Here is a 56,666-nt window from a genome sequence, read left to right as displayed (position 1 = left end):
AAAACCGGTGATCCGCCCCTTTGACCAATGTCAGACGCGCATCTGCCGCATCGGCATGGTCCAGCAGCCGCATCGCAACCGACACCGGAACATCCGCATCCGCCGTTCCCTGCAACAGGCGCACCGGAAACGGCAGGGCCAGTGGATCGCGCAAAACCAGCCGGTTCCGGCCATCCTCGATCAGGCGGCGGGTGATCGGCACCGGCTCACCATAGCCCGAGGGAAGCGGGCACATGCCTGCCATGACCTGCGCGCGCTGCGTCTCGTCAAAACTTTCCCACATCAGATCTTCGGTAAAATCCGGGGCGGCGGCGATGCCGACCAGCCCCGCAATCCGCTGCGGCATTTCCTGGGCCAGCAACAGCGCGATCCACCCCCCCATCGAGGATCCGACCAGCACCACCGGCCCCGTTACCAGTGACAGGGCCGCCCGCGCATCCGCCAGCCAATCACCGATGGCACCATTCTCGAACAGCCCTTCGGACATGCCATGCCCCGAATAATCGAAGCGCAGGAACGCCCGCCCCTGCGATACGGCCCAGTCATGCAGATCCGCCGCCTTGGTTCCCTGCATGTCGGACCTGAAGCCCCCCAGAAAGACAACCGCCGGTCCGGTACCGGGGATAAGGTCATAGGCAATACGGCGGCCTTCGGGCGTGGTCAGGTGATCGGTCATGGGCGTCTCCTTTTGGAATACAGACATAGCGCGGCGACAGGTTGACTTTCCAGCCCCACCCCATGACAACCACCCGCATATAACCCGCAATCGGGCGCTCCGTGGGCGCCAAACCGACGAGGAGGCCCTGAATGGCCCAGATCACCCTCACCTTCCCCGATGGCAACAGCCGCGAATTTCCCGCAGGCACCACGCCGGGCGAGGTGGCATCCGCCATTTCCACAAGCCTCGGGAAAAAGGCAATCTCGGCCACGGTCAATGGCGCCCATCACGATCTGCAATGGCCGATTGACGGGGATGCGACGCTGGCGATCCACACCATGCAGGATAACGATCAGGCATTGGAACTGATCCGCCATGATTTCGCGCATGTCATGGCGCGGGCGGTGCAGGAGCTGTGGCCGGATGTGAAGGTCACCATCGGTCCGGTTCGCGATCAGGGCTGGTTCTATGATTTCGACCGCGCCGAGCCGTTTACCCCCGAAGACCTCGGCCAGATCGAGGCAAAGATGAAGCATATCATCAATGCCCGTGATCCGGTCAGAACCGAGGTGTGGGAGCGTGAGCGTGTCCGCGCCCATTACGAAGCCGCGGGTGAGCCGTTCAAGGTGGAGCTGCTGGACCGTATTCCGGGCGACGAGCCGATCCGCATGTACTGGCATGGTGACTGGATGGACCTCTGCCGGGGCCCGCACTTGCAGAACACCGGACAGCTTCCGGCCGATGCGTTCAAGCTGACCACCGTTGCCGGGGCCTACTGGCTGGGCGACAGCACCCGCCCCATGCTCCAACGCATCTACGGCGTCGCCTTCAAGAACCGCGAGGATCTGAAGGCCCATCTGACCATGCTGGAAGAGGCTGCCAAACGCGACCACCGCAAGCTGGGCCGCGAGATGGAACTGTTCCACATGCAGGAGGAAGCACCGGGCATGGTGTTCTGGCATCCGAACGGCTGGCAGATCTACCGCACGCTGGAAGATTACATGCGGGGCCGGCTGACCGATGGGGGCTACAAGGAAATCCGCACTCCGCAGGTCGTTGACCGTGTTCTATGGGAACGGTCGGGCCACTGGGAAGCCTACCGCGAGAATATGTTCATCGTCGAGGTGGACGAGGAAGGTGCCAAGGAAAAGCGCATCAATGCGCTGAAGCCCATGAACTGCCCCTGCCACGTGCAGGTGTATAACCAGGGGCTGAAATCCTATCGTGATCTGCCGCTGCGTCTGGCCGAATTCGGCTCATGCCACCGTTACGAATCCTCGGGGTCCATGCACGGGCTGATGCGGGTGCGCGGCTTCGTGCAGGATGATGCCCATATCTTCTGTACCGAAGACCAGATCGAATCCGAAACGGCACGATTCCTCGAGCTTCTGTCAACGGTTTACCGTGACCTCGGCTTTGCCAAATTCGATATCAAATTGTCCACACGTCCCGATGTGCGCGTCGGCTCGGACGAGATCTGGGACAAGGCCGAAACCGCCCTTGCCAGTGCAATCGAAAAGGCGGGCTACCCCTATGAGGTGAACCCCGGCGACGGCGCCTTCTACGGCCCGAAACTGGATTTCAAGCTGACGGATGCGATCGGCCGTGAATGGCAGTGCGGTACCCTTCAGGCCGACTTCAACCTGCCCGACCGACTGGACGCGCTGTTCATCGGCGAAGACGGGGCCAAGCACATGCCCGTCATGCTGCACCGCGCCGTTCTGGGATCGTTTGAGCGGTTCATCGGTATCCTGCTGGAAAACTATGCCGGCAAGCTGCCTTTCTGGCTGGCCCCGCGGCAGGTGGTCGTCGCCTCCATCGTATCGGATGCCGATGATTACGCGCGCGAGGTTGCCGAAGCCCTGCGTGCAGCCGGGGTACGCGCCGAAACCGACCTGCGGAATGAAAAGATCAACTACAAGGTCCGCGAGCATTCGGTCGGCAAGGTGCCGGTCATCCTCGCCGTCGGCATGCAGGAGGTCGGTAATCGCAGCGTATCCGTACGCAGACTGGGCGAAACCCGCACCGAAAGTGTGGATCTGCCCGAGATCGTGAAAACGCTGACCGCGGAAGCAAAAATCCCGCGCTAGGCCCGCAGGCGCGCCCTTTCGCGTTGCAGCCAAAGCGCTGTGATCAGAAGGGGCGCGTTCTGGATTTCCCCCGTTGCGACCAGATCCATCATGCGGTCGAACGGAATCAGGTGGCCGCGGATGTCCTCGGCCTCCTCCGCCACACCGAAAACACCCGCCGCATCATCCGGCAGGTCCGTCAGGGCCACATAGGACGTGATGAATTCGGCCTTGGCCGCCGGGGACGGATAATAACCGCCCACATATTCCAGCGCACCCAAGGTCAGCCCCGCTTCTTCCACAGCCTCGCGTCTTGCCGCCTCTTCAGGCGTCTCGTCCGCGTCGATACGGCCGGCAATCGCTTCCAGTTGCCACGGCTGGGCATCATCGCGCCCATAGGGGCCGGCCCGGAACTGTTCGATCAGCAGTACCCGGTCCCGGACCGGATCATAGGGCAGAACGGTCACCGCATCACCGGACAGGAATACCGCCCGATTGATAACGGCACTCTCGCTTCCGTCAAAACGGCGGAATGTCAGGTCGTATTCCTCTACCGCGAAATAATTGGCATAGGGCTGGATGCGTCTGTGTTCGGTCACATCGCCCGGCATGGCGGCATGGCGCAATGAGACAGGGGCCGCCATGGCATTGACCCGACTGGAAGCGGCCACCCGCATCTGCCCCAGGCGTGCACGGATCTGTTCGGGAGAGCGCTGCCCCATCAGGGCCATTACGTCCCGCGCCAGTATCCGCCCCACAGCATCATCCCCGACCTCACCGCCGGTTGCTGCATCGAAAAAGGCGCGGCGCGCCGGATCATCCAGAAACAGGTCGGTCATGAACCCTCGTGGTGTTGAACAACTCATCTACCGGGCGGGCACATGGCCCAGCCCCTTTGTCATATGCGTGCCCCATCAACCGCGCAGATCGGCATAGGCTTGCAACGCCCGTTCCCGCCCTTCCTTGAGGTCGATCAGGGGCGTCGGCGGTTTATCCTTCGGGTCCAGCCCCCATGCACGGGGGGCCGCGTCATAAAAGGACAACGCCTCTTCTGCGGGGGAACGCTCCCCTTCGGCCAGCCAGCGGGACCGGTATTCCTTTTTCTTGTCGAATTTATCCGCCTGTGTCGCCGGATTGAAAACCCGGAAATACGGCGAGGCGTCCGGCCCCGATCCGGCCACCCACTGCCAGTTCAGCGCGTTGGAGGCAGGGTCCCAGTCGATCAGCGTCTCCTCGAACCACTTCAGGCCCACGCGCCAATCCACCAGCAGATGCTTGGTCAGATAACTGGCAACGATCATCCGCGCCCGGTTGTGCATGGTGCCCGTGATAAACAGCTCGCGCATGGCAGCATCCACGATAGGCTCTCCAGTGCGGCCTTGGCGCCATGCTTCGGCATCGGCATTGTCACGGCGCCACGCAAAATCATTCCACTCCTCCCGCCACGGCCGGTCGGGCAGATGCGGGGTGTGCCAGATCAAATGATGGGCAAAATCACGCCAGGCCAGCTCTTTCAGGAACAGTTCGGCCCCCTTCGTCCCGTTATGCAGCGCCTCCATCCCGGCGTGCCACAGGGTGCGGGGGCCGATTTCGCCATAGGTCAGGTTTTCCGACAGGCCGGAGGTGCCACGATGGCCCATGTCATCCCGCGCCGAGGTATAGCCCGGCAGGTGCTTCATGAAGTCGCGGAAACGATGGGCGGCAGCCGCCTCGCCAACCACCGTATAGGGGGCAACGACCGCCGCGCCACGCCGCATGGCAGCCCCCATATTCCAATCCGCCAGCTTGTCCGAGGCGGGCCATGAAGAGGGCGCGTGCAGGACCCTGTGCGAGGGGGCGGGTGCCGCCACCCCCTTACCCCGCAGCGCATTCCAGAACGGGGTATAGACCTTGTAGTATCCGCCCGTCTTTGTGGCGATTGCATCGGGATGGTGCAGGGTATGCCCGTGGTGCGCAACGGCGCGTACATCAGCATTTTTCAATGCCTTCTCCACCTTTGCGTCCCGATCGCGCGACGGTTTGTCGTGCAGGGTCGTCCAGTGCACCTCTCGTGCGCCTGTTTCTGCCGCCAGATCACAAAGCACCCTGTCCGCAGCCCCCCGACGCAAAATCAGACGGCTGTCATGCGTGGCCAGCGTCTTGGCAAAGGAGTCGATGGCCAGACCCAACCGCCATTTCGGCGCAGCAGCCAGCGCCTCCGTTTCAGGGTCCAGCACGAACACGGGGATCAGCGGCGCCCCCGTTTCCAGTGCCGCCGTCAGCGCGGGATTGTCGGAGAGCCGCAGATCCCGCCGCAACCATAGAATGACCGGAGATGCGCTCATGCATCCCCCAAACGGACGATGGTCCGGCCGCGCACCTCTCCGGACAGGATGCGGGGGGCCAGATCGGTCAGGGCATCCAGACCCACCTCGGTCACCGCATCCTTCATTTGGGCCATCGGCATATCGGTGGCGATGCGCCGCCAGATATGCGCGCGCTGCTCTGCCGGACAGGTGACCGAGTTGATCCCCAGCAGTTTCACCCCCCGCAACAGGAAGGGCATCATCGATACGGTCGCCTCGGTTCCGCCGGCCAGCCCGACCGATGCAACCGCCCCTTCATCGGCAATCGACGAAAGCACACGGGCCAGCATCTCGCCGCCCACGGTATCGATCGCCCCTGCCCACCGCTTGGGGGCCAGGGGCCGTGCACGTTCGGCCATCCAGTCCTTGCGCGCGATCACCTCGGCCGCGCCCAGATCCTGCAGGTATTTCGCATCGCGCCCGCTGATGGCCGTCACACAGTGGCCAAGGGCCGACAGCAACGCAACAGCCACGGAACCGACGCCGCCCGAGGCGCCCGTCACCACCACATCGGATTCCGGGGGCAGATCCATCGCCACAACCGCCTGCATCGCGGTAAACCCGGCCGTGCCCATCAGCATCGCATCCCGGAGCGAGAGACCGTCGGGCAAATGGACCAGCCAGTCCCCCCTGACCCGCGCGCGGCCCGCGTAGCCGCCCCAATGCCGCTCTCCCACATGCCAGCCTGTCAGGATAACGGGATCCCCGACCGCAAAGCGCGGATCGTCGGAGGCGGCCACCCGGCCCGCCAGATCCACCCCGGGCACATGCGGATAGGTCTTGGCCAGCCCGCCCTGCCCCATCAGGACCATGCCGTCCTTGTAATTCAACGAGGAATATTCCACCGCGACCGTCACATCACCTTCGGGCAGATCGGCCTCGGTCAGGGTGCACAGCTGCGCGCCTTCTGGTCCATTCATGAGCAATGCGCGGAATTCGGTCATCGGTAGCCCTTTCTTCGTTCCGTCTCCACATGTAGCCGCCCTGCCACGAAGGTCGAGGGGGCATTTCCCTGCAGCAATCGTATCTTGCGGCGACGGGGCATCCCCGCATAGCATCGGTTATCCCCGCTATTCCTGATGGAGCCGCCGCATGACCCCGATCAAGACCCTCCTGGGCGCCACGACCGCGCTGATCCTTGCCACCCCCGTCCTTGCCGCCGACCGTGACCTGATCGTGCTGGACTGGGCAGGTTTCGACATTCCCGAACTGGTGGCGGGATATGTGGAGGCCCATGGCGATGCGCCCGTCTATTCCCTGTTCGGTGATGATGACGAGGCATTCCAGAAGGTCGCCTCGGGGTTCCATGCGGATATCGGGCACCCCTGTTCGCAGATGGTTTCAAAATACCGCGATGCGGGCCTGATCGAGCCATGGGACGTCAGCCGCATTCCGGCCTATGACAAGATTGCCGACCGCTTCAAGAATTCGCCGATCTTCGCCGATGATACGGGCGTCTGGTTCATCCCGACCGATTACGCCTACACCGCGCTTGCCTATAACCCCGAAACGGTTCCGGCCGAGGATGTCCAGAGCCTCGATGTGTTCAAGAACCCGAAATATGCAGGCCGCATCTCCCTGCCCGACAATGCCGATGACATCTGGTCACTTGCCTATCTGGCGACGGGTGTTTCCGACTGGTCCGATGTCACCGAGGAACAATTCGAGGCAGCAGCCCAGTGGCTGCGCGACGTGCATCCGAATGTGGTCGCCTATTGGGCCGACCCGGCAGAGCTGACGCAGCTGATGGCAGGTGGTCAGGTGCAGGTGGCCTGGTCATGGAATGATGGTGTGGCCCTGATGCAGGCCGACAATTATCCCATCGCCTTCAATCGCCAGACGACCGAGGGCGCCGCGTCGTTCTTCTGCGGTTATGTCAATTTCAAGGACGGCCCCGGCAGCGAGGACAAGGCCTACGACTTCATGAACGCCTGGCTGGAACCGCAATCCGCGCAGGTACTGGTGGACAACATCGGCTATGCCCATACGAATGACGAAGGGATGGCGATGGTATCGGATGAGGATCTGAAGGCGGCCTACCTGGATCCGGTGGATACCACCCTTCTGGCCCAGACCCCGATCGACAACCGGATGCGGGACCGCATGGTCCAGACCTTCGAGGAGATCAAAGCCGGATTCTGATACAGGGCGGGTCTTGTCCGCCCGGCCGATCCGCCCTATATCGGGGGTGTTCGGGCTTGCCCGGACTATGGCGATAAACGCACCCGTAATAAGCGGATCGGACCCGGGGGCGGTACCCGGCGACTCCACCAATACTCCCTCGTTTGGGGCGGATGGGGTCGAAACAGGATCGACGAACGTCTAAAGGGGCCAGCTTTCGCTCGGTGAGGTACCACCGTTATCGGTCCGATTTGTACAGTTGCAAACGACAACCGTGCTCCGATGGCTGTTGCTGCGTAAGCAGTTCCAGTTGTCGAAACTTAAGTCCTTGCGCTTAGCCGCGTAAGGCGGGGTTCGCAGGCACCTGGCAACAGAAGCCTGCACTTATTCCCCTCTTTCCTTCCGTGACGTAGCCTTTATGCTACCCTGAGACCGAAGGAGAGGCGTATGGCCACCAGCATCGATTATGGAAACCTGATGCACCGCGCGATGCGGTCGCTGATCCAGAATGTCCTGACGGATGTCGGGCAGAACGGTTTGCCCGGGGCGCACCATTTCTTCATCACCTTCGATACGACGCATCCCGATGTGCAGATCGCCGATTGGCTGCGCGCACGCTACCCCGAGGAAATGACGATCGTCATCCAGCACTGGTTCGAGAACCTGACGGTAACGGACGAAGGCTTCACGATCACGCTCAACTTCGGCAACCAGCCCGAACCGATGATCATTCCGTTCGATGCCCTGCGCACCTTCGTCGATCCGTCCGTGGAATTCGGGCTGCGGTTCGAAACGCAGGAAGGCGAGGATGACGACGAGGAAGAGGAAGAAGACGACCTCCCCCCCGACGACCCCCAGCCCCCCCATAACGCGCAGGTCGTCAGCCTGGACCAGTTCCGCAAAAACTGATCGCAGACGGCGGTTGGTCCGGCCTGCCGATTGACCCCTCCCTTTCTCCGTCCTATCAACATGCGCAGATAGAAGGAGGATGGTCATGACCGCGACCCGTACCGAGACCGACAGCTTCGGCCCGCTTGAAGTTCCCGCCGACAAATACTGGGGCGCGCAGACACAGCGATCCATCCAGAACTTTCCGATCGGCTGGGAAAAACAGCCCGTCGCGATCATTCGCGCCCTTGGTGTGATCAAGAAGGCCTGCGCCCTTGTGAACAAGGCGCAGGGCGATATGGACGCCGAAATCGCGGATACCATCGCCGCTGCCGCGACCGAGGTCATCGATGGCAAGTTCGACGACAACTTTCCGCTGGTCGTCTGGCAGACGGGATCGGGTACGCAATCCAACATGAACGCGAACGAGGTCATCTCGAACCGCGCGATCGAAATGCTGGGCGGCACAATGGGTTCGAAAAAGCCCGTGCACCCGAACGATCACTGCAACATGGGCCAATCCTCGAACGATACGTTCCCCACGGCCATGCATGTCGCCATCGGCATGATGGCCCGCGACGTACTGATCCCCGGCCTTGAAAAGCTGCATGCGGCACTGGCGGCAAAATCGGATGAATTCAAGGATATCATCAAGATCGGCCGGACGCATACGCAGGATGCCACCCCGCTGACGCTTGGGCAGGAATTCTCCGGCTATGCCAAGCAGGTTGAAAAAGGCATCCAGCGGGTCAAGGCCTGCCTGCCCGACATCTACGAACTGGCACAGGGCGGTACCGCCGTCGGAACCGGCCTGAACACGCGGGTGGGCTGGGATACACGTGTTGCGGCTGAAATCGCCGCGATCACCGATCTGCCTTTCGTGACCGCGCCCAACAAGTTCGAGGCACTGGCCGCCCATGATGCGATGGTCATGTTCTCGGGTGCGCTGAAAACGGTTGCGGCATCGCTGTTCAAGATTGCCAACGATCTGCGCCTGCTCGGTTCCGGCCCCCGCTCGGGCCTTGGTGAACTGATCCTGCCGGAAAACGAGCCCGGCTCCTCGATCATGCCCGGCAAGGTGAACCCGACCCAGGCCGAAGCCCTGACCATGGTCTGCGCGCATGTCATGGGCAATGATGCGGCAATCGGCTTTGCCGGTTCGCAAGGGCACTTCGAATTGAACGTGTACAACCCGATGATGTCGTACAACGTGCTGCAATCCATGCAGCTTTTGGGCGATGCCGCAGGGTCGTTCACCGACAACATGGTTGTGGGCACAAAGGCCAACACCACGCGGATCGACCAGCTGATGCGCGAATCGTTGATGCTGGTCACGGCACTGGCTCCGACGATCGGCTATGACAACGCGACGAAAGTTGCCAAGACTGCACATAAGAACGGCACGACACTGCGCGAAGAAGCCATCGCGCTTGGTCTTGTGGATGGTGACACATTCGACCGTGTCGTCCGTCCCGAAGACATGATCGGCCCCAAAGGCTGATGACGAACATCGTCAACCTGCGCACCGCCCGCAAGGCGCGTGACACCGCCAAGGCGCGTGCGCAGGCTGACGCCAATGCGACGAAGTTCGGCCGGACCAAGGCCGAACGCCTTCGCCAGCAGGCAGAAGCCGACAAGGCCGATCGCACCCTCGATTCCCACAAGAAAGAATGAGCGGGCCGGAAAAGCATTCGCTGACGTTGCACGGCCACCGCACATCGGTGACGCTGGAACCCCAGTTCTGGCGTGCATTCCGCAGCATCGCTGGCGAACGGGGCCAGCCCGTCAACCAGCTTGCCGCGGAAATAGATGCAATCCGCGGCGATGCGGGTCTGGCATCGGCTATTCGCGTGTATGTCCTGGAATGGTATCAGGCACGCTAGGGCATCAGCCCAGACGCCCCAATACCGGCACATTTTCCAGAAGGAAGAACGACAGTGCCGAGAACAGGCCTGTCAGCAGCGCAACGCCCACGGCAATCAGCAGCACGCCCATCACCCGCTCTATCACGCCCATCCAGGGCTTCAGCCGATTCATCAGCCCCATGGCGCGGGTAATGAACAGCGCCGCCAGAAGAAACGGCAACCCCAGCCCCAAGGCATAGATCCCCAGCAGCATTGTACCACGCGCCACATTCCCCTCGGAAGCGGCGAGCGACAGGATGGTTCCCAGTTGCGGGCCGATGCACGGTGTCCAGCCGAAGGCAAAGGCCAGCCCGAGGATATAGGCCCCCATCGCCGAACCACCCCGATCCCCCGCATCAAGCCGCGTATCCCGGTCCAGCATCGAAATACGGAATACACCCAGAAAATGCAGACCGAATACGATGACGACCAGGCCCGATACCTTTGTCATGATCCCCTGGTACTGTAGCAGCGCTGCGCCGATCGCGGAGGCTGCCAGACCAAGAAACAGAAAGACCGTCGAGAGACCCAGCACGAAAAACAGGGCAGGCAAAAGAATGGCACGGCGACGCTGGGTCTGGATGTCCGCCATGCTGATCCCGCCCATATAGGCCAGATAGGGCGGCACGATCGGCAGGACGCAGGGGCTCAGAAAGCTGAGGATGCCCGCGGCAAAGGCAATCATCAGCGCAGGCAGCAGCCCGGCATCTAAAAGTTCAAATCCGGCCATGATCTCTCCTTCGGATCTCCGAATACCAGATTTATGCCTCAGGTCACCCCTCCTGCACCGTCACATTGACGTGGCCCATGAAAAAGGGCGCCCGAAGGCGCCCTTTTATCAGATCAGCTGGCCCACCAACCGCGGCGGCGCTTCGGCGCCTCCTCGGTGGCCGGTTCCGGTGTTGCAGCAGGTTCAGGGGCCGGTACGGCGGCCTCCACTGCCTTTTCCTCGACCGCGGCAGGCTCCGCTTTCGTGCGGCGCGTCCGTTTCGGCTTGGGCGCCTCTTCGGCCGCGGCCTCGGGCTCTGCCTTCTTGCGGGTCCGCGGGGCGCGCTTCGGTGCCGGAGCTTCTTCTGCCGCGGCAACCTCTTCGGTCTTCTTGGCCGATGTGCGACGGCGCTTCGGCTTCGGTGCTTCTTCGGCCATTGCGGGTTCTGCCGCAGCGGCCTCGGCCGGTGCCTCGGTTGCCGGTTTCCGGCGCGTGCGTGTCACACGTTTCGGTTTCGGCGCTTCGGCTTCGGGCTCCGGCGCAGGCTCTTCTACTGCCGGGGCGGTTTCAGCCACGGGTGCGGGCTCGGGCGTCTGCGGCTCCACCGGGGCTTCGGCGACCTCGACGGCCACACTCTCGCCACCGGCAGTATCCTCTGCCGTCACGGTTTCCGGAGTGGATTCCCCCGTGTTCGCATCATTGCCGTTTCCGCCACGACGACGACGGCGACGGCGACGCTTCTTCTTGGCCGGCGCATCGGATTCTGCCTCGGCCTCTACGGCTTCCGCTTCGGCGTCATTCTCGACCTCCGCTTCGACGTGATCCGGCTCATCCTCTTCCAGCGGAAGATCGTCTTCGTCCTCGATCAGATCCCCCATCAAGGAGGCATCACCGGACACGACCAACGGTGCTTCCGGAACGATACGGGTCGCGGTCTTGAACTTCTCGATCGAGTAATCCGGCGAAACCAGATGCGGATCGGCCTCGATCCGAACGGCCATACCGTAACGCGCCTCGATCAGGGCGATGTGCTCCCGCTTGTTGTTCAACAGGAAGTTCACAACCGCGACAGGTGCGCGCAACAGCACCTCCTTGGAACGTTTGCGCGTCCCCTCCTCTTCCAGCTGACGCAGGATTTGCAGGGCAAGGCTGTCATCCGAACGGATCAGGCCCGTACCGTGGCAGTGCGCACAGGGTTGCGTGGTTGATTCCAGCATTCCGGGGTGCAGACGCTGACGGCTCATCTCCATCAGGCCGAAACCGGAAATGCGACCAACCTGGATCCGCGCCCGATCGGTTTTCAACCGCTCTTTCATGCGCTTCTCGACGGCGATGTTGTTCCGACGCTCGTCCATGTCGATGAAGTCGATCACGATCAGCCCGGCCAGATCGCGCAGGCGCAACTGGCGAGCAACCTCTTCGGCGGCCTCAAGGTTGGTCTTCAGCGCCGTATCCTCAATGGAGCCTTCCTTGGTGGCCCGTCCGGAGTTCACGTCAATCGCCACAAGCGCCTCGGTCACGCCGATCACGATGTAACCACCCGATTTGAGCTGCACGACCGGGTTGAACATCCCGCCCAGGTAGCTTTCGACCTGATAGCGGGCGAACAGCGGCATCGTATCATTGTAGCGGATCACCTGACGCGCATGATGCGGCATGATCATCCGCATGAAGTCCTTGGCGGTCCGGAATCCTGCTTCGCCCTCGACCAGAACCTCGTCGATCTCACGGTTGAACAGGTCACGGATGGACCGTTTGATCAGGTCGCCTTCTTCATAGATCGGGGCCGGAGCGACGGATTTCATCGTCAGCTCGCGGATCTGCTCCCACAGGCGCATCAGATATTCGTAATCGCGGCGGATTTCGGCCTTCGTGCGTTTTGCACCCGCCGTACGGATGATCAGACCGGCACCTTCGGGTACCAGCATCTCGCTTGCGATCTCTTTCAGTTTCTTGCGGTCGGCCACCTGCGTGATCTTGCGGCTGATGCCGCCGCCCCGCGCCGTGTTCGGCATCAGGACGCAATAACGCCCGGCAAGGCTCAGGTAGGTGGTCAGCGCCGCACCCTTGGTGCCACGCTCTTCCTTGACGACCTGCACCAGAAGGATCTGGCGGACCTTCACGACTTCCTGAATCTTGTAGCGACGGGCACGCGGCTTGCGCGGGGCGCGAATTTCTTCGGCCATGTCCTCTTCGGCGACGGATTCGATCTCGTCGTCACTGTCGTCCTCATCCTCGTCATCCGCATTGGAGGATACGGGCGCCCGCTCCTCCTCCTCGTCACGGGCCATCGCCCGCTCTTCGTCCAGCAGCGCCTGACGGTCTGCTACGGGGATCTGGTAGTAATCGGGGTGGATTTCGGCGAATGCCAGAAAACCGTGGCGGTTGCCGCCGTAATCGACAAAGGCCGCCTGCAACGAAGGCTCGACCCGCGTCACCTTCGCCAGATAGATGTTCCCCGAGATCTGGCGTCTGTTGACCGTCTCGAAGTCGAACTCTTCAACCTTGTTTCCGTCCACCACAACGACCCGGGTTTCCTCCGGGTGCGTTGCGTCGATAAGCATTTTTTTGGCCATGGTCTTCCGATGCGCCCGGACAGACGCGGCCGATCCCATGGGGACGGGCTGCTGTCTGGCGGTGGCGTCTTGCAAAGGCAACGGGGGGAGAGCGGTGCGGATACGGGGCACTGTTCAAGCACCTCTCGCGTCCTGTCCGTTCTGCTTCGCCCATCGCGGTTCTATCCCGGGCGCGAACCGCGCCCTTGTGAAAGGCCCGGTATCGGTCAGGACAGCGGGCAAACATCTGTGGCCTTGCGGCCGAAAAATGCGCCCGTCGCGGCCTCGGGGCTTCCCCCATGGTCCGCAAGAGCGGCAAAACTTAACAATGCGGTAGGCCCTTTTCGGCGCATACATGCATTTCCCCACCTTAATGGCAGGTTTGCAGCAAATACAATGGCTGTTTTCCACAGGCTTGTCCGGAGCGTGGGGGCCACGCTCCGGAAATCCTCAGACGTAATCGGCCCGTTGCAGGCTGTATTTGGCCATTTTCTCGTTCAGAGTCCGGCGTGGCAGACACAGCTCTTCCATCACTCCGACGATGGAGCCCTTGTGGCGCCGCATCGTATTGTCAATCAGCATCCGCTCGAATGCCTCGACATAATCCTTGAGCGGCTTGCCCTCGGTTGTCAGGGCAGGACCGGAGGCCTCATTGTCCGCCATGAGCAGCGAAGCGATGGAGCCGGAGCCGCGGCGGTTCTGCAATACGGCGCGCTCGGCGATGTTCACCAGTTGGCGCACGTTTCCGGGCCAGGGGGCCTGCAAAAGCTGCGCCGCTTCCTGTGCCGTGACCTGCGGAGCCTCGCAGCCATATTCCTCGGCAAACTGTTCGGACATCCGCGTGAACAGGGTCAGAATGTCCTCTCCGCGCGTCCGCAAGGGCGGCAACAGGATCGTCATTGCTCCAAGGCGATAGAACAGATCGGGGCGCAGCACATCCTCCAGTGTGGAATCGGGGGCATGCTGGTTACAGATGGCGATGATCCGCGTTTCCGGGGGAACAGCCTGATCATTGATAAGGGTCAGAAGGCGGGATTGCAGCGGATGGCTCAGGGCCTCCACATCCTCAAGGCACAGGGTTCCGCCACGGGCCTCGTCAACGAGGGGCAGACCGCCCTCCTCGACCGGGCCGAACAATTTCGCCTGAAGCTGGTCCTCGGTCCATGCCGCGCAAGAGATCGTGACGAACTTCTTGCCCGCACGCGGCCCCACGGCATGCAGCGCATGGGCTACAAGCGTCTTGCCCGTACCTGTTTCGCCATCGATCAGAACATGGCTGTCCGCCTGCCCCAGATCCAGAATATCCTCACGCAGCCGTTCCATCGCAGGCGAGGCGCCGATCAGCTTCTTCATGATCATGCTGCCATCGGCAAGCTCGCGGCGCAGGGCACGGTTGTCCAGCGTCATGCGGCGGGCCTGCGTCGCCTTTTTGGCCAGCTCGGTCATCCGGTCGGGGTTGAACGGCTTTTCCAGAAAATCATAGGCTCCGAGGCGCATTGCCTCTACCGCCATGGGAACATCGCCATGTCCGGTGATCATGATGACAGGCAGGCCGCTATCAAGGCTCATGAAGCGTTTCAGCAGGGCCATCCCGTCCATGCCCGGCATGCGGATATCGCTGACCACGATGCCTGGATAATCCGGACCGATCGCCTTCAGCGCCTCTTCGGCAGAGGCGTAGGTTTCCGTGTCGAAGCCGGAAAGGGCCAGCCATTGACTGACGGATTGTCGCAAATCTGCCTCGTCATCGACAATCGCAACTTTCATCGCCCGAGCCATTCAGACCTCATTCCACTGTTTCTGTTCGATCGTTAAATAGGGGCAGCTGCACTTCAAAAACAGCCCCGCCCCCGTCTGCATTCGTTGCAGTCAGCCGACCACCTAGATCTTTTATGATCCCTGACGAGATGGCGAGGCCAAGGCCCACGCCCTCTCCGGGCTTTTTTGTCGTATAAAACGGCTCGAACAAATTCGAGAGATCGGCAATTCCGCTGCCGTTGTCCTGCACGGTCAGGCTGACCGTGGTGCCCTCGGTCAGGGCGATATCGATCTGCGGGGCATTCACCCCCTTTGTGGCATCCAGCGCGTTGCGCAGAAGGTTGATGATGACCTGTTCCAACCGCAGGCGGTCCGCCAGCACCATGATCGGACGCCGCGGGATCTGGCGGTTGATCCGGACGACCCGCACCTTCAGTTGCGGCTCCATCATCGACAGCGCAGCCGACACGCAATGCCGCACATCCACGGGTTCGAACGCCTCACCACCCTTGCGGGCATAGGATTTCAGCTGACGGGTGATTGCCCCCATCCGCTCGATCAGATCGTCGATCCGCTGGAAGGAAGACATCGCCTCTTCGGTCCGGCGGCGCTGCAACAACAGCCGCGCACCTGCCAGATAGGTCTTCATCGCCGCCAGAGGCTGGTTCAGCTCGTGGCTGACGGCTGCCGACATTTCTCCCAGGGCCGCCAATTTCGATGATTGCGCCAGCGTCGCCTCGGCAGAGGCAAGCTCTTTCTGCGCTTTCTCCCGCTCAGCGATTTCCCGCTGCAGACGCTGGTTCAGCAGGCGCAGTTCGGCGGATTCACGCTGGAAGGACATGCTCTGGGACCATGCGCGGCGCGACAGCATGTAGAATGTCGCGGCCAGCAGGATGGCAAATCCCATGATTTCAAGCGCCAGAACCGCGTTCACCCGTTCGCGCACGGTGTCATAGGCGGTATATGTGACCAGACGCCACCCACGGAACGGAACGCGTGCATCGGTGCGCAGCACAGCCTCTCCGCGCAGATAGGCATCGGGGGGTTCCTGTGCCCAGTCCGCCGTCACCTGAAACGCCCGCAGGATGGCCGAGGGCGGATCCTGCACCGCAAGGGCATCCTTGATGTCCAGCCCCCGCCAGCGCGGCTCGGTTGAAAGAACGACGACGCCGGAACTGTCGGTCACCAGAACCGCATCCTGCAACCCCGCCCAGGTACGTTCGTACTTCATCAGATCAACCACGACGGCCACGATGCCGATGACCTGATTGTCCTTCACCACCGCCCGGGAATAGGTGAAATCGAACGCGCCCTCGGTGCGCCGCGTGGCCGAGAACACGGTTTCATTCGTCCGCATCGCATCAACAAAAAACGGCTCCGACCGGTAGGTTGCCCCCAGCAGGTTGCGGTTCGTTGCCCCGACCACCCGCCCGCTGCGATCCAGCAACGAAATGGAGGCTGCGCCGATTTCCGTCTGGAACGAGATCAGTCGCTGCGAGGTGGAGGTATATTCATTCGATGACAACGCCCCGATCAGCGACGCGTCCCGTGCCAGCAGCAGCGGAACAACCGATGTCCGCTGCAGTTCGTTCATCATGTTGCCGGAATATAGCGCCAGACGGACTTCGGCACGATTGCGCGTCGTCTCGGTCGCCCGCTCGGTCATCAGGCGGTTCGTGATCAGGACGGTGGCCACGGCAACCGCCAGCATGATGGAGATGATGATGCGAAGCCGCCACGAAATACCCGTGCGCGCCTCCGCTTCCGATCTATCTTCCTGATCTTGCTTTATCATACGCGCAGGATATTCGCCGGGCGATCCACCCTCAAGCGGCGTACGGTCAGGCAAGCGCCATCTTGCCCAGCAGGCTGCTGAACAGCGCACGACCGTCGGAACTGCCCACCGCATCCTCCATCGCACGCTCCGGGTGCGGCATCATGCCAAGCACACGCCGGTTGGCCGACAGGACACCCGCGATGTTCTCCATGGCGCCATTCGGATTGTCGAGATAGCTGAACGCGATCCGCTCCTCGGCGGCCAAGCGGACCAGCGTTTCCAGATCCGCAGTGTAATTGCCGTCATGATGCGCGATGGGAACGGTGATTTCGGCACCTTTGGCATATTCCGATGTAAAGGCGCTATCCGATGTCTCAACCCGCAGCTTTACCTGACGGCAGATGTATTTCAGGCGGGAATTGCGCATCAGCGCGCCCGGCAGCAGACCGGTTTCGGTCAGAACCTGAAACCCGTTGCAGATGCCCAGCACATAACCGCCGCGTTCCGCATGCTGTGCCAGGGCCGCCGAGATGGGCGAACGTGCCGCGATCGCCCCGCAGCGCAGATAATCGCCAAAGGAAAAACCGCCCGGAACACCGACCACATCCACGCCTGCGGGCAGTTCGGTTTCCTTGTGCCAGACGCTGACAACCTCGGCCCCCGCATCGCGGAAGGCCACAGCAAGATCGCGGTCGCAGTTGGAACCGGGATAGGTGATGACGGCGGCTTTCATGGGCGCGGACTCCGACAAATGGGGAATTGGTGCCCGCGCATACCGCATATGCAAGCGCGAAGCCAGACCCAAGGCTTGACTTCCTGCCGCTTCGGGGCCATTTGGGCAACAACCGTACCGCCCGCTGCCGCGTGAGCAGCCTCCCAATGGGCTTCGGTCATCCGGTTTCCGCCATCACGCAGGGGCAACCCATCGCAAATTCAGGGGATACCCATGACCACATTCGCCGATCTCGGCCTTAGCGAGACATTGCTGAAGGCGTTGAGCCATACGAAGCTGACCACACCGACGCCGATCCAGGCGCAGGCCATTCCGCATATCATGAAGGGCTCGGACCTCATGGGGCTGGCCCAGACCGGTACGGGCAAGACGGCGGCCTTCGGCCTGCCGCTGCTGCACCGCCTGCTGGAACTGCAGCACCCGCCCGGACCGCGTCACGTCCGCGCCCTCATTCTGGCCCCGACACGGGAACTGGTGACCCAGATTTCCGACAACATCACCATTTTCACCAAGGGCACACCTACCAAGGTGACGACCGTTGTGGGCGGTGCCTCGATCTTCCGCCAGTCCGAACGTCTGGCCCGCGGGACAGATGTGCTGGTGGCAACACCCGGCCGTCTGATCGACCTGCTGGAGCGTGGCGCCGTCTCGCTGGAGAAATGCGGCTATCTGGTGCTGGACGAGGCCGACCACATGCTGGACATGGGCTTCATCCACTCGCTGCGTAAAATCGCCAAGCATATTCCGCTCAAGCGTCAGACGATGCTGTTCTCGGCCACCATGCCGAAGGATATCGAAGAGCTTGCCCAGACCTATCTGCGCGATCCGGTAAAGGTTCAGGTCTCGACGGCCAACAAGCCTGCCGACAAGGTGACCCAAGGTGTTCACTACACCCCGCAGGGTGACAAGGCGCGCCTGCTGGAAGGCTACCTCAAGGAACATCCGGGTGAGCGTTCGATCGTTTTCGGTCGCACCAAGCATGGTTCGGAAAAGCTGATGAAGCTTCTGGTCAGCTGGGGATTCTCGGCCGGCTCGATCCACGGCAACAAAAGCCAGAACCAGCGGGACCGGACCTTGCAGGAATTCCGCACGGGGGCCCTGCAGGTGCTGGTGGCAACGGATGTGGCCGCGCGCGGCATCGACATTCCGGATGTGCGCCACGTGTACAACTACGATCTGCCGAACGTGCCTGAAAACTACGTCCACCGGATCGGCCGCACGGCCCGTGCCGGTGCCGAAGGACGGGCGATGGCCTTTTGTGCGCCTGCCGAAATGGGCGAACTGCGCGACATCGAAAAGCTGCTGAAGACCACCATCCCGGTTATGGGCGGTGCGCCTTGGGCCGCTGATGCCATTGCCGCAGCCCCCAAGCCCGGCCAGAATCGTGGCGGTCGTCCGCAGGGCCGTGGTCGTGCACCGGCCAAGGCGGGTGGCGCCCCTGCCGGTGCCAAGCCCAAATCCCGGCCGGCTGCCCAGGCCAAGGTCGGCGGCGCATCGGCTCCCCGCCGTCCGCGCAGCCGCTAAGGGCCACTTCCTTCCAAGAACGGGCTGCGCTATGGGAAACCATGGCGAAGCTCTACTTCCACTACTCCACGATGAATGCGGGAAAATCGACGCTGCTTCTGCAGGCGGCGCATAATTACCGTGAACGGGGAATGCAGGTCCTGACCCTGACGGCCGCGCTGGATGACCGCGCGGGCGCAGGGCGGATCGCAAGCCGCATCGGCATTGCCGAAACGGCCAGCACATTCACCACCACCTGTGACCTGTTCGAACGGCTCCGGGCCGAACAGGTTGCCTGCGTCTTTCTGGACGAGGCGCAGTTCCTGACCCCCGAACAGGTCTGGCAGCTGGCCCGTGCCGCGGATGATCTGAACCTGCCAATCATGTGTTATGGCCTGCGGGTCGATTTTCGTGGGCAACTTTTCCCCGGTTCCGCAACATTGCTCGCGCTGGCGGATGACTTGCGTGAAATTCGCACCATCTGCCATTGTGGCCGCAAGGCGACCATGGTCGTCCGCCTTGATGCGGAGGGCCATGCAGCGCGGACCGGTGCGCAGGTGCAAATCGGCGGAAACGAAACCTATGTGTCGCTTTGTCGTCGCCACTGGCGCGAAGCGGTTGAAGAAAGGGCCAGCCTTCGTGATCCCTGCGACTGAACGGATTGCCAGATGCTGATACGGCGCAATACCTCTACCGCACTTCGGCGATATGCACGGCTGGAATGTTCCGGCCTATGGCGGGAGAGCGAAAGCGCCGAACGCCGCGAAGTGGTCGTCTTCTTTCGCGAATCATCCCTGATCCTGGCAGATCCACGCAGTGACCAGCCGCTGACCCATTGGTCCCTGCCTGCGGTGCAGCGCATGAATGACGGGGTGCCTGCCATCTACGGCCCGGGCGGCGGCGACGAAGGCGAAACTCTGGAAATCGAAGAAACCGCGATGATCGATGCCCTGGAAACCGTGCATGGCGCAATCCGCGCAGCGCGGCCCCATCCGGGCAGGCTGCGCAATGCGCTTTTAGGAACCGGGCTGATTCTCGTGGTTGTCGCGGCCTTTTTCGTGCCGGGGGCCATCCGCTCCCATACGATCGAGGTTGTTCCGCAGGCCACGCGCACCAAGCTGGGTGATCTGGCGCTGACGGAAATGCTGCATCTGACGGGGGCCCCCTGCAGTGCGCCATTGGGCCGGGCTGCCACGGAAACGCTGGCCACACGGGTATTCGGGGCGGCATCGGTCAAAATCATGGTCATGCGGAGCGGGCTGACGCATCCCGTTCATCTGCCGAACCGCCAGATCCTTGTCCCTGCATCACTGGTAGAACAGCAAGACGGCCCCGAGGCTGTGGCCGGTGCGGCCCTGACCGAAGGGATGCTCTCCACGCTGGAGGATCCGCTGCGGCCGCTTCTGGAATATGCGGGCTTCTTTGCCACCCTGCGGCTGCTGACCACAGGCGAACTGCCCGAAGGCGCGCTGGACGGATATGCGGAGTTTCTGGCCGATTCTGCGGCGAAAGGAGTCTCTGGCGATGTACTGCTCAGCCGTTTTGCCGCAGCAAGGATTCCGCTGACACCCTACTTGCGCAGCATGGGGGCCGGCAGTGACCAGACGGCCGCGCTGATGGCCGCCGATCCCTATCGCGATGGGGCCAAGCCCCCGATCCTGACGGATAACGAATGGATCAGCCTGTCGAACATCTGTCGCTGACAAGCATCCCCTGCGCCGGACAATGGCGCAGGGGAGATACGCTTATTTCGTGCCGAACATCCGGTCGCCCGCATCACCGAGCCCCGGCACGATATAGCCGTGATCGTCCAGCCGGTCATCCACCGCAGCCGTGATGATCGGCACATCCGGGTGCGCGGCCTTCATCACCGCAATCCCTTCGGGCGAGGCCAGAAGGCACAGGAAGCGGATGTTCTTCGCCCCTTTGGCCTTCAGCAGGTCGATGGCCGCCACCGATGAATTGCCTGTCGCCAGCATCGGATCGACGGCAATCGTCAGACGGTCCTCCAGCGCATCCGGCACCTTGGCGTAATATTGCACCGGCTTCAGGGTTTCCGGATCACGGTACAGACCGATGAAACCCACACGCGCGGCCGGAACCAGCTCCAGCACACCGTCAAGCAGCCCGTTCCCCGCCCGCAGGATCGAAATCAGCGCCAGCTTCTTTCCGTCCAGAATCGGCGCGTCCATCGGCATCATCGGCGTATCGATCTTGACCGTGGTCATTGCCAGATTGCGCGTCACCTCATAGCCGATCAGCAGGCTCACCTCGCGCAGCAGGCGACGGAACTCGGCGGTGGAGGCCTCACGCCTGCGCATCAGCGTCAGTTTGTGCTGCACCAGCGGGTGGCTTACAACGGTAAGGTGGTTATCCATCGACTATCTCCTTCGGGCGGTCAGGTGCGGCTTAATGCCGGTATCCCCAGGTGATCCGCAATCAGTTTTCCGACACCGACAAACGGAATCAGCCCCAGTTCTCCGGTCAGGCCCGCGACCAGTACCGGCACACGTTCGCGGGTATGGTCGTTTCCATGCCATGTCGGATCATTACCGTGGTCGGCGGTAATGACCACGATATCATCGGGGCGCAGACGCGGAAGAAGTTGCGCCACGGCCCCATCGAACCATTCCAGATGGCGGGCATACCCCGGCACATTGCGGGGATGGCCGTAAACACTGTCGAACTCTACAAAATTGGCAAAGACGAAGGCACCGTCCTCTGCCGTATCGGCCAGTTCCAGAACGTGGTCGAACAGGGCTGCATCATTCGCGCCCTTATGCAGATGTGTGATACCCCGATGCGAGAAGATGTCGCCGATCTTGCCAACCGCATGGGTGACATGGCCCGCCTCCTGCGCTCGATCAAGCAAGGTGGGGGATGGTGGCGCAATCGCGTAATCCCGCCGGTGGGGGGTGCGCTGGAAGGAACCCGGCGCCCCCACGAAGGGCCGGGCAATGACCCGCCCCACCCGGCGCGCGTGCAGCATCGGGGCCAACCGCTCACACAGGGCCAGAAGCCGGTCCAGTCCGAAGGTTTCCTCATGTGCCGCGATCTGAAAGACACTGTCGCTGGAGGTATAGCAGATAGGCCGGCCATTCCGCATATGCTCGGCGCCCAAGCGGTCGATCACCGCCAGCCCGCCGGAATGGCCACCATCCAGAATGCCGTCCACATCTGCCAGACGGCAAATCTCGGCCACCAGCTCGTCATCAAAGGGCGCGCGAGGAAAATAGGTCCAGTCCCATGGAACGGGAACGCCCGTCAGTTCCCAATGGCCCGACGGGGTATCCTTGCCCGGTGAAACCTCGGTCGCGGCCCCCCACATGCCCGCGGGTGCCGCCCCCAGACCATGCACCTTCAGCCCGCTTGCCAGATGCAACGCGGCGCCAAGGCCAAGCCTGTCCAGCGTCGGCAACTTGAGCGGGACAGTCTGCGCGATATGGCCGACCGTGTTGGACCCCTCATCGCCAAATACCGTTGCATCCGGCGCCCCCCCGATGCCCACACTGTCCATGACCAGAAGAAATGCGCGGCTCATCGGATTCTCATATGTACAAGCGGAGGTTCTTCCGGCGTTGCGGGGGATAGGCGATATGCGGCCTGCACGGCAGCCACAGCCCGAAGCGCCTCTGCCTCGGTTGCGGCATGTACCATCCCCAGCGGTACGCCTTCTTCCATATCCTCGCCAATGGCCGCCAGCTCCGAAAGGCCGACCGAGGGATTTATCCGCCCCCCGGGACGGGACCGCCCCGCCCCCAGCGCATGAACGGCGCGGCCGATTGCCTCGGCATCGATGGCTGCCACGAAACCGTCAACCGGTGCGGGAATTTCACGCGTAACGGGGGCGGCAGGCAGACGGTCAGGCCAGCGGTCGACAAAATCGGCCGGTCCACCCTGCGCGGTAATCATGCGTGCGAAATATTCGGCGGCACGACCGGATTCCAGCGCTTCGGCAATGCGACCCTCTCCTTCCTCGGCATCGGCCGCCAGACCACCCAAGGCCAGTGCCTCGCCACCAAGGGCCACGGTCACCTCCCAAAGCGCCATATTCACCGAAACCCCCGTCAGGGTTTCCATGATCTCGGCCACTTCCAGCGTATTGCCCACAGCGGTCGCAAGGGGCTGCGACATGTCCGTGATCAGTGCCGAGGTCATGCAGCCAGCCCCCTGGGCAGTGGATACAAGCGCGCGGGCCAGCGCCTCCGCCTCGGGCATGGTCTTGGCAAATGCGCCCGAGCCGACCTTGACGTCCAGCACCAGCCCTTCCAGCCCTGCCGCCAGTTTTTTCGACAGGATCGATGCCGTCATCAGATCAAGGCTCTCGACGGTGCCCGTCAGATCACGCAGCGCATACAGCCTGCGATCGGCAGGCGCGATGGTGCTGCTGGCGGCCACGATGGCACAGCGCACATCCTCTACCTGTCGGCGCAACGCGGTTTCATCCAGTTCGGTCCGGAAGCCGGGAATTGCCTCCAGCTTGTCCAGCGTACCACCTGTATGGCCCAGACTGCGGCCCGATATCATCGGAACATAGGCCCCGCAGGCCGCCAATGCCGGGGCCAGCAAAAGGGATACGCAATCCCCGACACCGCCGGTCGAATGCTTGTCGATGACAGGCCCGGGCAAATCCCACGACATGACATGCCCCGAATCGCGCATACCGCGCATCAGCGCCACGCGCCCCGCTTCGGCCAGCCCGCGCGTACAGATACCCATTGCAAAGGCCCCTGCCTGCGCATCGCTGATCCGGTCGGTTCCAAGGGCAGCGGCAAAGGCCGCAATATCTGCCGGGTCGGCATCCGTGCCCCGGCGCAGGGCAGAAAGAACCGTTCTGGGGTCCATTCTCAGGCCCGGGTCATATGATCGGCAGAAAAGCTGCCGGGCAGCATGTCCGCCACCATCATGGACCGCACAACCCCGTCGGTCGTACACAGCGTGACCATAGCCTCAGGCCCCGCGAATTCCGCGATCTTCTGGCGGCACCCTCCGCAGGGCGGCACGGGATCGGGGCTGTCGGCGATGACCAGAACGTCGGCAATGCGCGTTTCACCGGCGGCAACCATGGCCGCGATGGCCCCCGCCTCGGCGCAGGTCCCTTCTGGATAGGCCACGTTTTCCACGTTACACCCGGCATAGATGCGACCGGACACACTTCTGACGGCTGCCCCTACACGAAACTTTGAATAGGGTGCATAGGCGTTCAATCGCACCTCGGTTGCGGCAGTCAGCAGGTTCGGGTCGGGGTTGGTCATTGCACACCTCGTATGGTTCGGGGCAAGTGTGGGGCCGCGACAGTCGGGATGCAAGTACGCCATAGGCGGGTTGTGCCCTGCAACAGATGGTTTAATGTTAAACCAGTTTTCGGAGGACGCTATGGAAGACCAGCGGCAGGACAAACCCCGCCACCCCGCGCTGAACTATCACGAGTTTCCGCGCCCCGGAAAGCTTGAGGTGCGGGCAACCAAGCCCCTTGCCAATGGCCGTGATCTGGCGCTTGCCTATTCCCCCGGCGTGGCCGAGGCCTGCATGGAAATCAAGGCGAACCCGCAGGACGCGAGCCGCTACACCGCGCGTGGCAATCTGGTGGCCGTTGTCTCGAACGGGACTGCGGTTCTGGGCCTTGGCAATATCGGCGCGCTGGCATCCAAACCGGTGATGGAGGGCAAGGCCGTCCTGTTCAAGAAGTTCGCCAATATCGACTGTTTCGATATCGAGCTGAACGAATCCGATCCCCACAAACTGGCTGATATCGTCTGTGCGCTGGAGCCGACCTTTGGTGCCATCAATCTGGAAGACATCAAGGCCCCCGACTGTTTCATCGTCGAGGAGCTGTGCCGCGCACGCATGAACATTCCGGTGTTCCATGATGACCAGCACGGCACCGCCATCGTCGTGGGCGCGGCCACGACCAACGCGCTGCATGTGTCGGGCAAGAAGTTTTCCGACATCAAGGTCGTATCCACCGGGGGCGGAGCCGCGGGCATTGCCTGCCTGAACATGTTGCTGAAACTGGGCGTGAAACGCGAAAACGTATGGCTCTGTGACATTGCCGGACTGGTCTATGAGGGCCGGACCGAAGAAATGACGCCGCAGAAATCCGCCTATGCGCAGAACTCCGACCTGCGGACGCTGGATGAGGTTATCGAAGGGGCCGATCTGTTCCTTGGCCTGTCCGGCCCCGGCGTGCTGAAGCCCGGGATGGTTGCGAAGATGGCGGATAAGCCGATCATCTTCGCCCTCGCGAACCCGACGCCGGAAATCCTGCCCGAACTGGCACGCGAGGCAAGCCCCGGCGCCCTGATCGCCACGGGCCGGTCCGATTATCCGAACCAGGTCAACAACGTCCTCTGCTTTCCGTTCATTTTCCGCGGCGCGCTGGATGTGGGGGCCAGCACGATCAACGACGAAATGAAGATCGCCTGCATCGAGGGCATCGCCGCCCTTGCCCGCGCGACCACCAGTGCCGAGGCAGCCGCAGCCTATCAGGGTGAACAGCTGACCTTCGGCCCGGATTACCTGATTCCCAAACCCTTCGATCCGCGCCTGATGGGTGTGGTCGCAACCGCCGTGGCCCGTGCCGCGATGGAAAGCGGTGTTGCTGCCCGCCCGATCGAGGATCTGGACGCCTATAAACGCGGGCTGGATGCATCGATGATCCGGTCCTCGCTGATCATGCGCCCCGTTTTCGAAGCCTCCAACCAGCACGCACGTCGCATCGTATTCGCCGAGGGCGAGGACGAACGCGTACTGCGGGCCGCCAATGCCATGCTGGAAGAAACCCGCGACAAGCCGATCCTGATCGGGCGCCCGGACGTCGTGGCGATGCGCGCGGAACGCGCCGGGCTCAGCATCCGCCCCGAGGTGGATTTCGACATCGTGAATCCTGAAAGCGATACGCGGTACCGCGACTACTGGGAAACATATCTGGGCCTGATGGCGCGGCAGGGGGTTACGCCCGATGTTGCCCGTTCGGTCATGCGGACCAACACCACCGCGATTGCCGCGACCATGGTTCACCGGGGTGAAGCCGACAGCCTGATCTGCGGCACCTACGGCCAGTATCTGTGGCACCTGAAATACGTGGAACAGATCCTTGCGCGCGACGGTCTGCATCCTGTGGGTGCCCTCAGCCTGATGATCCTGGAGGACGGGCCGCTGTTCGTGGCCGATACGCACATCCATTCGGAACCCACGCCCGAGCAGATCACCGAAACGGTGATCGGGGCGGCGCGGCACGTCAAACGCTTCGGCATCGCGCCGAAGGTGGCGCTATGTTCTTCCTCGCAGTTCGGCAACCTTGATAACGGATCCGGTCGCCGGATGCGTGAGGCGCTGGCAATGCTGGACGCAAAGCATGTGGATTTCACCTATGAGGGCGAGATGCACATCGATACCGCGCTGGACCCCGCCTCCCGCGCGCGCAGTTTCCCCGGTTCACGGTTCGACGGGCCGGCGAACGTTCTGGTCTTTGCCAATTCGGACACGGCATCAGGCGTTCGCAATATCCTGAAGATCAAGTCCAACGCGCTGGAAGTCGGCCCGTTGCTGATCGGAATGGGAAACCGCGCGCATATCGTGACGCCTGCGGTAACGGCACGCGGCCTGCTGAACATGTCTGCGATCGCAGGCACGCCCGTTTCGCATTACGGCTAGACGAACTGCTCGCTGATCAACCGCTCTTCCAGCCCGTGGCCCGGATCGAACAATATTCGATGCCGGACCGCGGGTTCGGAGCGGATCTCAACGAAAGACACGTTCCGTACAGACCGGCCATCGGCATCGGCCATTACGGGCCGCTTGGCCGGATCGATCACATCCAGCCGTACCACCGCGGTCTTGGGCAGCAATGCGCCCCGCCAGCGGCGCGGACGGAATGCGGCAACCGCCGTCAACGCCAGCACCGCCGCCCCGATGGGCAGGATCGCCCCATGCGCGGAATAGTTATAGGCTGTTGACCCCGCAGGCGTGGCCAGCATGGCACCGTCACACACCAGTTCTTCCATGCGGACCTTGCCATCTACGGAAATTCGCAATCGGGCGGCTTGTGGCCCCTGACGCAGCAGGCTGACCTCATTGATTGCCAGCGCCGATCGTGCCTCTCCGTCTACGGTTTCGGCATGCATGACAAGCGGGTTGATGATCTCTTCCTCGGCGGCGGCCAAACGGGCCGGCAGATCCTCCAGCGCGAATTCGTTCATCAGAAAGCCGACCGTACCACGGTTCATGCCATAAACGGGCAGCTCGCTTTCCCGCATGTCGTGCAACGTCTGCAGCATGAAGCCGTCCCCCCCAAGGGCGACGATCACATCCGCCTCGTGAAGCTCTGCCTGACCATGGGCCGCAACCAGCCAGGCGAAGGCATCGCAGGCCGAGGGAACGTTGCTAGCGACGAAACGGATACGCTTGAAGGTTGTCATGCCGACAGTCTTGCGGCGCGCTTTCGGAAAACTCAAGCAGCGAAGTTCGGGACAAAGCGGCACTGGGACAATTCCACCCCTTCCGACCCGCGCACGCCTGCGGTAAACAACCGCCAACGACAGCGTAGGAGAGCATGATGACCGCCCCGCACATCGAAGCCGGCTATTTCACCCAACAGCTTGCCGACAGCGATCCCGCGCTGTTTGCAACCATCACTGACGAACTTGGCCGTCAGCGCGACGAAATCGAGCTGATCGCGTCCGAAAACATCGTCTCCCTTGCCGTTCTGCAGGCGCAGGGTTCGGTCCTGACCAACAAATATGCCGAAGGCTATCCGGGCAAACGCTACTACGGCGGCTGCCAGCATGTGGATGTGACCGAAACGCTGGCAATCGAACGCGCCAAGGAACTGTTCGGGGCAGAGTTCGTGAACGTCCAGCCGAACTCCGGCAGCCAGATGAACCAAGCCGTGTTTCTGGCGCTGCTGCAACCCGGTGACACGTTCATGGGTCTCGACCTCAACTCCGGCGGCCACCTGACCCATGGCAGCCCCGTCAACATGTCGGGAAAATGGTTCAACGTGGTCAGCTACGGCGTGCGTGCGCAGGACCATATGCTGGACATGGATGACATCCGTGAAAAGGCCCGGACCCATAAACCGAAGCTGATCGTGGCCGGCGGCACCGCCTACAGCCGCTTCTGGGATTGGGCCGCGTTCCGCGAGATCGCCGATGAAGTCGGTGCAATCCTGATGGTGGATATGGCGCATATCGCGGGCCTCGTGGCCGGTGGCGTACATCCCTCGCCCGTTCCGCATGCCCATGTCGTGACCACCACCACGCATAAATCCTTGCGCGGACCGCGTGGCGGCATGATCATGACCAATGATGCGGCCATGGCAAAAAAGATCAACTCTGCCGTATTCCCCGGTTTGCAGGGTGGGCCGTTGATGCACGTGATCGCAGCCAAGGCCGTTGCCTTTGGCGAGGCGCTGCGCCCCGAGTTCAAGGCCTATGCCGCACAGGTCAAGGCGAACGCCGCGGCCATGGCCGACCAACTGATGAAGGGCGGGATCGACATCGTTTCCGGCGGTACCGACAACCACCTGTGTCTGGCTGACCTGCGTCCGAAGAAAGTAACGGGCAAAGCCGCCGAGGAGGCCTTGGGCCGCGCGCATATCACCTGCAACAAGAACGGCGTTCCATTCGATCCGGAAAAGCCCTTCGTCACCTCGGGCATCCGTCTGGGGGCCCCTGCGGGCACCACTCGCGGCTTTGGCGAGGCCGAGTTCCGGCAGATTGCCGACTGGATCGTCGAAGTGGTGGATGGCCTTGCCGCCAATGGCGAAGATGCCAACCAGAGCGTCGAAGACAAGGTTGCAGCCGAAGTGAAGGCCCTTTGCGCCCGCTTCCCGCTGTACCCGAACATGTGAACAAGGAAGGGGCCGAAAGGCCCCTTTTTCATGATGCTGAACACAGTCACACACCCCGCCCGCACCCCCTCCGGAAACGTGCCGCTTGTCATCGTGCACGGGCTTTACGGTCTGGGCCGCAATTTCAATTCCATCGCGCGGACATTGTCCGAAACCCGCGACGTCATTCTGGTCGATCAGCGCAACCATGGCGACAGCCCTTGGTTCGATACGCATGATTACCCCGCAATGGCCGCTGATCTGGCCGAGATGATCGGGAACGGCCCCGTGGACCTGCTTGGCCATTCGATGGGCGGCAAGGCCGTGATGCACCTGGCACTGACGCAGCCTGCCTTGGTGCGCCGGCTGGTCGTGGCGGATATCGCCCCTGTCGCCTATGATCATGACCAGACGCAATATATCCACGCCATGCGCGGGTTGAACCTGGAAGACCTGACCACCCGGGGCGAAGCTGACCGCCGACTGGCCGAAACACTTGGAAGCCCCGGCCTGCGGGCGTTCTTTCTGCAATCGCTGGATCTGAAGGCAGAGCCACCGCGCTGGAAACTGAATCTGGACGTGCTGGAACAGGATATTCCGAAAATCATCGGCTGGACCGATGCCGAAGGCCCCTTTGCGAAACCGACCCTGTTCATTGCGGGTGGTAAATCGGATTACATCACGGAACAGGAGCATCCTGCGATCAGCAAGCTGTTCCCTGCGGCGGATATCGTGACGCTGCCCGAGGCCAGCCACTGGCTGCATGCCGAGGCACCACGGGAATTCGAAGCGGCCGTGATGGCCTTCCTCGACGCTTAATCGATATCAGGGGCGATGGTCAGAAAGGCTGTTCGCCCCTCATACCGGAAAACGTAGCGTGACCGTGGTGGCGGAATCATCTGTTCCGCCAAAGACACTTCGACGCTGATCCCCTTGGCCAGCAGGTAGTCCTGCACCGAGGCCGAGGGCGACAGATCATTCCCAAGCACACGGATACGAACGGTATCGATGGCGCGCAGATGCGTGTCCAGAAGGCTGGCGGCTGTGGCATCCAGGGGTGCGGGGCGGTTCAATTCGGGGGCCGGCTGGAACACGGTCCGGCCATCGTGCAGCACATCTTCGGGTGCCGAAGGCTCTGTCTTGGCATTGGTGGCCATGTCCGCATCTTCTCCGTGTTGAGATTCAGGCGTAACAGAAGCAGGCGGGCAATCGTACCCGGCTATGGCATCTGCGGCGGATTTCTGCCCGCCGCAGCCTTCACATTCAGGCGATCTCGACCGAATATTTCTCGATAACCGTATTCGCCAGAAGCTTTTCGCACATCGCACGAACCTCGGCCTCGGCCGCGGTCTTGTCGGTTGCGGCCAGATCCAATTCGATCACCTTGCCTTGGCGGACACCTTCCACACCGGCAAAACCAAGCGTACCCAGTGCGTGACGCACCGCTTCGCCTTGCGGGTCAAGAACGCCGTCCTTGAGCATGATATGAACGCGGGCTTTCATCGAGTCACCTCAGTTAATAAGCGTGGGTTTGATAGTATGCGTAACATTGGAAGGCAGAACCCCCAAGCGCCGTGCCAATTCCGTGGACATATCGGATACCGGCCCCGGATCGCGCAGGTTCCCCTCGCTATCCAGGCCGCGCATGTCCCACAGGGTGCAATTGTCGGGCGTAATTTCATCGGCGATGATCAGACGCATGAAATCGCCCTCCCAGATGCGGCCGATCTCGACGCGGAAATCCGCAAGGCGCACACCGACGCCCATCATGACGCCTGACAGGAAATCGTTCAGACGCAGGATAAGTGCGACAATATCATCCAGGTCCTGCTGGTTTGCCCAGTTGAACGCGGTGATATGTTCCTCGGAGACAAGCGGAGTCCCAAGCTTTTCATCCTTGAAGTAGTATTCGACCACAGGACGCGGCAGCGGCGTCCCTTCGGGAATACCCAGCCGTTCGCAAATGCCGCCAGCGGCATAGTTGCGAACCATCACCTCCAGCGGTACCATTTCCGCCATGCGGACAAGCTGCTCGCGCATGTTCATCCGGCGGATGAAATGTGTGGGAACGCCAACACTGTTCAGCCCGGTCATGAAGAATTCCGACAGACGGTTGTTCAGAACCCCCCGCCCCTCGGGACGGCTGTCATCATGTTCCTGCGCTTCATCCTTGAAGTACTGGATCAGGGTGCCGGGTTCGGGGCCTTCGAACAGGATCTTGGCCTTACCTTCGTAAACCTTTATGCGGCGCGCCATACCAACTCCGAAAACCAAATGCAGACAGGGCGGCACATCGGCCACCCTTGCTGCTCTCCTGCGATATAAGGCAAGGCAGGTGTGGCCGCAACCATCAGAACAGGGACAGTTGATCGCCGGCACGCGGGGGCGGGCGGAACAGATCCAGCCGCATAGGCGGATGATGCAGATCCAGACCATGCCGCCGCATCGCCAGATCGAACTGTGCCCGTATGGTATCGGACCAGATCCCCTGCCCCCGCATCCGCCTGCCCCATTCCGGATCATAGTCCTTGCCGCCATGTGTATCGCGTATGCGCCCCATCACCTTGGCCGCACGATCCGGGTAATGGAGCCCGAGCCATTCACGAAACAGGGGGGCCACCTCCAGCGGCAAACGCAACATTGCCCAGTTGGCGGCGGTGGCCCCAGCCTTGGCCGCTGCCCCCAGCAGTGGATCGATTTCATGATCTGTCAGGCCGGGAATGATCGGGGACATCATCACCCGCACGGGAATGCCGGCATCGGCCAACCGGCGGATCACGGCCAATCTGCGCCGGGGCGCGGCGGCGCGCGGCTCCAGCCGCCGGGCAAGTGTGTCATCCAGCGTCGTCAGGGATATGCCCACCCGCAACAGTCCCTTTGCCGCCATGGGGGCCAAGATGTCGATATCCCGTTCAATCATCGCGCCCTTCGTGACGATCGCCGTCGGGTGATTATGGACCGAAAGAACCTCGAGGATCTGCCGCATCAGCAGATGGGCGGCCTCGATGGGCTGGTACGGGTCGGTGTTGGTACCAAGCGCGATCGTCCGCGGCGCGTAGGATTTTGCCCGCAACTCTTGCTCCAGCACCGCTGCAATGCCGGGCCGGGCAATCAGCCGCGTCTCGAAATCAAGGCCCGCCGACAGGTTCAGATAGGCATGCGTCGGCCGTGCAAAGCAATAGATGCAGCCATGTTCGCACCCGCGATACGGATTGATAGACCGGTCGAACGGCAAATCGGGAGAACGGTTATAGCTTATGGCGGACCGGGGACGCTCGAAGGTAACTTCCGTACGCAGCAGCCGTTCGTCTTCGGCCATTTCCCAGCCGTCATCGAAATTCGTACGGCTGCATGTTTCATACCGCCCTGTGGCATTGCTGGTCGCCGCACGCGCGCGTGTACGAAGCCCCGAGGGCACGGTTTCGTCAGTTGGTCCCATGGCGGCATCATGGAACATTCAACGAACAGAGTCCAATCTTGAAACCGGATCCTGCAAAGGCCATCTTGGGTGGATGCCAGCCCGTATTTTCCTGAGCCTGATCCTGATTGTCATCGCAGCCGCAGCTGCGACGATTGCACTGGCTATGGCATCGGGAATGCTGGGCGTGCTGGGGTTTGCCGCCCTGATCGGGGCGGCAATCATGATGCTCAGACGTTAGATCTGGCGTTCCGGCATGTTGACGACCAGGCCGTTCAGCTCTTCGGTGACCTTGATCTGGCATGTCAGGCGCGAACGCGCAGGATCGGGCTGCCACGCAAAATCCAGCATATCCTCTTCCATCGCGTCCTTGGCAGGCAGACGGTCCGCCCATTCCGGCGCAATGTAGACGTGGCAGGTTGAACAGGCGCAGGCACCGCCGCAATCGGCCTCGATTCCAGGTACGCCGTTATCGCGCGCACCTTCCATCACTGTCAGGCCGTTCTTGACCTCCACAACATGCTTTGTACCGTCGTGTTCGATATAGGTGATTGTCGCCATGGGAGCCCTCGTCTGGATTGCCTGGCCAATCACATATGCCAATCCGGATACAGTTTCCAGAGAGCGGTCTTCCCCCGATGCGCGCTTTGGGGCAGAACGATCGAAGCCGATGTCAGAGGATATGCCATGCACCGCTTTGCCCTAGTCTTTGCCCTGCTTCTGGCCGGATGCGGCTACCCCCATGTGCCGGATCCAGTCAATCCGGACCTGCGGGGCAAACCGCGCACGACAGAGCCGAAAGGGACCTGCTGGGAAGGCGCGGATACGGCGCGCACACGGGTGTTCTGCGACGGGGATTATACGGCAGAGCGGGTACAGACGCTACAACGCGCACTGGCCGCGCGGGGGCAATACACAGGCCCTGCAGATGGGAAACTAGGGGCAAGCACCAAGGCCGCCATCAGATCCTATCAGGTGCAATTCGGCCATGACGGAGATATGCTGACATGGCAGGCGGCAGAGGCATTAGGCGTGGTATCGCCCTTTGCCCTGCCAGAAGAAAAAGCCGCCCCGTAGGGCGGCCTTTCCGGATCAGTTCGCTTCGTCAAGCGGCAGTGCGACAAAGCGGGGCGCGCCGTCACGGCGGATCAGCAACAGGATGGACTTGCGCCCGGCCTCTTTCGCGGCCTCGATCCCGTCCTTCAGGTCGGAGACAGACCGGATAGGCGCTTGGTTCGCCTCGGTAATCACATCGCCCGAACGCAGGCCCTTGCTGAATGCATCGGCCATCTCGTCCACACGTGTCACGGCCAGACCGGTTGCATCGGGGGACAGGCCAAGCTCTTGTGCCATATCGGGCGTCAGGGCGGTGACGTTCATTCCCAGCAATTCACCCTCGGTCTGGGGGGCTTGCTGGTTGTTTCCGCGGCCCGCGCTGGCGCTTTCGGCTTCCTCACGACGGCCCAGTGTCACGTTCAGCGTCTGGCTGCGGCCATCGCGCATGACGGTGATCGGAACCGATTGCCCGATGGGGGCATCCGCCACGCGATTCACAAGCGAACGGGTATCCGTTACCTCGTTACCTGCAAAGGAGGTGACGATGTCACCCGACTGGATGCCTGCATCCTTGGCGGGGCCATCGGGAACATCGGTAATCAGCGCCCCTTTGGCATTGGCCAGTCCGATCGCTTCGGCCACATCCGGCGTCACATCCTGAATCTGCACGCCCAGCCAGCCGCGGCGGGTTTCGCCGAATTCACGAAGCTGGTCGACGACCTTCTGCACGACACTGGACGCCATGGAGAAGCCGATACCGATCGAACCGCCGTTGGGCGACAGGATGGCCGTGTTCACACCGATAACCTGCCCCTGCATGTTGAACAGCGGCCCGCCCGAGTTTCCGCGGTTGATCGCGGCATCAGTCTGGATGTAATCGTCATAGGTGCCTTGCAGCGCACGGTTTCGCGCCGATACGATCCCCGACGAAACCGAGAAGCCCTGCCCCAGCGGGTTCCCCATTGCCAGAACCCAGTCACCTACGCGCATCCGGTCACTGTCGCCGAAGGGCACGAAAGGCAGTGGCTTGTCGCTATCGACCTTCAGCAGCGCAATATCGGTGCTGGTATCGGTACCGATCAGCTTGGCCGTCAGCTTTTCACCGGAAAAGAACTCGATCTGGATGTCATCGGCATTTTCGATCACGTGGTTGTTTGTGACGATATAGCCGTCCTCGGAAATGACGAAACCGGACCCGAGCGCTTCGGCGCGATGCGACTCCTGCGGTTGCTGGCCACGCGGGTCCATGAAGTCGCGGAAGAAATCCTCGAACGGCGAACCTTCGGGAATGATCGGTCGACGGTCGGTATTGGCCGCGACCGTCGTCGTCGTGGTGATATTGACCACCGACGGGCTGATTTTCTGGGCAAGGTCAGCGAAACTGGCCGGTGCATCCTGTGCAGCGGCGGGAAGCGTTGCCATTGGCAATGCGCCGAAAGCAAGCGTGCCTGCAAGACCGATGGCAGTCATCGAGCGGGTGATCTTGTTGCGGCGGGTAAGGGACATGGCGTTGGACGGCACCCCGAAACTCCTTCTTCGTTATCGTAACGCGGCCCGACAGCACGCCGGGTCTTTGCGCCTTAGACATGGCAGCTAGGTTGGGTTTCATACAATGCAAACTGCCGTCGCGATGCGTCACTTGGGTGTGAAAGATTGTAACGTGCAAAAGGGCGTCTGTAAAAGAAAAGGCCGCCCGAAGGCGGCCAGTTCATCATTGCTGCGGTGCAGGTTGCTGCGTGGGTGGCTGTGCCGGGGCCGCCGGGGCCTGACCGTTCAGGCCGGGCAACTGCGGCAGGTCCAGATAGCGGAAAAACGCACTGTCCGGTGTCATCACGATAGAGCTGCCTTCGCGGGCCAATGCGGTGCGATATGCTTCCAACGACCGGGTAAAGGCGAAGAACTCGGCATCGCGGCCATAGGCTTCGGCCAGAATACGGTTCCGTTCGGCATTGGCCTGACCGCGGATCACAGCGCCCTGGCTGTTTGCCTTGGACGTCACCTCGATCACCTCACGGTCAGCGGCAGCCCGGATGCGTTGCGCGGCCTCGTTTCCGCGGGCAATCTCGTCGGCAGCCTCACGCTCACGCTCGGCACGCATACGGGCATAGGTGGCCGAAAGGTTCTGCTGCGGCAGGTCGGTCCGTGTCAGACGCACATCGATCACCTCGATCCCGAGGCTGGCGGCCTGCTGGCGGGCAATATCGCGGATCTGCACCATCAGCGGAATACGATCCTCCGACAGGACGCGGTCGGAATTGACCCCGCCCAGCACCTGACGGATGGCTGCGGTCATGATCCGGTCCAGCCGCGATTGTGCCGCAGGAATACCGGCATTACCGACGCTTTCACGGAACTCTACCAGATCGACGATGCGCCAGCGGGCAAAGGCATCCACGATCACCCGGCGGTCATCCAGGGGCGTAACCTCCAGCGGGCGCGTCTGCAGCCCCAGGATACGCCCGTCGTAGCGGACCACCTCCTGAATGAAGGGAATCTTGAAGCCGATGCCCGGCTCCTCACGCACGGCCTTTACCTGGCCGAACTGCAGGACCAGCGCCTTTTCCCGTTCATCCACGATGTAGACAGACAGCAGGCCAAGTGCCGCGATCAGGATCACAGCGGGAAGAAGATAGATTGAACGTCCCATCAGTTTCCTCCTCCCGTCGTCGCCGATCCACGGTTCAGCTCGTTCAGCGGCAGATAGGGTACGACCCCACCTTCCCCTGTCACACCGTCAAGGATCGTGGTGTTCATCTTACCCAGTACCTGCTCCATCATTTCCAGATACATCCGCTCACGGGTGATATCCGGGGCATTGATGTATTGGTCATAGACCGAGTTGAAGCCGCTGGCCTCACCCTCGGCGGTGTTCACAGCCTGCGCACGGAAGCCTTCGGCCCCCTCCAGCACACGTGCCGCCTCACCACGCGCACCCGCAGTCACGCGGTTGCGATAGGCCTCGGCCTCATTCTCCAGCCGGACACGCTCTTGCTGCGCGGCCTGTACCTGGCGGAAGCTGTCGATAACCTCACCCGGGGGATCGGCCCGTTCGAAGTTGATACGGATAATCTGGATGCCTGCGCTATAGGTATCCAGCGTTCCCTGTACCGCGCCCAGCAATTCGTTCGCGATCGCACCACGATCACGGTTCAGAATGGGCGAGAGGTTGGAACGGGCAATAATGTCGCGCATCGCACTTTCGGCAACGGCACGGATCGTTTCGCTCGGATCTTCCAGATTGAACAGGAACTCGGCCGGATCGGCCACATTCCAGACAACCTGGAAACCGATGTCCACGATATTCTGATCCTGCGTCAGCATCAGGCCCGTGTCGTTTTCACCCGAAGAGCCCATACCGATATCGGTCGTCCGCTCTCCCGTTACTTCCACGATCTCGTGCGTGACCAGCGGCCATGGCGCGAAGTTCAGACCCGGCTGGCCGATCTCGGAGAATTCGCCAAGAAACAGCTGAACCGAACGCTGCTCGGGCCGGACGGTATAGATGGAGGCAAAGCCCCACATCACCACCAACGCCGCAACAGCCCCCAGCCCGATCAGGCGGGGCGGAATACCGCCCGTGCCGCCACCCGAACCCACAGGCCCGCGCGGACCGCCCGATCCGGTTTTCTTGCCGCCCAGAATGACCCGAAGCTGGTCCTGCCCCTTACGCATCAGATCGTCGATATCGGACCGCCCGCCGGCTTCGGGTTTACGCCCGTCATTGCGGTTATCCTGTGGATCCTGTCCACCGCCGCCTCCGCCGCCCCACGGCCCGCCATTCGACATTGATGTGTCTTCCCTCTTTGAAACTCTGGCCAAATTGGCCATTCAGCCCGTGAAATCAAGTTTTACGGACAGGTTTTCTTAGTGTGACCAGTTCTTCGGACATGGATGGATGCACCGCTACGGTGCGGTCAAAGTCCTCTTTTGTCGCGCCCATCTTGATTGCGATGCCTGCAAGCTGGATCATTTCACCCGCATGGGGTGCGACGATATGACAGCCCAGAACCACACGGGTTCCGGCACAGACCACCAGCTTCATCAGCACCCGATTCTGCCGCCCGGCAAACAGGGTCTGCATCGGGCGGAACGCGGCGGTATAGACCTCGATCGGTCCGTTCTGCGCCGCCGCCTCTTCCGACAGGCCCACGGTGCCGAACTCCGGCTGGGTGAAAACCGCCGAAGGGACAAGATCCCAATCCGCAGTCCGTTTCTGCCCGCCGAACACCGTATCCGCAAAGGCATGCCCCTCACGGATCGCGACCGGCGTCAGGGAAATGCGGTCTGTCACATCGCCCACGGCAAAGATCGACGGAACCGAGCTTTGGCTGTAGTCATCCACCGTGATTTCGGATTTTTGGCCCAGACGGACACCGGCATTCTCCAGCCCCAACCCGTCGGTATTGGGCACGCGGCCCGTCGCATACATCACCAGATCGAACCTTTCGGCAGAACCGTCGGTGGCATGGGCCACGATGGCATCGCCTTCGCGTACCAGCTTCACGATATCGGTGCCGCAGCGGATCGATACGCCATCGGCCTGCATCTGGCTGGCAATATGGTTACGACACTCTTCGTCAAAGCCGCGCAGGATCTGTCCGCCGCGGTAATACTGGTGCGTATCCACGCCCAATCCGTTCAGGATGCAGGCAAATTCCGACGCGATATATCCACCGCCCACGATCAGCGCCTTTTTCGGCAACTGCGGCATATGGAAGATTTCATTCGAGGTGATGGCAAGGTCCGATCCTTCAAAGGTCGGCACGAACGGCCGCCCCCCTACCGCGATCAGGATATGCTTGGCCGTGATCCGGGTGCCATCGGCCAGCGCCACCGTATGCGGGTCCACCACGGTGGCACGCTGGTCATAGGTGGTCACGCCTGCATTCTTCAACGTGTTGCGATAGGCACCTTCCAAACGGTCCAGCTCGGCCGCAAGCCCGGCATGGAAACGCTGCCAGTCAAAGCCGCGCACGTCCATATCCCAGCCATAGGCCTGTGCATCCTTGGCCATCTCGCCGTATTCGCTGGCGAAAACCATCAGCTTTTTCGGCACGCAGCCCCTGATGACACAGGTGCCCCCCATCCGGTATTCTTCGGCAAGGGCAACCTTTGCCCCGTGATCGCCGGCCGCAACCCGTGCCGCCCGCACGCCGCCCGAACCGCCACCGATGACGAACAGATCATAATCGAAGGGCATGGCTCAGTCTCCCAGATCGGAAAAGATATTCGATGTGGTGGCCAGATCGATCTGCGCCACCTGCCGTGCAGGGCTGCCATGCTCGGTCACCTCGACACGGCCATCGGGATGCCCCACCACAACCGTATCGCAGATGTTCAGGAACAGGCCGTTTTCCACCACGCCGGCAATCTGGTTCAGCGCCAGCGCCAGAGACTGCGGATTTCCGATCCGTTTGAGATGGAGGTCGAGGATGTAATTGTTCTCATCCGTACGCAAGGGCACGTCGCCCGCCATCCGCAGGACGACCTCATGGCCCAGCACGTCCTGCCCGGCCAGAACCTCCTCGACCAGACGGGACGTAGCGCGCCAGCCGAAGGGGATAACCTCAACCGGCAAGGGAAAGGCCCCTAGCGTTGCCACATGCTTGGCCGCATCGGCGATCACCACCATCCGGTCCGATGCGGTGGCCACGATCTTTTCCTGCAGCAGCGCCGCGCCGCCGCCCTTGATCAGGCCAAGATTTCCGTCGAATTCATCCGCGCCATCAATGGTTAGATCCAGACGCATCACCTCATCCAGCGTGCTGACCGTCAGCCCGAGGCTGCGGGCCAGCTCTGCCGTGCGGGTGGATGTGGCGACACTGGTGATCTGCAGCTTTTCATCGCGCACGCGTTCGGCCAGACACCGGACCAGCCAGGCGGCAGTGGAACCTGTTCCAAGGCCCACCTTCATTCCGTCCTGTATCAATCCGGCGGCGTGGCGGGCGGCGGTGAACTTCGCCTTTTCGATGGGGGAAAGATCGCTCGGCATCAGAACCTCTGGCGCATACGGGAATGGTGTCATGCCCCGGTTATAGGCAAACACCGCCCAAGGCACAATCAGCGCGGCACGCGCCGCCAGAAGCGGGTCATCATCAGGGCCGCCGCCACCGCCAGCCCGAAGGCCAGCCCCAACCACAGCCCATGCCCCCCGAGGCCCAAGGGAAACGCAAGGATGTACCCCGCTGGCAGCCCGATCGCCCAATAGCTGATGACGGCCAGCAGCATCGGCACCCGCGTATCACGCATCCCCCGCAACAGACCGATCGCCACCGCCTGCATTGCATCCCCGAACTGGAACAGCGCGGCCAGCGCCAGTAGCCCCGTGCCATAGGCGATGATCTGCGATGTGGCCGGATTGGCCTCGCTCAGAAACAACGAGATGATGAATTGCGGCAGGCTCAGATAGATGACGACGACGGCGCAGCCCACGACCACCGACAGGCCTATGGCCACCTTGGCCGCCCTGTGCAGATTGGGCAGATCCCCCATCCCCTGATATCGCGCTACACGCACCGTCGCCGCACTGGAGACACCGAGATGGATCATGTAGGACATTGCGGCCACCTCCAGTGCGATACCATGAGCCGCCAGTTCGATCGTGCCGATCCAGCCCATCATGACGGCGGTGGCCTGGAACATGCCGGCCTCGGCAAAGCCTGTGGCGCCGATGGGCGCCCCCAGCAGGGCCACTTGCTTGAACGCCGCCCAATCCGGCCGCCAGAACCGCTGGAACAGGTGGAACCGCCGCAATTCCGGCAGGCGCGCCGCATAGACCGCCAGAACCGTCATGTTCAGGGTCTGTACGGCAACGCTCGATATCGCCGCCCCGCGCACCCCCATTTCCGGCAGGCCGAACAACCCGAAGATCAGCGGCAGGCCGATGGCGATATTCACCAGGACAGCCGCGATCGTACTCCACAACACAACCTGGGTCCGGTCCAGTGCCGACAGATAGCTGCGCATGGCCACCACCACGAGGGCTGGCACCATGCCCAACCCCGCGATCCGCAGGAACTGCTGCGTCAATGCCGCAACCTCGGGCTGCTGGCCCAGCGCCAGAAACAGGGCACCGGAGAACCAGAACACCGGATAGACCAGCACACCGTAAAGAATGGACAGCCACAGCCCCATCCGCGCATCGCGGCGCACCTGCACCTCATCCCCGCGGCCCAGCGCCGAGGCGACCATCGGCATGACGGCCTGCCCGAAGCCGCCCCCAAGGATGAACGTCACGAAAAACGTGGAGGTGCCAAGCACCACTGCCGCGAATTCGGTCACGCCGTATCGGCCCATCATGACCGAGTCGGTGATATGCAGGAGCATCTGCGCCATATTGCTGCCGATCAGCGGCAGTCCGAGAATGAGCGTAGCGCGTAGATGTTGTGGAACGGTCAATGACATACAGGCACCTCTTACCCCGTCTTATGGGGGCAAGATTGCCGCAATGTGAACCGGCTTCGTTGCGCGCCGTTGCGGCACACCCTTTCGGAACGGTCGGAAACATGCTGATCTGACTGCTTACAAGGAGTTACCCTATGCTGACGATCTATGGTGTCTACCGGTCACGCGCCACGCGCCCCTTGTGGCTGCTGGGCGAAATCGGAATGGATTTCCACCATGTCCCCGTCATCCAGAGCTACCGGCTGGATGACCCGCTGCAGGCGGATGCGGCGTTCAACACGGCATCGGAAGAGTTTCTGACGCTCAATCCGATGGGCCAGATTCCGGTCATGGAGGATGACGGCCTGATCCTGACGGAATCCTTGGGCATTACCCAGCATATCGCCCGCAAATACGGCGGGCCGCTTGGGCCGCAAACCCCGCAGGAACAGGCGCTGATCGAACAATGGTCGTTGTTTGCGGCTACGGGGCTGGAAGCTGCCGGGCTGGAAATCCTCTATACGATCCGTCAGGGCAGACAGGACACCCCCGAAGGTCAGGCAACGATTGCGGCCGCAACCGAAAAACTCCGCCGCCCGCTGGCACGGTTGGACAAGTACACCGCTGCCCACCAATGGCTGGTCGGCGAACGCTTTACTGTGGCCGACCTGAATGTTGCCGAATGCCTGCGCTATGCCCAATCGCATTCCGCGCTGATTGCACAGTATCCGGCGCTGGATTCATGGCTGAAGCGCTGCCAGGCCCGTCCGGCCCATGGCGCGATGATGGCAAAGGTCGCACAGGAACCCGCCTGACCATCTCGGGGCGGGTTGCCCCCCCGCCCTGTTGCCTGTCTAATGGCCGGACCATCAGAAAAGAGTTCCCGCCATGTCCGACGATCTACTGTCCTCCTCCACCGTGGGTGAGACCTATGACGCGTCCTCTATCGAGGTGCTGGAAGGGCTGGAGCCTGTCCGCAAACGTCCGGGCATGTATATCGGTGGCACCGATGAACGCGCCCTGCACCACCTTGTGGCCGAGGTTCTGGACAATGCCATGGATGAGGCCGTTGCCGGCCACGCAAACCGCATCGAGGTGGAGCTGCACGCCGACCACTCGGTGACGGTACGTGACAACGGGCGCGGCATCCCCGTCGATCCGCACCCGAAGTTTCCGGATAAATCGGCGTTGGAGGTTATCCTGTGCACGCTGCATGCAGGCGGCAAATTCTCGAACAAGGCATATAGCACCTCGGGGGGTCTGAACGGCGTCGGCTCTTCGGTGGTCAACGCCCTGTCGGACCGGATGCGCGTAGAGGTTGCACGCAACCGCGAGCTTTATGTCCAGGAATTTGCCCGCGGCGTGCCACAAGGCCCCGTCACCAAGGTCGGCCCTGCGCCGAACCGTCGGGGAACGACCGTCACCTTCCACCCAGACCCTGTCATTTTCGGCCATCTGCTGCTAAAACCCGCGCGTCTGTACAAGCTGGTCCGCTCCAAGGCCTATCTGTTTTCGGGGGTGGAGATCCGGTGGAAAACCGCGATCGACGACGGGGAAACCGCGCGTGAAGCCACCTTCCAGTACCCGAACGGGCTTGCGGATTTCCTGAACGAAAACCTCGCGGGCGTGACGACCTATTCGGACAAGCCCTTTGCAGGGACTGTCAGTTTTCAGGACAAGTTCAATGTTCCCGGCCGGATCGAATGGGCCATAAACTGGACGCCCTCGCGGGATGGGTCGATACATTCCTACTGCAATACCGTGCCGACGCCCGAAGGCGGCACCCACGAACAGGGGTTCTGGGCTGCCATCCTCAAAGGTGTGAAGGCCTATGGCGAGCGGGTGAAGAACCGCAAGGCATCGGACATCACGCGTGAGGATATGCTGACGGGCGGATGCGCCCTGATTTCCATTTTCATTCGCGAACCGTCGTTTGTCGGCCAGACGAAGGATCGCCTATCCTCGGACGAGGCCGTGCGCTGGGTTGAATCCTCGGTACGGGACCATTTCGATACATGGCTGGCCTCGGACACCAAGGCAGCGGGTGCCATTCTCGATTTTCTGGTTCTGCGCGCCGAGGAACGTCTGCGCCGCCGTGCGGAAAAGGAAACGCAGCGAAAATCGGCCACGAAAAAGCTGCGCCTGCCCGGAAAGCTGACGGATTGCACCGCCAAGAACCGCTCCAACACCGAACTGTTCATCGTCGAGGGGGACTCGGCCGGTGGGTCGGCCAAAGGTGCCAGATCCCGGGAAACACAGGCGCTGCTGCCGCTCAAGGGCAAGATCCTGAACGTATTGGGCGCCGCATCAGGCAAGCTGAACGACAATGCCGAGATCCGCGATATCTGCGAGGCGCTGGGCGTCGGGATGGGATCGCGGTTCAACCTTGATGATCTGCGCTATGACAAGATCATCATCATGACCGATGCCGATGTGGACGGCGCGCATATCGCCTCCCTGTTGATGACGTTCTTCTTCACGCAGATGCGGCCCCTGATCGACAAGGGTCATCTGTATCTGGCCTGCCCGCCGCTGTACCGCCTGACGCAGGGCGCACGGCGGATGTATGTGGCGGACGATGCCGAAAAGGAGAAATGGCTGAAAAAGGGGCTGGGGGGCAAAGGCAAGATCGACGTGCAGCGCTTCAAGGGGCTGGGCGAGATGGACGCCAAGGACCTGAAGGATACGACGATGAACCCTGCCAGCCGCAAGCTGATCCGCGTTTCCATCGACGAGGACAGCGAAGCCGGGGATCTGGTGGAACGCTTGATGGGCAAGAAACCGGAGCTCCGGTTCCAGTACATTCAGGAAAACGCCCGTTTCGTCGAAGAGCTGGACGTATAACCTCTGGATTTCGGGCATATGCGGTCCCATCTACCGCATATGCCCCGCAAGACATTCCCCCGCCTTTCGCTGACCGACACCCTGGTTGAACGCACTTTGCGCGTAGTGACCGATCCCGGACCCAACCCGGAGTGGACCCCGTTGACCGATGATGATTACGCCGCGCTGGCGCATGACATCATCAAGGCACATCTCGGGCCCATCCCGATTTTCGCCTATGGTTCCCTGATCTGGAACCCCAACTTCGAAGTGGGGGATGTGCGCAAGGCTGTGGCTCATGGCTGGCACCGCTCATTCTGTCTGGATATCCGCCAGTGGCGTGGAACGCCCGAACAGCCGGGTCTGATGATGGCTCTGGCCAAGGGCGGCTCTGCCACGGGGCTGATAATGGATATTGCGAAGGGCCATGAGGCAGAGGCGCTGGATGCACTGCTCCGTCGGGAGCTGGTGGCAAAGGAGATGGTCTCCAACATCCGCTGGGTAAAGGCGCGGTCACACCGTGGGCTGGAGAATGTGCTGACCTTCTGGGCCGGTCCGCAGGGCGATATGGTCATCACCCTCCCGCCCGAGGAGCAGGCCCGACGGTTGGCGCGCGCCTGTGGCCATGGCGGATCGGGCGCGCAATATCTGCACAATACAGTTCGCAAAATGGCCGAGTTCGGCCTGCATGACCGGAACCTGAACAGGCTGGACCATCTGGTAGCTGCCGAGATCGCAAGCTGGCCCGAACAGACCGCCTGCTGCGCCTGAAGGGCCGGATTGCCGCCCTAGACCAGCTTGCCGCCTTCCAGACGGACGACACGGTCCATCCGCGCGGCAAGCGCCAGGTTATGCGTCGCGATCAGCGCCGACAGGCCCGTTTCCCGCACCAGTGACATCAGCGCCTCGAACACCCGATCCGACGTGTTCGGGTCCAGGTTTCCCGTAGGCTCATCCGCCAGCAGCAGTTTGGGGCCGTTCGCCAGCGCCCGGCAGAACGCGACACGTTGCTGTTCGCCGCCTGACATGGCTGCGGGACGGTGGTTGCTTCGGTGCCCCACACCCACGTGGCCCAACAGGGTGTCAGCACGGGCATGGGCCGCCGCCTGCGGCACACCATTGGCAAGCTGCGGCAGGATGATATTTTCCGCTGCTGTGAATTCGGGCAGCAGATGGTGGAACTGGTAGATGAACCCGATATCGCGGCGCCGCGCTGCGGTACGGGCGCGATCGTTCTTGCCCGCATAATCCACGCCATCGATCCGGACCTGCCCTTCATCAGGGGAATCCAGCAATCCGGCAATATGCAGAAGCGTGGATTTTCCTGCCCCCGAGGGTGCAACCATTGCCACGACCTCTCCCTTGCCCACGGTCAGGCTGGCGTAATCCAAGACCGTGATCTCGTTCGGCAGGCCTGTGTTGTAGCGTTTGCGCAGCCCCTCAAGCACCAGCATCTCATTCATAACGCAGGGCCTCCACAGGGTTCATCCGCGCCGCACGACGGGCCGGAAAGATCGTGATGATGAATGACAGGCCCAACGAAAGCGAAATGGCCGTCAGCACATCGTGCAATTGCAGCTTGGCCGGCAGGTGATAGATCCCCCGGATCTCGGGATCCCAGACGTTGCCGCCGGACACGTAGTTCACAAGGCTGAAGATAGGATCGATGTAGATGGCGAACAGACAGCCCAAGATCAGCCCGGCCAGCGTGCCGACAATGCCCGTTCCGGCCCCGCAGATGAAGAAGATCCGCAGGATGGATCCTTCGGTCAGCCCCATGGTCCGCAGGATGCCGATGTCGCGGCCCTTGTTCTTTACCAGCATGATCAGGCCGGACACGATATTCATCGTCGCGATCAGCACGAGGATCGAGAGGATCACGAACATCACGTTATCCTCCACGTCCAGGGCCCGCAGGAAAGAGCCTGCCCCGTCCCGCCACGTCCAGAAGAATGTTGTCGGGCTGGAGGCATTCATGAGCGCCGGCATATAGCTTTCGACCTGCTCGGGGTTTTCCACCATCACCTCGATCTCATCCGCGAAACCTTCGCGGTTGAAAAAGCTCTGGGCCTCGGCAAAGGGCATGTACAGGCGCGTCTTGTCGATGTCGTAGCGACCGGCACTGAAGATGTATTCGATGGTATATCCGTTGACGCGGGGGCTTGTACCGAAGGCCGTCCGCACCCCGTTCGCAGAGGTCAGGCGGATGACATCCCCCACCTTGAGGCCCATGTCACGGGCCATCTGCTCCCCCACGGCGACGCCGTTCTGGAAATTATCCAGTGACCCCCGCGCCTCGGCACCGTCTCCGATACGCGGAATGGCCCGCAGATCCTCCAGCCGGATGCCATAGACATCCCCAAGCCCTGACACATCGCCCGAGGTGACCATGACCTGGCCACGGATCAGGGGGGCGGCACGGGTCACACCCTCCACAGCCGCCAGATTGGCAGCCTCGGTGTCGTAATCCCTGATCCCCCGCTCTCTTACGCCGTCGGCGTTGACCGTATCCTGCGTATAGACGGTGACATGGCTGTTCGCGCCCAGGATCGTATCCACGAACTCGGCGCGAAAGCCCGCGCGAACAGACAGGGTGGCGATCAGGGCGAAAACCGCCAGCGTGATGCCGATCAGACTGATCCAGGTCATGACCGACACGCCGCCCTCGGCACGACGCGCGCGCAGATAGCGCCACGCGATCATCCATTCGAAACGTGAAAACGGTTTCGTTGCCATCTATGGCCTCATTTCTGTTCGCGAGCAGGTGTTCAGAGCACGCCGTAGATCTGGGCAACACGCTCCACTGCAGTTTCCAGCGATACTTCTTCGCTTTCCCCGGTGCGGCGCGATGTCAGTTCCACCTTGCCCGCCGCCAGACCGCGCGGACCGACCGTAATCCGCCATGGCAGACCGATCAGATCCATCGTGGCGAACTTGGCACCGGCACGTTCCTCGCGGTCATCGTACAGCGGCTCCAACCCCTTGCCGACCAGCGCGGAATAAAGCGCGTTGCAGGCACTATCGGTCGAAGAATCGCCCTGCTTCAGGTTCACGATGCCCACGTGGAACGGGGTAACACCCTCGGGCCAGATGATGCCCTTGTCATCGTGGTTCGCCTCGATGATCGCGCCCAGCAGACGGCTGACGCCGATCCCGTGGCTGCCCATTTCCACAGGCACGCGGCTGCCGTAAGAGGTCACGACATTGGCCCCCATGGCTTCGGAATACTTGGTTCCGAAGTAGAAGATCTGGCCGACCTCGATCCCGCGGGCCACGCGGCGACGCTCTTCCGGGACCTCGTTGAACAAAGCCTCGTCATGGGTTTCGTCGGTGCGCGCATAGGATGATGTGAACTCGGCGCAGATTTCTGCCACGGTTTCACGATCCTCGGCGTCGAACTCACGCGTTCCCAGACGCAGATCGGTGACGGCGCTGTCATAGAACACCTCGCTCTCGCCGGTTTCGGCCAGAACCAGGAATTCATGGGTATTGTCGCCGCCAATGGGGCCGGAGGCCGCGCGCATTGGAATGGCGGTCAGCCCCATCCGCTCATACGTCCGCAAATAGCTGACCATATGGCGGTTGTAGGCATGCAGCGCGGAATCACGGTCGATGTCGAAGGAATAGCCGTCCTTCATCAGGAACTCGCGACCACGCATTACGCCGAAACGCGGGCGCATCTCGTCACGGAATTTCCACTGCACATGATACAGCGTCAGCGGCAGCTCCTTGTAGCTGTTCACATGGCTGCGGAAGATGTCGGTGATCATCTCCTCGTTCGTGGGGCCATAGAGCATCTCGCGCCCCTGCCGGTCCTTGATGCGCAGCATTTCTTGGCCGTAGTCGTCATAACGGCCGGATTCCCGCCAAAGATCCGCAGGTTGCAGCGTCGGCATCATCAACGGAATATGGCCGACGCGGATCTGCTCCTCGTGCACGATCTGCTCGATCCGCTTCAGAACCTTGAAGCCCAACGGCAGCCAGGAATAAATCCCTGCAGCCTGTTGCTTAATCATGCCAGCGCGCAACATATAGCGGTGAGACACAATTTGCGCCTCGGACGGGTTTTCCTTCAGGACAGGCAGGAAATAACGGCTCAGGCGCATTGGGGCCTCATAGAGAAAAAGGGTCAAACTGCGGTGTACGGCCTTGGCGCACACGCTGCAAGCGCAACGCGCTTTTGCTTGCAGCATCGCGGGGTATGGGCCATTCCTTGCCATAACATTCAAGAGGGTGACAATGCGGGCAACGCAACTCGAACAGGCGAAATGGTGGGGGATCGCTGCGGTTGTCTTTCTGGGGATGCTCTGGGTCATGGGCGACGTCATCCTGCCGTTCATCGTGGGGGGGGCGGTTGCCTATTTCCTTGATCCGCTGGCGGATAAACTGGAACGTCTAGGGCTGAGCCGCACCGTCTCCACCGCCATCATCGCCATTGCCACGGTGCTGATTTTCGTGCTGCTGGTCCTTGCTGTCATTCCGACGCTTGCCAACCAGCTGACCCAGCTGATCAATGCCGCCCCCGAAATCTTCCGCCAGCTTCAGGCGTTCCTGCTGGACAGGTTTCCGCAGTTGAACGACGAAACCTCCACCATCCGCCAGACCCTCGATTCGCTGGGCCAGACGATCCAGCAACGCGGCGGGCAGATGGCGAACTCGCTGCTGGCATCGGTGTTCTCGGTCATCAACGCCGTCGTCTTCATGATCGTGGTGCCCGTCGTCGCCTTCTATCTGCTTTTGGACTGGGACAAGATGGTGGCAAAGATAGACACCCTGCTGCCCCGTGAACATGCACCCACGATCCGGGAGCTGAGCAAGGAAATCGACCGTGCGCTGGCAGGCTTTGTCCGCGGGCAAACCACGGTCTGCGTCATCCTTGGCACCTATTATGCCCTGACGCTCATGGCGGCGGGGCTGAACTTCGGGGCCGTTGTCGGGGCGATCGCCGGTTTCCTGACGTTCATCCCCTATGTCGGCGCGCTGGTGGGTGGCGGTCTGGCCATCGGACTGGCACTGTTCCAGTTCTGGGGAGACTGGTGGTCGATCATCCTGATCTGGGCCATCTTCCAGTCCGGCCAGTTCGTCGAAGGCAATATTCTGACGCCGCGGCTGGTGGGCAATTCCATCGGGCTGCACCCGGTATGGCTGCTGTTCGCCCTCTCCGCCTTCGGTGCGATGTTCGGCTTTGTCGGGATGCTGGTGGCGGTGCCCGTTGCGGCTGCATTGGGCGTCTTGATGCGCTTTGCCGTTGCCCAGTATAAATCCAGCAGGATGTATCAGGGCGTGGATGACCAGCCCTATCGTGAAGATCAGGGATGACACGACAACTGGCCTTCGATCTGCCGGCACGGCCCGCCTTGGGAAGGGAGGATCTGTTCGTCTCCCCCGCCAATGCGCTTGCCCTTGCCGCATTGGAAGGCTGGCGCAACTGGCCACAGGGCAAAATGGTGCTGTCCGGTCCGCACGGCGCGGGCAAGACCCATCTGGCCCACGTCTGGGCCGCCGAGGCGAATGCCGTACTGGTGGATTCGGGTGCCCTGCCCGGTGCCGACATCACCGCCCTGTCACGAGAGCCTGCATTGGTGCTGGAAGATGCCGACCGTCTGGCAGGCGAACCCGAAGCGGAGGCGGCGCTGTTCCACCTGCACAACTTACTGGCCGAACGAAAACGCCCGTTTCTGGTTACCGCTTCGGCCCCGCCGCGCGATTGGGGGCTGGAGCTTGCCGATATCCGCAGCCGGATGCTTGCCGCCCCGCTGGCCCGGCTGGATGCGCCGGATGATGCCTTGTTATCCGCCGTTCTGGTGAAATTGTTTGCAGACCGGCAGATTGCAGTGCAACCTGCACTGGTCCAATTCCTGGTGGCGCGCATGGATCGCGATCTTGGCACCGCACGCGCCATCGTTGCCGCACTCGACTCCCGTTCGCTTGCCGAGCGCCGCCCCATCACACGACAACTGGCCGGAGAAATCATCGAAGACCGTGCCGCCTGACCCTCGTCACGCCCCTGTCATGTCATACAGGATACATATTCACCCATGACTGCACGCAGCTTTGGATATATACTTTTCCCATGACCGCCGCCGATTTCCTCCGCACCCCGTTCGCCGAGCCTGTGACCCTTCCGTTGTCGGAAATCCAGGGCCCGAAGCGCTTTTTCAACCGTGAACTCAGCTGGCTCAGCTTCAACTGGCGCGTGCTGGAGGAGGCGTCGAACCCGGCCGTACCATTGCTGGAGCGGCTCCGGTTCCTGTCGATCTCCGATGCCAACCTTGATGAATTCTATACCGTCCGCGTCGCAGGTCTGCGCGCGCTGGCCCGTCGGTCCAAACCGGGCCTGTCAGAGGATGGGCGTTCCCCCAGCCAGCAGCTGGAACTGGTCCATACCGAGGCACGGCGCCTGATGCGGACGCAGCAGGTCGTCTACAACCGTATCCGCCGCCAGATGGAAAGCGAAGGCCTGCGCCTCATGACGCGCTCCAAGCTGACGCGGCGCGATCTGCAATATCTTGAACAGCACTTCCTTTCAGCTGTTTTCCCGGTTCTGTCGCCGCTGGCAATCGATCCGGCGCACCCCTTTCCCTTTATTCCGAACACCGGATTCTGTCTGGGCCTGCAACTGGAACGCACTTCGGATCAGCGTCGGCTACAGGCCCTGCTGCCCATTCCGCAGCAGATCGACCGCTTCATTCCGCTTCCGGGACGGACGGCGGATGAAACGCGCTTTCTGCCGCTGGAAGAGCTGTTGCTGCTGCATCTGGACATGCTGTTCCCCGGCTATGCCGCACGCGGTCACTGCAGCTTTCGCGTGCTTCGGGACAGCGATCTGGAGGTGGAGGAAGAAGCCGAGGATCTGGTGCGGGAGTTCGAGACCGCATTGAAACGGCGCCGCCGCGGCGACGTCATCCGCCTGACGATCAGCGCAGGTGCACCGCCCGAACTGTTTGCCCTGATCAAGAGCGAACTTGGCGTGAAGGACAGCGAGATCGTCGCCGTTCGCGGCCTGATCGGCATGGCGGACCTCAAGGAACTGGTGGTATCATCCCACCCGAACCTTCTGTGGCCCAGCTTCACGCCCCGCGTACCGGAACGGGTTCAGGATTTCGAAGGTGACATGTTCGCCGCGATCCAGCAGAAGGACATGCTGCTGCATCACCCCTATGAAACATTCGACATGGTCGTCCGCTTCTTGCAGCAGGCCGCTAGCGATCCGAATGTTCTGGCGATCAAGCAGACGCTGTACCGGACATCCACCGACAGCCCGATCGTGGGCGCGCTGTGCGAGGCGGCAGAGGCCGGAAAATCCGTCACCGCGCTGGTGGAGCTGAAGGCCCGCTTCGACGAGGCCGCCAACATCCGCCAAAGCCGCCGCCTGGAACGGTCCGGCGCGCATGTGGTTTACGGATTCATGAACTACAAGACCCATGCCAAGATCAGCACGGTGGTGCGGCGTGAGGGGGACAAGCTGGTCACCTATACCCACTACGGGACGGGCAACTACCACCCCATTACCGCACGGATCTATACCGACCTGTCGTTCTTTACCTGCGATCCTGCGCTTGGCCGCGATGCCACACGGGTCTTCAACTACCTGTCGGGCTACGTGCAACCCGAAAAGCTGGAAAATCTGGCGATCTCTCCGATCAGCCTGAAACCCCGCCTGCTGGATCTGATCGCAGCCGAGGCGGCACATGCGCGTGCCGGCAAACCGGCCGAGATCTGGGCCAAGATGAATTCGGTCATCGAACCGGAAATCATCGATGCACTTTATGATGCCAGTCAGGCGGGTGTGAAGATCAGCCTCGTGATCCGCGGAATCTGCGGCGTACGTCCCGGCATCAAGGGCCTTTCGGAGAATATCCGCGTCAAATCCATCGTCGGGCGTTTTCTGGAACACAGCCGGATCATGTGCTTCGGCAATGGGGATGCCCTCCCCTCGCCCAAGGCGCGCGTGTTCTTCTCTTCGGCCGACTGGATGGGCCGCAACCTGAACCGCCGCGTGGAAACCCTGGTCGAAGCCAAGAACCCGACGGTCAAGGCCCAGATCGTGGACCAGATCATGGCTGCCAACATGGCGGATGAAGCGCAGAGCTGGATCCTCGGCCCCGACGGAAACTACAGCCGACCCGAAGGTGAGGCGGATGACAACCTGTTCTCCTGCCATCGGTTCTTCATGGAGAATCCGTCCCTTTCGGGGCGCGGCACCGCCGGAGACAAGGATGTGTCACGCCTTTCCCACCTTTTCGGTTCGGCGGACCATGATCTAGATCTCGACAACGACTGACACGTGCGTGCCGACCCAATATCCCGCCTACCGGAGACAATGATGACGTTTGAAACCATGCTGACAAAGGCCGAGGAGGTCGCCCTGTTCGGGCGCCCGCTGTTCAACGATCCGTCGGTTCGTGCCTTGCGGCGTGTAGGTGTTGTGGATGTCGGTTCGAACTCTGTCCGGATGGTGGTGTTTGACGGGGCTGCACGCAGCCCCGCCTATTTCTTCAATGAAAAAGTGATGTGCGGTCTGGGCCTTGGCCTTGCCGAAACCAACAGGCTGAACCCGCGCGGTGCGGTCCGGGCGCTGGCCGCGCTGAAACGGTTCGCGGCACTGGCACGGGGCATGGGAATTGCCGATATGACAGTGGTGGCCACCGCCGCCGTCCGTGAGGCCGAGGACGGCCCCGCGTTTCAGGCACAGGTAGAGGCGGAAACCGGCCTGAAGCTGTGGGTCATCGACGGAGATGAGGAAGCGCGCCTTTCGGCCCAGGGTGTCCTGCTGGGTTGGCCGGGCGCACAGGGAATCGTCTGCGATATCGGCGGAAACTCCATGGAGCTGGCCCGCATTGGCGAAGGCAAGGTCAGCCTGCGGGGCACCTCCCCCCTCGGCCCTTTCCGCCTGCAGCAGATCGAAGGTGGTGCCAAGGAACGTCGCGCCCATATCCAGGGCATTCTCAAGGATCTGAAAAAGCTGATCCAGCCGGACAATGACCGCATCTTTCTGGTCGGCGGATCATGGCGGGTGATCGCAAGGCTGGACATGGAGCGGCGCAGCTACCCGCTACGGGTACTGCATGAATACCGGATGACGCCGCGCGATCTGCTGGACACGCTGGACTGGATCGCCAAATCGGATCTTTCGGCCCTGCGCTCGGCAACCGGCACCTCGACCGAGCGGATGGAGCTGGTTCCCCTTGCCTGCGAAGTGTTGCGCGAACTGGTCAGCATCTTCGAGCCTTCCGAGATCAACATTTCCTCCTACGGTATCCGTGAGGGGCTGCTGTACGAACAGATGCCCGACCAGCTTCGTGAACGGGATCCGTTGATCGAGGCGGCCCGCGCCACCGAAGCCGGATCGGCGCGCATTCCGGGCTTTGGCAAGACATTGTTCAAATTTCTGCTGCCGATTTTCGAGGATGCCCCCTCGGACCGTCTGCGGCTGATCAAGGCTGCCTGCCTGTTGCATGATACCACATGGCGTGCCCATCCGGATTACCGGGCAGAGCTGTGTTTTGACAATGCAACGCGGGCAAACCTGGGGGGGCTGGATCACCCCGGACGGGTATTCCTGGGCCTTGCGCTGCTGCACCGCTACAAGAACAACCGGTCAGGGACGCGTTTCGATGCGCTTTTCTCGCTGCTGTCAGAGGATGAGATCCGCGAAGCCGAGGTTCTGGGCAAGGCCATGCGGTTCGGCGCGATGTTTGCGATGGATGACCTTGCCGACACGGGAACGCTGAAATGGAAACCGAAAAAGCGCATCCTGACCCTGACGCTGACCGAGCGCGGGCAGCATCTGTTTGGCGAGGTGGCGCAGTCGCGCTTCAAATCGCTGGTCTCCTCGTTGCAGGCAGAGGCAGATGTCGTGTTTCCCGATCTTGCGCAGGACGCTGACGCCCGCTAACGCTGGGGAATCCCTGCGAAAGGTTGCCCGATGATACGCCCTGCCACATTGGCTGATGCCCCCCAGATCCGCGCGCTCTGGAATGCCATGATAACCGACAGCCTTGCCAATTTTTCCGAGGTGGAAAAGACACCGGCCGAGGTGGAGACCGCAATCCGCGAACGTCCGGTACAGGGATTTGCCGTTTTCGTGGCCGAAGAGGAAGGCGAGATTACCGGCTTCTCCACCTATGCGCAGTTCAGGCCCGGCCATGGCTATCGGCTGACAATGGAACATACGATTGCCACGAACCCCAGGTTCAAAGGGCGGGGCATTGGGCGTGCGCTGATGAAGGCGGTCGAGGACCATGCCAGGGCCATGGGCGCGCATTCGATGCTGGCAGCCATCACCGCCCAGAACTCCGACGGCGTTTCATTTCACGAAGCGCTCGGATATCAGCACGTTGCCCTTGTGCCGCGTGCCGGGTACAAATGGGGCCAATGGCTCGATCTGGTGCTGATGCAGAAATTTCTCTGACAAGGGACAATTTTGGCGTTACAATAAACCCATGTCCATCTGGTCCCGCATATCGGCGGCGCTTGCTGCCCTCGCCAATGGTGAACCCCTTTCGGAGGTGTTCGGCCTGCTGCGCGCCCCGCCCGACCGATCGGTCGGCTTTACCATTGCCGTCATCGGGCTGGGGGCCAAGATGGCAAAGGCAGATGGTGAGGTAACGCGCGGTGAGGTTGCGGCCTTCCGGCGCGTCTTTGCCATTCCGGCGGGCGAAGAGGCAAATGCTGCCCGCGTGTTCAATCTGGCACGGCAGGATGTGGCGGGATTTGAGGTATATGCCCGAATGATCGCCCGGATGTTCGCCGGCGACCCCGAGGTTCTGACCGATGTGCTTGAGGGGCTGTTCCAGATCGCCAGTGCGGATGGAACCTATTCGGAACCGGAGGACATCTTTCTGCGCGAAGTCGCGCGGATCTTCGGCGTCGGTGACCGCTGTTTCCGCATTCTGCGCCGCCGCTATGCCCCGGGTGAAAATTGCGACCCCTATGATGTGCTGGGCGTGTCACCGGATTCGGACATGTCGACCATCCGCATTGCATGGAAGCGGGCGGTTCGGGATAACCACCCTGACCGTCTGATCGCACGGGGCGTCCCGGCCGAGGCGGTGCAGCTGGCAGAGCAGCGTTTGGTCCATATCAATCAGGCATGGGCCGAGATTTCGGCCAAGGAAGCGGCGTGATCTGATAAAAANGGCCGMCCCAAAAGGCGGCCTTTTTTATGCGTGATCGTGGCTGTATCAGTTACAGTTCTGGCCCGGAATGGCACAGGAACCGCCACCAGCCAGCGCACCGATCAGCGCGCCTTGGGTTTTGCTGCCTTTGGTGGCGTCAGCGATCACAGCACCGGCGGCCGCGCCGCCAAGCGTACGGATAGCTGCGTTGTTTGCAGGCGAGTTGCCTGTGCCTGCGGTGCCGTAGTAGCCGCCGTTGTTTGCCGCATAGGGATCGGCACAACCTGCAACTGCCGCTGTCGCAAGAACAGCAGCTACGATCATGAATTTGTTTTTAGCCATTTGCTCGGCCTCCGTTGTTATTCTGATGTATATGTAGCCGATGCGGGTGAATTCGATAGGGGCATTCGCAGAACCGCCGGATGTTCGGCAATTCTGCGCCACCGGCCCGGAAAGGGCGGTTTATTCGTCCCAGTCATCCTCGTCATCATAGACCACAGCGGGGGCATCCGGCGCGAATACGGCAGGAAAGCTCGCTTCCGCCCTGGCCGCGTCGATCCGCAGCAATGCCTCGTAACTCTGGGGATCGAAGGGATCCTCGGCGGGCACCACCTCACGGCCGAACAGCCATGACAGGCGTGCGGCATCAAGGTTCCCCCGCTCGAAGGTTTCTTCGCCGAACTGCGCCCAGAGCGCCGCCATGAATGCCTGATCCGCAGCGCGGTCCACGTGTTTGCGGTCGCGATAGCGTTCCCGGCGGATGATCTTGGTCGGACCTTCCTTGGATGCACGGCGAATGGTGAACTGAAAATCTGTCCCGGTCAGACGACTGGGGAATCCACGGTGTTTCTGCATGATACTATTGGAAGGGGGGCAGGATTGCGGCCTGCCCCCGCCCTACTTATTTATATTTGCCGGTGTATGTCGGCTCGGTCGTCACCGGTGCGGGCTGCACGATCACGACTTCTTCTTTTTTCGGGGCACAGGCCGCTGCAAAGGCAGCAACACAAAGTGCGGTCACGATACGGGCGCGGTTGGTCATGTGTCGTCTCCTGTCTGACCGGGGAGAGGGACCGTCCCCGTCCTCCGTGGCACGGCTGTCTTCTACCAGCCTTCGTCAAAGATAATGCAGTCGGATGACATTTCACACCATAATTTAAAAGAGCTATCAGCGCTGTGCGGTCAATCTATGCGGGTTCAACCATGGCTCCAGCGGCATCTGCGGCAAAACGGCGCGGCCCAGAATATGGTCGGCGGCCTTTTCCCCGACCATCAGCGTGGGGCCGTTCAGATTGCCATTCGTGATGCGCGGGAAAATGGAGCTGTCAGCCAGTCGCAGCCCCTCAACGCCGATCACCCTGCATTCGGGATCCACCACGGCCATCGGATCTTCGGCGCGCCCCATGCGGGCGGTGCCGCAGGGGTGATAGGCGCTTTCGGCATGCTCGCGGATGAAATCATCGATCTGCTCATCCGTTTGTGCCCCGGCCCCCGGCTGGATCTCGTGCTTCACATGCGGCGCCATCGCGTCCTGGGCAAAGATTTCCCGCGTGTGGCGTATGCAGGCGCGAAACTCGGCCCAGTCATCGGGGTGCGACATGTAGTTGAACCGGATGACCGGCGCTGCATCCGGATCAGCCGAGGCGAGCCGGACCGTTCCACGGGATTTGGACCGCATCGGCCCGACATGCACCTGAAAACCGTGCCCTTCTGCCGATGCCTTGCCATCATAGCGAACGGCAAGCGGCAGAAAGTGGTACTGGATATCGGGATATTCGACGCCCGGGGCTGACCGGATGAATCCGCAGGCCTCGAACTGGTTCGAGGCGCCAAGCCCCGTCCCCGTCAGCATCCACTGCGCCCCCACCGTTCCCTTGCCAAGCAGGTTCCAGTATTTGTAAAGCGTGTTCGGCTGAAGCGCTGCGAACTGCATGTAGACCTCCAGATGGTCCTGCAGATTCGCCCCGACGCCGGGGCGATGCGCCACGACCGGAATGCCGTGGGCCGCCAGATG

At 61.8% G+C, this 56,666-nt stretch carries 55 protein-coding genes and 1 other RNA gene (2 of these 56 running past the window's edge); 24 read left to right on the top strand and 32 right to left on the bottom strand.

The window, feature by feature from the left end; all coding sequences use genetic code 11:
• Nucleotides 1–676: the 5' portion of a carboxylesterase gene (locus TR36_RS09790; RefSeq protein ID WP_062763116.1), read on the bottom strand. The gene continues 53 nt to the left of window position 1, outside the view; 676 of the gene's 729 nt are visible here — the first part of the coding sequence; the start codon lies at nt 674–676; its stop codon lies beyond the left edge, outside the window.
• A gap of 131 nt (nt 677–807) precedes the next feature.
• Between TR36_RS09790 and thrS the strand changes: the two genes are divergently transcribed.
• Nucleotides 808–2,748 carry a threonine--tRNA ligase gene (gene thrS / locus TR36_RS09785; protein WP_062763114.1) on the top strand — a complete coding sequence of 647 codons (1,941 nt, stop codon included), beginning with the start codon at nt 808–810 and terminating at the stop codon, nt 2,746–2,748.
• Here thrS and TR36_RS09780 read toward each other — a convergent pair.
• The 3 genes from TR36_RS09780 to TR36_RS09770 all read right to left on the bottom strand — a co-directional run bounded on the left by TR36_RS09780 (nt 2,745) and on the right by TR36_RS09770 (nt 6,016).
• Nucleotides 2,745–3,566, bottom strand: a complete 822-nt coding sequence (locus tag TR36_RS09780) for an NUDIX domain-containing protein (RefSeq protein WP_052362615.1) — start codon at nt 3,564–3,566, stop codon at nt 2,745–2,747. The two genes, thrS and TR36_RS09780, sit on opposite strands and share 4 nt — an antisense overlap.
• 75 nt (nt 3,567–3,641) lie before the next feature.
• Nucleotides 3,642–5,051, bottom strand: a complete 1,410-nt coding sequence (locus TR36_RS09775) for a deoxyribodipyrimidine photo-lyase (RefSeq protein ID WP_062763112.1) — start codon at nt 5,049–5,051, stop codon at nt 3,642–3,644.
• Nucleotides 5,048–6,016, bottom strand: coding sequence for an MDR family oxidoreductase (locus TR36_RS09770; RefSeq protein ID WP_062763110.1), 969 nt, complete (start codon nt 6,014–6,016; stop codon nt 5,048–5,050). The genes TR36_RS09775 and TR36_RS09770 overlap by 4 nt, the downstream gene beginning before the upstream one ends.
• 148 nt (nt 6,017–6,164) lie before the next feature.
• Here TR36_RS09770 and TR36_RS09765 point away from each other — a divergent pair, with 148 nt between their 5' ends.
• From TR36_RS09765 to TR36_RS09745, 6 genes are all read left to right on the top strand, one after another.
• Nucleotides 6,165–7,214 carry a PotD/PotF family extracellular solute-binding protein gene (locus TR36_RS09765; protein ID WP_045391263.1) on the top strand — a complete coding sequence of 350 codons (1,050 nt, stop codon included), beginning with the start codon at nt 6,165–6,167 and terminating at the stop codon, nt 7,212–7,214.
• Nucleotides 7,215–7,223: 9 nt separating this feature from the next.
• Nucleotides 7,224–7,578: a transfer-messenger RNA gene (gene ssrA / locus TR36_RS09760) on the top strand.
• A gap of 62 nt (nt 7,579–7,640) precedes the next feature.
• Complete coding sequence (locus TR36_RS09755) at nt 7,641–8,102, top strand: SspB family protein (protein WP_062763105.1); 462 nt, start codon at nt 7,641–7,643, stop codon at nt 8,100–8,102.
• Between the two features lie 85 nt (nt 8,103–8,187).
• The gene (fumC, locus tag TR36_RS09750; RefSeq protein WP_062763103.1) at nt 8,188–9,582 is read left to right on the top strand and encodes a class II fumarate hydratase; all 1,395 of its coding nucleotides are present in this window, start codon (nt 8,188–8,190) and stop codon (nt 9,580–9,582) included.
• Entirely contained in the window at nt 9,582–9,755 is a 174-nt protein-coding gene (locus tag TR36_RS14775; RefSeq protein ID WP_067397926.1) for a DUF4169 family protein, read from the top strand. The genes fumC and TR36_RS14775 overlap by 1 nt, the downstream gene beginning before the upstream one ends.
• Nucleotides 9,752–9,964, top strand: a complete 213-nt coding sequence (locus TR36_RS09745) for a ribbon-helix-helix domain-containing protein (RefSeq protein WP_045391273.1) — start codon at nt 9,752–9,754, stop codon at nt 9,962–9,964. The genes TR36_RS14775 and TR36_RS09745 overlap by 4 nt, the downstream gene beginning before the upstream one ends.
• A gap of 4 nt (nt 9,965–9,968) precedes the next feature.
• Here TR36_RS09745 and TR36_RS09740 read toward each other — a convergent pair whose 3' ends face one another.
• The 5 genes from TR36_RS09740 to purQ all read right to left on the bottom strand — a co-directional run bounded on the left by TR36_RS09740 (nt 9,969) and on the right by purQ (nt 17,517).
• Nucleotides 9,969–10,715, bottom strand: coding sequence for a cytochrome c biogenesis CcdA family protein (locus TR36_RS09740; protein WP_045391275.1), 747 nt, complete (start codon nt 10,713–10,715; stop codon nt 9,969–9,971).
• Between the two features lie 113 nt (nt 10,716–10,828).
• Nucleotides 10,829–13,270: a ribonuclease E/G gene (locus tag TR36_RS09735; RefSeq protein ID WP_045391967.1), complete on the bottom strand. Its 2,442-nt coding sequence runs from the start codon at nt 13,268–13,270 to the stop codon at nt 10,829–10,831.
• Nucleotides 13,271–13,699: 429 nt separating this feature from the next.
• Nucleotides 13,700–15,028 carry a sigma-54 dependent transcriptional regulator gene (locus TR36_RS09730; protein ID WP_062763101.1) on the bottom strand — a complete coding sequence of 443 codons (1,329 nt, stop codon included), beginning with the start codon at nt 15,026–15,028 and terminating at the stop codon, nt 13,700–13,702.
• 7 nt (nt 15,029–15,035) lie between these two features.
• On the bottom strand, nt 15,036–16,718 hold the full coding sequence (locus TR36_RS09725; protein WP_370553399.1) for an ATP-binding protein: 1,683 nt from the start codon (nt 16,716–16,718) through the stop codon (nt 15,036–15,038).
• Between the two features lie 130 nt (nt 16,719–16,848).
• The gene (gene purQ / locus TR36_RS09720) at nt 16,849–17,517 is read right to left on the bottom strand and encodes a phosphoribosylformylglycinamidine synthase subunit PurQ (RefSeq protein WP_045391974.1); all 669 of its coding nucleotides are present in this window, start codon (nt 17,515–17,517) and stop codon (nt 16,849–16,851) included.
• 213 nt (nt 17,518–17,730) lie between these two features.
• Between purQ and TR36_RS09715 the strand changes: the two genes are divergently transcribed.
• From TR36_RS09715 to TR36_RS09705, 3 genes are read left to right on the top strand one after another with little or no spacing between them, the layout of a single operon-like run.
• A complete protein-coding gene (locus TR36_RS09715; protein WP_045391278.1) occupies nt 17,731–19,041 on the top strand; it encodes a DEAD/DEAH box helicase in 1,311 nt (436 codons plus the stop codon).
• Nucleotides 19,042–19,082: 41 nt separating this feature from the next.
• Nucleotides 19,083–19,676, top strand: a complete 594-nt coding sequence (locus tag TR36_RS09710) for a thymidine kinase (RefSeq protein ID WP_045391281.1) — start codon at nt 19,083–19,085, stop codon at nt 19,674–19,676.
• Between the two features lie 12 nt (nt 19,677–19,688).
• Complete coding sequence (locus TR36_RS09705) at nt 19,689–20,723, top strand: hypothetical protein (RefSeq protein WP_045391284.1); 1,035 nt, start codon at nt 19,689–19,691, stop codon at nt 20,721–20,723.
• 42 nt (nt 20,724–20,765) lie between these two features.
• On the opposite strand, the gene upp is transcribed toward TR36_RS09705, so the two are convergent.
• Genes upp through TR36_RS09685 form a run of 4 tightly spaced genes read right to left on the bottom strand, consistent with a single transcriptional unit; the run spans nt 20,766 to nt 24,275 of the window.
• A complete protein-coding gene (gene upp, locus TR36_RS09700; RefSeq protein WP_045391289.1) occupies nt 20,766–21,398 on the bottom strand; it encodes a uracil phosphoribosyltransferase in 633 nt (210 codons plus the stop codon).
• A gap of 20 nt (nt 21,399–21,418) precedes the next feature.
• The gene (locus TR36_RS09695; RefSeq protein ID WP_045391292.1) at nt 21,419–22,561 is read right to left on the bottom strand and encodes a phosphopentomutase; all 1,143 of its coding nucleotides are present in this window, start codon (nt 22,559–22,561) and stop codon (nt 21,419–21,421) included.
• Nucleotides 22,558–23,865, bottom strand: a complete 1,308-nt coding sequence (locus tag TR36_RS09690) for a thymidine phosphorylase (protein ID WP_045391295.1) — start codon at nt 23,863–23,865, stop codon at nt 22,558–22,560. Before TR36_RS09690 ends, TR36_RS09695 begins: the two co-directional genes overlap by 4 nt.
• A 2-nt stretch (nt 23,866–23,867) precedes the next feature.
• On the bottom strand, nt 23,868–24,275 hold the full coding sequence (locus TR36_RS09685; protein ID WP_062763099.1) for a cytidine deaminase: 408 nt from the start codon (nt 24,273–24,275) through the stop codon (nt 23,868–23,870).
• A gap of 121 nt (nt 24,276–24,396) precedes the next feature.
• Here TR36_RS09685 and TR36_RS09680 point away from each other — a divergent pair, with 121 nt between their 5' ends.
• Nucleotides 24,397–26,676: an NADP-dependent malic enzyme gene (locus TR36_RS09680; RefSeq protein WP_062763097.1), complete on the top strand. Its 2,280-nt coding sequence runs from the start codon at nt 24,397–24,399 to the stop codon at nt 26,674–26,676.
• On the opposite strand, the gene TR36_RS09675 is transcribed toward TR36_RS09680, so the two are convergent.
• Entirely contained in the window at nt 26,673–27,440 is a 768-nt protein-coding gene (locus TR36_RS09675; protein WP_045391303.1) for an NAD kinase, read from the bottom strand. The two genes, TR36_RS09680 and TR36_RS09675, sit on opposite strands and share 4 nt — an antisense overlap.
• A 137-nt stretch (nt 27,441–27,577) precedes the next feature.
• Here TR36_RS09675 and glyA point away from each other — a divergent pair, with 137 nt between their 5' ends.
• Both glyA and TR36_RS09665 read left to right on the top strand, forming a co-directional pair.
• Complete coding sequence (gene glyA, locus TR36_RS09670) at nt 27,578–28,873, top strand: serine hydroxymethyltransferase (RefSeq protein ID WP_045391306.1); 1,296 nt, start codon at nt 27,578–27,580, stop codon at nt 28,871–28,873.
• A gap of 33 nt (nt 28,874–28,906) precedes the next feature.
• A complete protein-coding gene (locus TR36_RS09665) occupies nt 28,907–29,671 on the top strand; it encodes an alpha/beta fold hydrolase (RefSeq protein WP_045391977.1) in 765 nt (254 codons plus the stop codon).
• On the opposite strand, the gene TR36_RS09660 is transcribed toward TR36_RS09665, so the two are convergent.
• From TR36_RS09660 to TR36_RS09645, 4 genes are all read right to left on the bottom strand, one after another.
• Nucleotides 29,668–30,009 carry a hypothetical protein gene (locus TR36_RS09660; protein ID WP_045391309.1) on the bottom strand — a complete coding sequence of 114 codons (342 nt, stop codon included), beginning with the start codon at nt 30,007–30,009 and terminating at the stop codon, nt 29,668–29,670. The genes TR36_RS09665 and TR36_RS09660 overlap by 4 nt on opposite strands.
• A gap of 106 nt (nt 30,010–30,115) precedes the next feature.
• A complete protein-coding gene (gene purS / locus TR36_RS09655) occupies nt 30,116–30,355 on the bottom strand; it encodes a phosphoribosylformylglycinamidine synthase subunit PurS (RefSeq protein WP_045391312.1) in 240 nt (79 codons plus the stop codon).
• 9 nt (nt 30,356–30,364) lie between these two features.
• Complete coding sequence (locus TR36_RS09650) at nt 30,365–31,108, bottom strand: phosphoribosylaminoimidazolesuccinocarboxamide synthase (protein WP_062763166.1); 744 nt, start codon at nt 31,106–31,108, stop codon at nt 30,365–30,367.
• A gap of 94 nt (nt 31,109–31,202) precedes the next feature.
• Nucleotides 31,203–32,291 carry a PA0069 family radical SAM protein gene (locus TR36_RS09645; protein ID WP_062763164.1) on the bottom strand — a complete coding sequence of 363 codons (1,089 nt, stop codon included), beginning with the start codon at nt 32,289–32,291 and terminating at the stop codon, nt 31,203–31,205.
• A gap of 73 nt (nt 32,292–32,364) precedes the next feature.
• Between TR36_RS09645 and TR36_RS15770 the strand changes: the two genes are divergently transcribed.
• Nucleotides 32,365–32,511: a hypothetical protein gene (locus TR36_RS15770; RefSeq protein WP_192841340.1), complete on the top strand. Its 147-nt coding sequence runs from the start codon at nt 32,365–32,367 to the stop codon at nt 32,509–32,511.
• Here the strand turns inward: TR36_RS15770 and TR36_RS09640 are convergent.
• A complete protein-coding gene (locus TR36_RS09640; RefSeq protein ID WP_045391986.1) occupies nt 32,508–32,831 on the bottom strand; it encodes a 2Fe-2S iron-sulfur cluster-binding protein in 324 nt (107 codons plus the stop codon). The two genes, TR36_RS15770 and TR36_RS09640, sit on opposite strands and share 4 nt — an antisense overlap.
• Nucleotides 32,832–32,957: 126 nt before the next feature.
• Here TR36_RS09640 and TR36_RS09635 point away from each other — a divergent pair, with 126 nt between their 5' ends.
• On the top strand, nt 32,958–33,347 hold the full coding sequence (locus TR36_RS09635; RefSeq protein ID WP_062763095.1) for a peptidoglycan-binding protein: 390 nt from the start codon (nt 32,958–32,960) through the stop codon (nt 33,345–33,347).
• A gap of 15 nt (nt 33,348–33,362) precedes the next feature.
• Here the strand turns inward: TR36_RS09635 and TR36_RS09630 are convergent, their stop codons facing one another.
• From TR36_RS09630 to TR36_RS09605, 6 genes are all read right to left on the bottom strand, one after another.
• On the bottom strand, nt 33,363–34,847 hold the full coding sequence (locus tag TR36_RS09630) for a Do family serine endopeptidase (RefSeq protein ID WP_045391317.1): 1,485 nt from the start codon (nt 34,845–34,847) through the stop codon (nt 33,363–33,365).
• 190 nt (nt 34,848–35,037) lie between these two features.
• Nucleotides 35,038–35,973 carry a protease modulator HflC gene (gene hflC / locus TR36_RS09625; protein WP_082714911.1) on the bottom strand — a complete coding sequence of 312 codons (936 nt, stop codon included), beginning with the start codon at nt 35,971–35,973 and terminating at the stop codon, nt 35,038–35,040.
• Entirely contained in the window at nt 35,973–37,112 is a 1,140-nt protein-coding gene (hflK, locus tag TR36_RS09620) for an FtsH protease activity modulator HflK (RefSeq protein ID WP_045391318.1), read from the bottom strand. The genes hflC and hflK overlap by 1 nt, the downstream gene beginning before the upstream one ends.
• 55 nt (nt 37,113–37,167) lie before the next feature.
• A complete protein-coding gene (gorA, locus tag TR36_RS09615; protein WP_045391320.1) occupies nt 37,168–38,526 on the bottom strand; it encodes a glutathione-disulfide reductase in 1,359 nt (452 codons plus the stop codon).
• Between the two features lie 3 nt (nt 38,527–38,529).
• Nucleotides 38,530–39,318: a ribose-5-phosphate isomerase RpiA gene (gene rpiA, locus TR36_RS09610; RefSeq protein WP_062763162.1), complete on the bottom strand. Its 789-nt coding sequence runs from the start codon at nt 39,316–39,318 to the stop codon at nt 38,530–38,532.
• A 68-nt stretch (nt 39,319–39,386) separates the two neighbouring features.
• The gene (locus tag TR36_RS09605; protein WP_045391993.1) at nt 39,387–40,730 is read right to left on the bottom strand and encodes an MATE family efflux transporter; all 1,344 of its coding nucleotides are present in this window, start codon (nt 40,728–40,730) and stop codon (nt 39,387–39,389) included.
• A 134-nt stretch (nt 40,731–40,864) separates the two neighbouring features.
• Between TR36_RS09605 and TR36_RS09600 the strand changes: the two genes are divergently transcribed.
• From TR36_RS09600 to TR36_RS09590, 3 genes are all read left to right on the top strand, one after another.
• Nucleotides 40,865–41,524 (top strand): glutathione S-transferase family protein, encoded by a 660-nt coding sequence (locus TR36_RS09600; RefSeq protein WP_045391322.1) that lies wholly within the window; start codon nt 40,865–40,867, stop codon nt 41,522–41,524.
• A 73-nt stretch (nt 41,525–41,597) separates the two neighbouring features.
• The gene (gene parE, locus TR36_RS09595; protein WP_045391325.1) at nt 41,598–43,553 is read left to right on the top strand and encodes a DNA topoisomerase IV subunit B; all 1,956 of its coding nucleotides are present in this window, start codon (nt 41,598–41,600) and stop codon (nt 43,551–43,553) included.
• An 18-nt stretch (nt 43,554–43,571) separates the two neighbouring features.
• Complete coding sequence (locus TR36_RS09590; RefSeq protein WP_202814397.1) at nt 43,572–44,303, top strand: gamma-glutamylcyclotransferase; 732 nt, start codon at nt 43,572–43,574, stop codon at nt 44,301–44,303.
• 17 nt (nt 44,304–44,320) lie between these two features.
• On the opposite strand, the gene TR36_RS09585 is transcribed toward TR36_RS09590, so the two are convergent.
• Genes TR36_RS09585 through proS form a run of 3 tightly spaced genes read right to left on the bottom strand, consistent with a single transcriptional unit; the run spans nt 44,321 to nt 47,638 of the window.
• A complete protein-coding gene (locus TR36_RS09585) occupies nt 44,321–44,995 on the bottom strand; it encodes an ABC transporter ATP-binding protein (protein WP_045391327.1) in 675 nt (224 codons plus the stop codon).
• On the bottom strand, nt 44,988–46,268 hold the full coding sequence (locus TR36_RS09580) for a lipoprotein-releasing ABC transporter permease subunit (protein ID WP_045391330.1): 1,281 nt from the start codon (nt 46,266–46,268) through the stop codon (nt 44,988–44,990). Before TR36_RS09580 ends, TR36_RS09585 begins: the two co-directional genes overlap by 8 nt.
• Before the next feature lie 32 nt (nt 46,269–46,300).
• Nucleotides 46,301–47,638 (bottom strand): proline--tRNA ligase, encoded by a 1,338-nt coding sequence (gene proS / locus TR36_RS09575; protein WP_045391333.1) that lies wholly within the window; start codon nt 47,636–47,638, stop codon nt 46,301–46,303.
• 133 nt (nt 47,639–47,771) lie between these two features.
• Here proS and TR36_RS09570 point away from each other — a divergent pair, with 133 nt between their 5' ends.
• The 6 genes from TR36_RS09570 to TR36_RS09545 all read left to right on the top strand — a co-directional run bounded on the left by TR36_RS09570 (nt 47,772) and on the right by TR36_RS09545 (nt 54,661).
• A complete protein-coding gene (locus tag TR36_RS09570) occupies nt 47,772–48,851 on the top strand; it encodes an AI-2E family transporter (RefSeq protein WP_045391336.1) in 1,080 nt (359 codons plus the stop codon).
• Entirely contained in the window at nt 48,848–49,525 is a 678-nt protein-coding gene (locus TR36_RS09565) for a DnaA ATPase domain-containing protein (RefSeq protein ID WP_045391339.1), read from the top strand. The genes TR36_RS09570 and TR36_RS09565 overlap by 4 nt, the downstream gene beginning before the upstream one ends.
• An 80-nt stretch (nt 49,526–49,605) precedes the next feature.
• Nucleotides 49,606–51,816, top strand: coding sequence for an RNA degradosome polyphosphate kinase (locus TR36_RS09560; protein WP_062763093.1), 2,211 nt, complete (start codon nt 49,606–49,608; stop codon nt 51,814–51,816).
• A gap of 42 nt (nt 51,817–51,858) precedes the next feature.
• On the top strand, nt 51,859–53,430 hold the full coding sequence (locus tag TR36_RS09555; protein WP_082714910.1) for a Ppx/GppA family phosphatase: 1,572 nt from the start codon (nt 51,859–51,861) through the stop codon (nt 53,428–53,430).
• A 30-nt stretch (nt 53,431–53,460) separates the two neighbouring features.
• The gene (locus TR36_RS09550) at nt 53,461–53,946 is read left to right on the top strand and encodes a GNAT family N-acetyltransferase (RefSeq protein ID WP_045391345.1); all 486 of its coding nucleotides are present in this window, start codon (nt 53,461–53,463) and stop codon (nt 53,944–53,946) included.
• A 31-nt stretch (nt 53,947–53,977) separates the two neighbouring features.
• Nucleotides 53,978–54,661, top strand: coding sequence for a TerB family tellurite resistance protein (locus TR36_RS09545; protein WP_045391348.1), 684 nt, complete (start codon nt 53,978–53,980; stop codon nt 54,659–54,661).
• Nucleotides 54,662–54,718: 57 nt separating this feature from the next.
• On the opposite strand, the gene TR36_RS09540 is transcribed toward TR36_RS09545, so the two are convergent.
• From TR36_RS09540 to betA, 4 genes are all read right to left on the bottom strand, one after another.
• Nucleotides 54,719–54,994 (bottom strand): hypothetical protein, encoded by a 276-nt coding sequence (locus TR36_RS09540; RefSeq protein WP_045391351.1) that lies wholly within the window; start codon nt 54,992–54,994, stop codon nt 54,719–54,721.
• A 120-nt stretch (nt 54,995–55,114) separates the two neighbouring features.
• Nucleotides 55,115–55,507, bottom strand: a complete 393-nt coding sequence (locus TR36_RS09535) for a hypothetical protein (RefSeq protein WP_045391354.1) — start codon at nt 55,505–55,507, stop codon at nt 55,115–55,117.
• Nucleotides 55,508–55,553: 46 nt separating this feature from the next.
• Nucleotides 55,554–55,694: a hypothetical protein gene (locus tag TR36_RS15765; RefSeq protein ID WP_045391358.1), complete on the bottom strand. Its 141-nt coding sequence runs from the start codon at nt 55,692–55,694 to the stop codon at nt 55,554–55,556.
• A 126-nt stretch (nt 55,695–55,820) separates the two neighbouring features.
• Nucleotides 55,821–56,666, bottom strand: the 3' portion of a protein-coding gene (gene betA / locus TR36_RS09530; RefSeq protein ID WP_045392000.1) for a choline dehydrogenase. 813 nt of this gene lie beyond the right edge of the window; only the last 846 of its 1,659 coding nucleotides appear in the window; its start codon lies off the right edge, out of view; it ends in the stop codon at nt 55,821–55,823.

It is taken from the genome of Falsirhodobacter sp. alg1, from assembly GCF_000739715.2.
In the GTDB taxonomy this organism is placed as follows: Bacteria; Pseudomonadota; Alphaproteobacteria; order Rhodobacterales; family Rhodobacteraceae; genus Falsirhodobacter.
This window is presented reverse-complemented; position numbering and strand designations above follow the sequence as displayed.

Coding starts and splice junctions, on each gene's coding strand:
- TR36_RS15765 (WP_045391358.1), bottom strand. CDS start 55,694: ATGACCAACCGCGCCCGTATCGTGACCGCACTTTGTGTTGCTGCCTTT.
- TR36_RS09660 (WP_045391309.1), bottom strand. CDS start 30,009: ATGGCCACCAATGCCAAGACAGAGCCTTCGGCACCCGAAGATGTGCTG.
- TR36_RS09580 (WP_045391330.1), bottom strand. CDS start 46,268: ATGGCAACGAAACCGTTTTCACGTTTCGAATGGATGATCGCGTGGCGC.
- TR36_RS09770 (WP_062763110.1), bottom strand. CDS start 6,016: ATGACCGAATTCCGCGCATTGCTCATGAATGGACCAGAAGGCGCGCAG.
- hflK (WP_045391318.1), bottom strand. CDS start 37,112: ATGTCGAATGGCGGGCCGTGGGGCGGCGGAGGCGGCGGTGGACAGGAT.
- rpiA (WP_062763162.1), bottom strand. CDS start 39,318: ATGCCGAGCGATCTTTCCCCCATCGAAAAGGCGAAGTTCACCGCCGCC.
- TR36_RS09735 (WP_045391967.1), bottom strand. CDS start 13,270: ATGGCCAAAAAAATGCTTATCGACGCAACGCACCCGGAGGAAACCCGG.
- TR36_RS09570 (WP_045391336.1), top strand. CDS start 47,772: ATGCGGGCAACGCAACTCGAACAGGCGAAATGGTGGGGGATCGCTGCG.
- thrS (WP_062763114.1), top strand. CDS start 808: ATGGCCCAGATCACCCTCACCTTCCCCGATGGCAACAGCCGCGAATTT.
- TR36_RS09725 (WP_370553399.1), bottom strand. CDS start 16,718: ATGCTGGCGGTTGCCGTGGCCACCGTCCTGATCACGAACCGCCTGATG.
- TR36_RS09680 (WP_062763097.1), top strand. CDS start 24,397: ATGGAAGACCAGCGGCAGGACAAACCCCGCCACCCCGCGCTGAACTAT.
- TR36_RS09635 (WP_062763095.1), top strand. CDS start 32,958: ATGCACCGCTTTGCCCTAGTCTTTGCCCTGCTTCTGGCCGGATGCGGC.
- TR36_RS09755 (WP_062763105.1), top strand. CDS start 7,641: ATGGCCACCAGCATCGATTATGGAAACCTGATGCACCGCGCGATGCGG.
- TR36_RS09545 (WP_045391348.1), top strand. CDS start 53,978: ATGTCCATCTGGTCCCGCATATCGGCGGCGCTTGCTGCCCTCGCCAAT.
- TR36_RS09685 (WP_062763099.1), bottom strand. CDS start 24,275: ATGACCAACCCCGACCCGAACCTGCTGACTGCCGCAACCGAGGTGCGA.
- TR36_RS09695 (WP_045391292.1), bottom strand. CDS start 22,561: ATGAGCCGCGCATTTCTTCTGGTCATGGACAGTGTGGGCATCGGGGGG.
- TR36_RS09565 (WP_045391339.1), top strand. CDS start 48,848: ATGACACGACAACTGGCCTTCGATCTGCCGGCACGGCCCGCCTTGGGA.
- TR36_RS09585 (WP_045391327.1), bottom strand. CDS start 44,995: ATGAATGAGATGCTGGTGCTTGAGGGGCTGCGCAAACGCTACAACACA.
- proS (WP_045391333.1), bottom strand. CDS start 47,638: ATGCGCCTGAGCCGTTATTTCCTGCCTGTCCTGAAGGAAAACCCGTCC.
- TR36_RS09665 (WP_045391977.1), top strand. CDS start 28,907: ATGCTGAACACAGTCACACACCCCGCCCGCACCCCCTCCGGAAACGTG.
- TR36_RS09715 (WP_045391278.1), top strand. CDS start 17,731: ATGACCACATTCGCCGATCTCGGCCTTAGCGAGACATTGCTGAAGGCG.
- TR36_RS14775 (WP_067397926.1), top strand. CDS start 9,582: ATGACGAACATCGTCAACCTGCGCACCGCCCGCAAGGCGCGTGACACC.
- TR36_RS09730 (WP_062763101.1), bottom strand. CDS start 15,028: ATGGCTCGGGCGATGAAAGTTGCGATTGTCGATGACGAGGCAGATTTG.
- purQ (WP_045391974.1), bottom strand. CDS start 17,517: ATGAAAGCCGCCGTCATCACCTATCCCGGTTCCAACTGCGACCGCGAT.
- TR36_RS09765 (WP_045391263.1), top strand. CDS start 6,165: ATGACCCCGATCAAGACCCTCCTGGGCGCCACGACCGCGCTGATCCTT.
- TR36_RS09640 (WP_045391986.1), bottom strand. CDS start 32,831: ATGGCGACAATCACCTATATCGAACACGACGGTACAAAGCATGTTGTG.
- TR36_RS09560 (WP_062763093.1), top strand. CDS start 49,606: ATGACCGCCGCCGATTTCCTCCGCACCCCGTTCGCCGAGCCTGTGACC.
- hflC (WP_082714911.1), bottom strand. CDS start 35,973: ATGGGACGTTCAATCTATCTTCTTCCCGCTGTGATCCTGATCGCGGCA.
- TR36_RS09775 (WP_062763112.1), bottom strand. CDS start 5,051: ATGAGCGCATCTCCGGTCATTCTATGGTTGCGGCGGGATCTGCGGCTC.
- TR36_RS09780 (WP_052362615.1), bottom strand. CDS start 3,566: ATGACCGACCTGTTTCTGGATGATCCGGCGCGCCGCGCCTTTTTCGAT.
- TR36_RS09600 (WP_045391322.1), top strand. CDS start 40,865: ATGCTGACGATCTATGGTGTCTACCGGTCACGCGCCACGCGCCCCTTG.
- parE (WP_045391325.1), top strand. CDS start 41,598: ATGTCCGACGATCTACTGTCCTCCTCCACCGTGGGTGAGACCTATGAC.
- TR36_RS09690 (WP_045391295.1), bottom strand. CDS start 23,865: ATGGACCCCAGAACGGTTCTTTCTGCCCTGCGCCGGGGCACGGATGCC.
- purS (WP_045391312.1), bottom strand. CDS start 30,355: ATGAAAGCCCGCGTTCATATCATGCTCAAGGACGGCGTTCTTGACCCG.
- gorA (WP_045391320.1), bottom strand. CDS start 38,526: ATGCCCTTCGATTATGATCTGTTCGTCATCGGTGGCGGTTCGGGCGGC.
- TR36_RS09555 (WP_082714910.1), top strand. CDS start 51,859: ATGACGTTTGAAACCATGCTGACAAAGGCCGAGGAGGTCGCCCTGTTC.
- TR36_RS09540 (WP_045391351.1), bottom strand. CDS start 54,994: ATGGCTAAAAACAAATTCATGATCGTAGCTGCTGTTCTTGCGACAGCG.
- TR36_RS09550 (WP_045391345.1), top strand. CDS start 53,461: ATGATACGCCCTGCCACATTGGCTGATGCCCCCCAGATCCGCGCGCTC.
- TR36_RS09650 (WP_062763166.1), bottom strand. CDS start 31,108: ATGGCGCGCCGCATAAAGGTTTACGAAGGTAAGGCCAAGATCCTGTTC.
- TR36_RS09705 (WP_045391284.1), top strand. CDS start 19,689: ATGCTGATACGGCGCAATACCTCTACCGCACTTCGGCGATATGCACGG.
- upp (WP_045391289.1), bottom strand. CDS start 21,398: ATGGATAACCACCTTACCGTTGTAAGCCACCCGCTGGTGCAGCACAAA.
- TR36_RS09535 (WP_045391354.1), bottom strand. CDS start 55,507: ATGCAGAAACACCGTGGATTCCCCAGTCGTCTGACCGGGACAGATTTT.
- TR36_RS09645 (WP_062763164.1), bottom strand. CDS start 32,291: ATGGGACCAACTGACGAAACCGTGCCCTCGGGGCTTCGTACACGCGCG.
- TR36_RS09740 (WP_045391275.1), bottom strand. CDS start 10,715: ATGGCCGGATTTGAACTTTTAGATGCCGGGCTGCTGCCTGCGCTGATG.
- TR36_RS09745 (WP_045391273.1), top strand. CDS start 9,752: ATGAGCGGGCCGGAAAAGCATTCGCTGACGTTGCACGGCCACCGCACA.
- TR36_RS09675 (WP_045391303.1), bottom strand. CDS start 27,440: ATGACAACCTTCAAGCGTATCCGTTTCGTCGCTAGCAACGTTCCCTCG.
- glyA (WP_045391306.1), top strand. CDS start 27,578: ATGACCGCCCCGCACATCGAAGCCGGCTATTTCACCCAACAGCTTGCC.
- TR36_RS09710 (WP_045391281.1), top strand. CDS start 19,083: ATGGCGAAGCTCTACTTCCACTACTCCACGATGAATGCGGGAAAATCG.
- TR36_RS15770 (WP_192841340.1), top strand. CDS start 32,365: ATGCCAGCCCGTATTTTCCTGAGCCTGATCCTGATTGTCATCGCAGCC.
- fumC (WP_062763103.1), top strand. CDS start 8,188: ATGACCGCGACCCGTACCGAGACCGACAGCTTCGGCCCGCTTGAAGTT.
- TR36_RS09590 (WP_202814397.1), top strand. CDS start 43,572: ATGCGGTCCCATCTACCGCATATGCCCCGCAAGACATTCCCCCGCCTT.
- TR36_RS09605 (WP_045391993.1), bottom strand. CDS start 40,730: ATGTCATTGACCGTTCCACAACATCTACGCGCTACGCTCATTCTCGGA.